Genomic DNA, 56881 nt, shown 5'->3' with positions numbered 1-56881 from the left:
GTGCGTGTCTATTACGAAGACACGGATGCGGGCGGTGTTGTCTACCATAGTAATTATTTGAATTTTATGGAGCGCGCTCGAACAGAATGGCTACGTGAGTTGGGTTATCAGCAAACGACCTTGATCCAGCAGCGCAATATTATTTTTGTGGTGCGTAGTATCCAAATCGATTATCTCAAACCAGCCGTATTTAATGATTTATTAACGGTGCGTTGTTCGATTGCGGAGTATGGTCGAACCAGTATTCATTTTCGCCAAGACATTTTCCGTCAGGGTCAGGCCGAACCTTTAGTCAGTGCCATAGTCAGAGTGGTGTGTGTGAGCGCGGATGCTTTTCGCCCCACTGCCATTCCAGACGATATTCGAGGACAGCTTTGCCGTGCAGACCACTGATCTTTCCATATTAAATCTCATTTTACATGCCAGTTTGGTGGTCAAAATTGTAATGGGCATCCTGGTAATAGCCTCCTTGCTGTCTTGGTCTTTGATGATCGCTAAAAGTAGTCAGCTTAATAAGGCAAAAAAAGCGGCTGAACGTTTTGAAGAGCGCTTCTGGAGTGGAATTTCACTGCCAGTCTTGTATGACGAATTAAATAAAAGGCCACGGGCGGGCTTACAGCGTATTTTTTATGACGGCTTTCACGAATACCAGCGTATGAGTAAGCTCACTGCGAATACGCCCGCCCTCACCAGTACCTTATCGGTGAGTCAGGCGGTACAGCGTGCTATGCGAGTGGCGGCTTCCAAAGAAATTGATGGTTTGGAGCAAAATATAGGCTTCTTAGCCACGGTTGGCTCAACTAGCCCCTATATTGGCCTATTTGGGACGGTCTGGGGGATTATGAATTCATTTATATCGCTTGGGCAAATGCAGCAAGCGACTTTAGGTGTCGTTGCCCCTGGGATTGCGGAAGCCTTGATTGCTACCGCGATTGGCCTATTTGCGGCGATTCCTGCGGTTATTGGTTATAACCGCTTCAGTGATCGCATTGATCGCTTAGTAGTCACTTATGACAATTTCCGTGAAGAGTTCACTGCTTTATTAGAGCGTCATGAAGCTGGGCAAAGTATAGGAATTAGTAAATGAGTAGCACTCGCCGTTCACGTCGTGCCATGGCACAAATGAATGTCGTGCCTTATATCGATGTCATGTTGGTGTTATTGGTTATTTTTATGGTGACAGCACCCATGATGCAGTCAGGCGTCGAGGTGAATGCACCGGATACGGCAGCAAAACCATTAAGTTCCGATAATCAGCAGGAACCTTTGATCATTTATGTTGATCAAACTGGACAGTACTTTTTATCAGATGGCAAGAAAATGGCTGCGTCTGAGGTAACCGATTATGTGGCGACGCATTTGGATGATAAACGTGATCGACAGGTTTATATCAAAGGTGATGCAGCCGTGGAATATCGCTATTTATTTGCTGCTATGGTCGCTGTACAAGAGGCAGGAGCAAAAAAAATCGGCCTATTAAATGATGCAAGCAAAACCAAGGCACGTCAACGCTAAGTGCGCTACTGACTTAAGGTTAGGGTTTTAGAACGACTATGCTCAAAGAATTATTAAAAAATCCAGCCGCGCTATTTTGGGCGATTATTCTGCATCTTTTTGTAGTGATTTTATTATTGTGGGGTTTTGCCTTTCAGAAAAAGCCTGAGGTGGCTCAAGGCCAAGAAGGAGCTGTGAGCATTGTCACCAGTGGTATACCGGCGAGCAAACCACCTAAGCTACAGCCCAAAACGACAGAAACTGCCGCGACGACACAAGCGAATTCAGAACCTCCTCTAGGCGGAGAAGACCCAAACATTACTCAGCAGCGTATCGCGGATCAGGAAAAAGCGGCCGCGTTTGAGCATAAGCGTAAGGAAAAATTAGAACAAGAGTTATTACAGGCCGAGCGTGAGGCAGCGGCAGAAGCTAAACGGCAACGTGAAGCGGAAAGAAAGGCTGAGGAAAAACGTATTAGTGATGAGCAGAAGCAACGCGAGGTCGAAAAGCGTGCCGAAGCACAGCGCCTTGCGGATGAGCAAAAGCAACGTGAAGCGGAGATTGAGGCGGCTCGTAAACGTGTACGTGAGCGTGAGGCGGAGGAAAAACGTTTAGCTGAGGCGGAGCGCCGTGTGCAGGAGCGTGCTGAGGCAAGACAGCGTGCTAAAGCGCAACGTGAAGCCGAAGAGCGTGAAAAAGCGATGGAGCAAGCCTTAGCCGAGGAAAAGCGTAAAGCGGAAGCAGAGCGTGAAGAGCGTCGCCAATTAGAAGAACGCTTAGCCGAAGAACGCCGTAGCCGCGAGCGTGAGCAAGAACGTCTTCAAGCTGAGCGTGATGCTGAGCAACAAGCCTTAATTCGGCGTGTAGAAGAAAAGCGTTTGGCGGAAGCGCGCGAGCGTGAAGAAAAAGAATCGGCTGAAAAACGTCAGGAGCAAGAAAAATTAACTGCACAACGTCGTGAGCGTGAGGCTGAAGAAAAACGTTTAGCAGATGCCAAAGCTGAACGTGAAAAAGCTGAAGCTGAAACGAGGCGTTTACGACAGGAACAAGAACGTATGGCGGCCTTTTCTGCGATTGCCCAAGAACGTGAGACTGCTAAGGCACGTGAAGCAGCAAAAGCCGCTGAGGAAGAGCGCAGTAAACGGGCGACCACCGAGGCTTTAGCGAAACAGAAGGCTGAACAAGAGGCTTCCGACCAAGCAAAACGTGAAGCCGCTGAAGCCGATGCGCGCCGTAAAGCCGATCAAGAAGCAGCTGAGCGTAAAAAAAGGGAAGAAGCAGAGGCCGAAGCGCGTCGCAAAGCCGAACAAGACGCTAATAATAAAGCGAATTTAGCCCGCTTAGGGAGTGAATGGGGTGAGCGTATTAAAAGTCATGTCAGTTCGCGCTGGAATCAACCGGCCGATACATTTGGTATGAGCGCAAAAGTACGCTTAGCGATTCGTTCCGGTGGGCAAATCCAAATGATGAATGTCACCAAATGTTCTGGCACACCCCAATTCTGCGAATCCTTAATTGCGGCACTACACAAGTCAGAACCTTTTCCTGACGCCCCGTCACCTGAGCTTTATAACGACACTTTAGTTATCGAATTTGAGCCATAAGCCATGAAAAAGAAATTTGCTGTATTCGCTGCTGTTGTTGGTTTGACACTAGCCCTAAGTGCTCGCGCTGAATTGGTGATTCGTATTACGGAGGGCGTGAAAGATGGTATTCCGGTCATGATTGTGCCGTTCCAAGGCAGTGATCTCGCATCTATTATCGAAGCGGATTTAATGCGTAGCGGACGTTTTACGCTGATTGATCCGGCCAAGGCGGGGCAGGCACTGGCACCGGGGATGCCTTACGATATTCCCAAGCTACGCGCTAGTGGTGCGGAATATGTGGTCGTTGGCAAGCAAACCGGCAGTTTAGAATTTGAAGTATTAAATGCGGCGACTGGGCAGCGTGTGTCCGGTTTTCGTATTCCATCCCATCCAAATCGTCGCCGCATGGCGCATAAAGCCGCCGATTTAGTATTCGAGCGCTTAACGGGAACACGCGGTGCTTTTGATACGCGTATCGCTTATGTCGCTGCCAACGGACCGCCACGCCAACAAACTTACCAATTAATCGTTGCTGATTCTGATGGTTTTAATCCACGTACCATTATGACCTCTAATCAGCCAATTCTTTCGCCAAGTTGGTCACCGGATGGTCGCAAATTGGCCTACGTATCGTTTGAGACCGATCGCTCTGCGATTTATATCCAAGATTTGGCAAGCGGTGAAAAGCGTTCGATCTCTAATCGTCAGGGCACCAATGGCGCACCTTCATGGTCACCGGATGGGCAATCGCTCGCCGTGAGTTTGTCGGAAAGTGGTAATCCCGATATTTTTGTGATGGATGCAAGCGGCAATAACTTACGCCAAATTACGCATTCTGATGCGATCGATACCGAGCCGACGTGGGCGAATAACAGTACGATTGTGTATACCTCCGATCAAAGTGGCAATCCACAGCTTTATCGTACTAGCGCAGCAGGTGGGGATGGTACGCGCATGACTTTCGAAGGGAATTATAATTCCGCGCCCAATATTGTGGGCAATCAAGTGGCGATGGTGCGTCAGGTCGATGGGAATTTTCGCATTGCACTCATGAATGCGTCTAGCCGTAAAACTTCGATTGTGTCTAATGGGCGTTTTGATGAAGCCCCCACGCTTGCACCGAATGGTTCGATGGTACTGTATGCGACGAAGCGTGAAGGGCGCAGTATGTTGGCGGTATCCAGTGCAAATGGTAAAGCACAACAAACCTTATCTGCTTCTCAGGGCGATGTCCGTGAGCCTGCTTGGTCCAATTATTTAGATTAATAAAACTTCCGAGGGACTTATATGAAATTAACGACTGTGGCTAGTCTTGTAGTAGCAGCCAGCTTGATCAGTGCCTGTACACCTCAAGTGGCCGCTCCCCCGAATGCCAATGCTGTACCGGATGCCTATTACGATCCGAATGAAGTAGATGTGTATGCGCAAGGGGGGGCAGGTGGTCAAGCAGGTGGTCAAGGTGGGTATGATCCGAACGACCCGAATCGCCAAGGCGGGGCTTATGAAGGTGGACAAGGTGGCGTAAGTAGTTATGGTGCAAATGCCCAAGGCCAAGGACGCTACGGTGGTGCAGGTGGTTATGGTAATACTGGACAGGGTGGACGTGGTACACAAGGCCAAAATCAGGGTAATGGCATCCAAGGGTCTTATGGAAATGGTGCCAATCAGATAGGTACGCGCGCGGGTCAATATACACCGGCTGATTTACGTAATCCTTCCAGCATTTTGGCACAACGCATTATTTATTTTGATTATGACAAGGCAAATATCCGCCCTGAATATGTGACTATTTTAAATGCCCACGCTGCTTTATTGGCCGCTTACCCTGAGTTAAGAGTACGTCTTGAAGGCCATGCTGACGAACGCGGCACACGCGAGTACAATGTGGCTCTTTCAGAGCGACGTGGCAATACGGTACGCGATTTCTTACGTTTAAAAGGCGTGCGCGCCCAACAAATGGAAGTGATCGGCTATGGCGAGGAAGTACCAGCCTCTTTTGGACAAGATCAGCAATCTTGGGATAAGAATCGCCGCGTCGAACTTATTTATTCAGGAGATTAATGCCCATGTTATACACAGTTAACCGGAGCCTTTGGGGGGTTCTGGCGACTGCTATGCTATTAGCACCGCCATCAGTGAAGGCTATTACCGATGATGCTGCGGTACAGCTTCTAGATCGCGTGAATGAATTGGAAGACGAAGTAAAAAGTTTACGCGATGAAAATGAGCGGCTACGCGATAAATTACAGAATCAACCAACTCGCACCGAGGAGTTGGAGAAGGCCAATGCACCTTTGCAAGGTTTGGATAGCCCTAGCACGACATCGCCAGCCCTTATTGATTTAGATAAATTGAAGCCCGATTTAGCTAAACCGGAAAGTGCATCCTCTTCCACCAGCAGTGACATAGCCAAAACGGATGCGGCTAATAAAGGCATTACCACCAGTTCTGAACCGCTGAAATCCAGTGATGCTACTATATTGCTTGCGCCCAATACGTCTACAGGGTTATCCAGCACGAATAGTGCTGCCACCACTAACACACCCACCACGCAGGGGGTGTTGAATAGCTCGACCGGTTCAACACCGCAAGCTAGCACCGTAGCACCCGCTGTTACATCGCCGAGTACGTCTGGTAGCGTAACAACGACTACTAGTACCAATACGGCTACCACTAGCAGTACAACAAGTTCGTCCACTGCAGGCGCTACCTCTAATTCTAGCGAGCCAAGTGCAACGCCAGCAGCTAAAGTCGATCCAAGCAGTCCAGATAGTTATTATTTCTATGGCGCGGACAAAGCGAAACAACCGGAAACTGCTGCAACTACAGCGGCCACGCCTGCAACCGATACAGCCAAAAAAGAAACGGTTACGCCTACTAACCTAGCAACACCGAATCCGATACCCGCTACGGAAAAACCCGTTGTTGTGAATGCGAGCAAAGATACGCCCAGCGATATGAAGGCTAAAACGGACTACAATGAAGCGTATAAATTGTTAGTTAGCAACTCACAATCTGCGATTCCTGCTTTTCGCGCTTTCTTAGTCAATTATCCTAAGCATGAATTAGCCGCTAATGCGCAATATTGGCTGGCTGAGGCTCTATTTGTCCAAAAGGATTATGAGGGGGCAAGCACGGAGTTTATGCGCGTGTTACGTGAGTATCAGGATAGTCCGAAAGCTTCAGCCGCTGCCTTAAAATTGGGTTACTCTTACTACGAGCTGAAACAATGGGATTTTGCCCGCCGTACTTTGGAAGATACGATCCGTTTCTTCCCCGATAGTAGCTCTGCCAAGCTTGCACAAGCGCGTTTACAGCGCATGAAAGACGAAGGCCGTTGATCAAATAAAACTTTGTAGTAAAAAAATCATAAATTATTAATGAAAGCTGAAAAAAGTGCTTGAATAGCAAGTCTGCTTGTATATAATGGCACGCCTCGACGGGTCGTTAGCTCAGCCGGTAGAGCATCTGACTTTTAATCAGGTGGTCATGCGTTCGAATCGCATACGACCCACTTCATACTAAAGCCTTGTAGGTCAAACACTTACAAGGCTTTTTTTATTGCTAAGGCCATCATTTAGTTTTCTACCACTGTGCCAGATTTGTGCCATGTTTGGCACACTGCTTCGGCATAGGTGCTTAGATGTTCAGCACCTAAGTGCGCATAACGTCTAACCATGTCTATGCTTTCCCAGCCCCCAAGCTCTTGTAATACATGCAAGGGAGTACCATTTTGCACATGCCATGAAGCCCAAGTATGCCTAAGATCATGCCATCTAAAATCTATAAGTTGAGATTCTTTAACGGCACGATACCAAGCTTTGGTAGTGACTTGTCCTACTGGTTTGCCTTTAAAAGTAAAAACTCTTGTAGGGTGTTTACCTTTGGCCTCTTGGAGCACTTCCAGCGCTTCCGTATTGAGTGGAACACAGATTGCTTTTCTAGCTTTGGCTTGGTCAGGATGCACCCAACAGAGTCGCCGCTCTAAATCTATCTGTGACCATTCTAGCTCTACTGCATTACGCTGGCGTAAACCAGTAGCTAAGGAAAAGCGAGCAATTAGGGCTATATGGCTTGGTAAAGCACTTAATAGCCTAGTGGCTTGTTGAGATGTTAACCAACGAATACGCCTCTTAGGCTCAGGCAATAATTTGATATAGGGTGATTTGTCCAACCATTCCCAATCATTTACAGCCTTTCTTAAAATAGCTCTTACAAGTGCCAGCATACGATTTACAGTAGCATTACTGACTTTTTCGCTTTGCTTGGCTCGTTTAAGTAAATCTATTACGTTACGATTAATCTCGTTTAAGCATTTCTTGCCTAGAAACTTATCTAACCACTTTAAGGTATTAATATCATCGCTAAGTGTCGCTTTATGACTTGCTTCATCAAGCCACCGAACAACAGCTTGTTGCCATGTATAATCTGGCTTTTCCCCTAGCTTCTGGATTTTCCAATAGTGTGCTTTGAGCTGGTCGTGATACTCCTGCGCTTGGGTTTTGTTATCAGTCCCAGTCGATTCGCGTACTCGCTCACCATTTGGGGCTGTAAAACGTACCCACCATGTTGTTCCACGTTTATAGAGTGACATTTTTTCACCTCTCGATGAGTAATGTCACTTGACCGCTTTTCCACTGTCTCAGGATAAAGTGAACACAAGTAAGCCTCAAGCTCAGCCACCAAGAAAACCCACCGACGGGCAGGTTTTGCCCCACGAACGACACCACTTTTTGCTTTAGCACGTAAAGCAGAACAAGACATATGTAAAAACTTGGCGGCTTGTTCCAAATCCAGGGTAATGGATAGGTTGGGTGTGTGGTCACTAGCTGGCCTGCTATCCACGTCAGATTTTTTGTCATACGCCATCATTACCTCCTTTGATCTCATCACCCGGTAACGGAATATGCTCCAAAGGATTGTGCTCGTTTTCGAGTGGATCGAATGCTTTAGGTTGGTTGTAGCTTTTAGCCTTTAAATTACGTTTGGTATGAATATAAGCATTTAAAGGAGTATCGGTACGCTGATGAAAGGTTCGAGCATCCTCTAAATAGCGAGCATATGCGGTGTTAATATCGGTAATGCCTTCGCGTGCCATATAAGAACTTAAAAAGGCTAAACTATTTTTGAATAGGTATTGATCGCTAGGTCTACGATTCTTGCTAGCACGCCGAATAGGTACATCCATTTGCTCGCGTTGTGCCCATGAATGCCAATCGACTGCTTGTATTTTCTGCCAAAGTGGATGAGCGGGCCAACGTGTAATAGTTTGATCAGAGCAGTTCGGTATGGTTAGACGTAGCCAATCTTGACTGGCATATTCCCAGAGCGCTTTTACACGTGCTTTTAATGAGCCTAATGTGTGTATATCCATCTCAGTGAGTACTTCGCGTTTGTATTGAAACTCAACGCGCCACACTGGCTCTTGGCCTGACCAGCCTTGCTCACGCCATACACTTTTGAAATAAGGTTTATGGCTAGATTTAATTTCTAAACTTTTATCGTAAATACGCGCCAGTAAATCACCACCCTTACCCATCAACCAGCCAGATAATTGGTTATGAGTATAATAAATATCTTTCTTGGTAGAACGTGTCACCCAAGCCTCAATAGGTGTGCTAGCTAAAGATGCGTTAGTGGAAAAATCAACACATATGTCCACACGGCTTACATGAATATGCTTAACATTCTCCGTTAGTTCCGCCACTATCTTTAGTAATTCATTAGTAGCAGGCTCTAAGCCTTCAAGCGTTAAAACTTCACTGCTTAGTTGTACGTACAAACAAGGTATGCTTTTTGCTGATGCACTAGCAATTTGGATACGAAACCAATTATCAATCAGCACATAACGAAATTTGCCTTGTCCCCGATCACTGACTTCAAAATGGTGATTGGCAATAGATAGATGCGCTTGGGCTTGATATTCAGGATAGGGGGATTGGGCCAATTGTTTGAGACGATCAAGCTCAGTAAAACTTGTCGATTTAAGTTGGCCTTTGAACGAAAGGTATAAGCTATCAATGCCCATATACCAAAGCTGAAAAAGCAGGTTAATGGAATGGTTTGTGCAATTTGCAGGTGCTGTGTTACTAACCTCCGCACCCGACCCCGAATCCTGAACGACCGTACTAGCGTCACGACCCGCGTCCCTATCAAAAGCGCCTTCGGCGCATTTGCCACCGATTTCCGGTGAAATTCCCGCACTCGCGCAAGCTGCGTGCGGGAGTTTCACCGTTAAATCAGCGGCTCCGCGCAAAGCAATTTTTGTAGTGTCATTCATAGCGTTTCTCCATTAGTACTTAACGGATAAACAAGCTATACATACACTGAAGCCAATACGAGGACATGAAAAGGCAGCGCCATGTCCTTTACTTTTCAGAAGTTTTATGAAGGCGTTGGATTACTTTCCACAAACTACCACAGGGATCTTCTGTGTAGTTTGGGTAAATTTCGAGCTGATCAATGAATAGATTGCATAATTCTTCTTTTGAAAGCGGTTTGTAGTCAGGAAAGTCGTCCATCATAGCTTCCATCAGGCGAATATCATCCAAATCAGACTTGGTTTTACGTGGTCTAGAACCTTTGATTGCACGACTAAGTTGGTCAAAAAAACCGCCATCTTTGATAAGCATTGCTTTCATGAGTAGTTTTTGGGCGGTAGGTGTATAGAGACAGGTTTTATCGATTAAAATAGCATCGAATAAAGCATTAGTATCTCCCTCTCTTGCTTTGGCAATCAAATGGCTTATAGATGATGTCTTACCAAATACCCTTATAGCTTGAAGGTTACCGTTTAAAGCCATACTAACCATAGTAAATAGGCTAAAGGCTATATCTCGTTCCTCGGGCGAACAATCAGGTAACTCCCGCTCTAATTCCTCAACTACTTGATTGCTCAGCTCTATTATTTTTTCAGGTGTTTTGATCTTGCCATCTTCAAATAAAATATCAGGAGGCATGATTAAGCTAATTGAAGCTGCTACAGAGTATTTGAAGTCTAACTCATAAAATTCCCACCATCTAAGGTAAGGAAAGTGTTTATGGAAATCAATACTCCTTTCTTTTAGAGTCTCAGTATATTGGCGTATTTCAGTGTTAGCGGATTTCCACAGCTCATAGTAGCCTTTTAAATTTTTAGAATTTTGGTTTGGCATGGTTAATCTCAAGAATCTGAATTTTTTATTGATATGTAAAATTATAATTCTGTTGCTATATTAGTCCTCAGCTTTTTTTAATCAATATAGGCCGATCTGAAATTCTGTGAATAGTTTACGAATACTTTTTACATCGCCGAGTACTTTTGTGACATCGGCAATGGTTTGATATTTCAATTTAATTAAATCACCCAGCTTGTCAACGTCTAATTCACTCACCCCTTGATCAATATAGTGACTCAACACAAAGTCTAAAAACTCCTGTTGTTTAGCATTATAGGGGGCGAGAATCGCAGGTTTATGGCTATTTACCCGTTCTTCACGGGTTTGAATCGGTAAGGCGTAGGCGAGATGTGCCAATACATCATAGAGGTCGCTGCGTTCGGCATTCACGACCTTACTAATTTGCTTGAGTTGTTCGCTGCTGTAGCCTTTTGCGGTTAAACCGTCGAGTAGTTGTTTACGAGTAGTTGGATTACCCCAAATACGTCTTAACTCCTCCTCATCCTTAAAGAATTCAGGCAATGTACCTAAGAAGGTTTCGAGGTACTGCGCGGCGGAAATCGGTTTACCGTCTTCTCCGAGAAATTCGGTCGAGATGATATTCACGAGTTGACGCTGTGCGCCTAAGGTCACTTTCACTTTATTTGAGGTTAGGCATTCACAGGGAGTACTACCACAAACCAAACAAGGGTCACTTAAGCAAACGCAGGGTTGCTGATTACACTGTTTACAAATGCGTGGTTTCTTTTCGCAGGTACAAGGATAGTTATTACATTTTTTACAAATGTCAGGAATCGGTTCGCCATCCCATGCGGGGTCTTTGAATAAGTCATAGGCTTTAACAAAGTCGTAGAGCGTGAAATAGTCTTTTTGATCGTAAAGGCGCGTACCTCGTCCTAAGATTTGCTTAAATTCGACCATATCGGTAACGGGACGCATGAGGATAATATTTCTGACATTGCGTGCATCTACACCGGTGGAAAGTTTGCGTGAAGTGGTCAAAATGGTCGGAATGGTTTTTTCATTGTCTTGGAATTGTTTCAGTACTGCTTCACCTTTTGCGCCATCATTGGCGGCGACTCGTTCGCAATATTTCGGTTGCTTACTGATTTTCATTTGATTGACCAGATTACGCACGGCTAAGGCATGATCTTGGGTCGCACAAAACACAATGGTTTTTTCGCGTTGGTCGATCATGTCCATGAAGGTTTTAACGCGATGTTTTTCCCGACCTTCAATTTCAATAATGCGGTTCATATCCGCTTCGGTGTAGGTTTTTTCGGTATCGAGTTCACCTTCTACCGTGTCACCGTCTTGGTATTGGTAGTCGTCAATCGTGGAGGCAATGCGCTTGATTCTAAAGGGTGTGAGGAAACCATCATTAATCCCGTCTTTGAGCGCATAGGTGTAAACGGGTTCACCAAAGTAGTTATAGGTATCGGCGTTTTCTTCGCGGCGTGGAGTGGCGGTTAAGCCCAACTGCACGGCAGAACTAAAGTACTCCATAATGGTGCGCCAACTGCTTTCATCATTCGCCCCGCCTCGGTGACATTCATCAATAATAATCAGGTCGAAAAAGTCGGGCGGATAGCCCCAGAAACTCGCAGTCGGTTTACCGTCTGCATCTTTAGCACCCGCCATAAAGGTTTGGAAGATGGTAAAGAACAAGTTACCGTTTTTCGGTACACCTTTACGCTTATTAATGGTTTTGGGGGCAATGCGTACCAGTGCATCTTCGGGAAAAGCACTAAACGAGTTATAGGCTTGATTAGCGAGAATATTACGGTCGGCTAAGAATAAAATACGCGGTTCGCGGTCAGTGCCGTCGTTATTGCGCCATGCTTTGACATTCCAGCGGCTTTGAAACAGTTTCCACGCGATTTGAAAGGCTATGGCGGTTTTACCTGTTCCGGTGGCTAGGTTTAATAGAATGCGGTCTTTGCCTGCAATCAGGGCTTCGAGGGTTTTTTCAATGGCGTTGTGTTGGTAGTAACGTGGTTGCCATGAGCCGCTTTTGTCTTCAAACGGCACGGCGGCAAAGCGTTCACGCCATGTACTCGGCGTTTCAAAGGTAGCTTGCCAGAGTTCATCCGGTGTGGGGTAGCGGTCTACTTCATATTCTTGTGCGGTGTGCATGTCGATGCAGTAGATACCTTTGCCATTGGTGGAATAGGCAAAGCGAATATTCAGCAATTCGGCATAGTCTTTGGCTTGTTGTACGCCTTCGGTGGGGTGGAGGCGCACGCGCTTGGCTTCGATGACGGCGAGTTTTTTGCCTTTGTAGAGTAGGACAAAATCAGCGGATAAGCCTTTGCTGCGTTGTCCGCTGCCAATCAGTTTGCCGAGGGATATGGCGTGTTCTCGATCTATACGGCTGTGTGCGGTGAGCCTTGCACCCCATTGAGCGGTTTGCAAGGCGGTTTCGATGTATTCGGCGCGGGTGTTGGCTTCGTTGAGATCGAGTTCTAGGGTCATGGGTTCACCAGTTTGTCCACGTTGTTAGCGGTGAGTTCGCCACTAAAGGCTTTTTGCAGGAGGGATTGTTTTAATTCGGCTAGGGCTTGGAGTTTTTGTTGGTATATGGTTATTAAGTTTGCAGTTCCAATAGATAGATTTTCTAATTTATCTAAGATATTTTGCTGTAATGTTATAGGAGGAATATCAATCTCTAAGTTTTGGATCATTCCTAGCTTAAGAAATTTAGTACCAGCACCAACAGATTTATTTTTTAGCTCTTTGAGGCTTTTTATTAATTGATAGTATAAGAATCTATAGAGCAACTCTTTCTCGTTCTTAATAGTAATTACATAGGTACGTTGGTAGGCATTAAACTTTCCTCTAAAATGCTTCACATTAAAGTCACCAGAGGCATTATTGCCAGCTAATAAGACAGCCTCACAGTCAAAAGCAAAATTGTCTATCTGATAAATCTCTCTTGAACAAGTAAAAAATGGATAAATACCATTTACTACTGCTGCATTAGCATCAAGTTTGCCTGTTTTGATATTAACGAAATTGCCTAGAGGTTTTTTATTGTGAGAGGTCGACTCTAAATAGCTATCAAACAACTCCCGCGCATTCGCCAGATTCTTTTCCGTATTGGCAATCGCTTGGTTAATACCTACGAAGGCTTCATCTAAAATAGCGACAATGCGTTTTTGTTCTTTTGGGCTTGGTAATGGAATAGGAAGCGATTTTATAAAAGGAAGTTTTACTCCTTGAACTGTAGCTCCCGTTCCTGCCTCAATAATTTGTGGAGCAATGCTTTTAAGCCACCAGTATAAAAAGGGCACTATAAGAAAATCTAAACTTTTAGGAATAATACCGCGCAAATCTTGGTTAATTGCGGTATCTTGGTTAAGTAAACATACTTTTCCTAAACCAACTCTAGTAGCAATTATAACATTATTAGCTTTAATAATATTTGTAGGGCTTGCTCTAACAGCTTCTCCAGTAATACAAAATTCTGTTTGAGATAGAATATCAGATTTCATATCTCTTACCGTTGCCCAAGGAATATCGCCAGTGTAGAAAATTGGATTTTCTTTGGATGGTGTTCCACCACCTATAACATCGCATACTTCTCCTAAGGGTTTGTAATTCCAATTACTCACAACAACCCCCGAATCACATCCAACACCTCAGCGCTTTCCTTATCTAATGCCGCAATCTCATCTAAAATCGTTTGCGGGTCGCGTAATACCACTTCTTCATTCTTATTCGGATTCTTTACCGACAAATCAAACGTCGTCTTATCCACACTGGCAATAGCCACCGACCATGATTGTTCCGACGCTGCAAAGCTTGCTTGTAGTTCCACAAACTCCTTTAAATCGTTGTCATTCAGCGGATTGGTTTTGCCTAAACTGCGCTTCGGGTCAAGCTGGTAATACCAAATGTTTTGCGTCGGTTCACCTTTCTTAAAAAACAGCACTACCGTTTTAACGCCAGCTCCCAAGAACGTACCGCTCGGACAATCTAAAATCGTGTGCAGATTAAAGTTTTCCAATAGCTCTTGGCGTAAGGCTTTCGAGGCATTATCCGAATTAGAGAGAAAGGTATTTTTAATAACAATTGCCGCGCGTCCATGTGCCTTCAAATATTTCATAAAGTGCTGTAGGAATAAAAACGCGGTTTCCCCCGTTTTAATCGGAAAGTTTTGTTGTATCTCGCTGCGTTCTTTGCCGCCAAACGGCGGATTGGCTAATACCACATGATAGCGGTCTTTTTCCTGCACATCGGCAATATTCTCGGACAGGGTATTGGTGTGAATAATATTCGGCGCATCCACCCCATGCAGAATCAAATTCATAATCGCCAACACATACGCAAGGCTTTTCTTTTCCTTACCGTACAGCGTTTTGCTTTGTAATGTGTTTAATTGATCGGTACTGAGGTCAGCACTATTGCCTTGCGCGTCATAACGCAGGTATTGATAGGACTCACACAAGAATCCAGCTGAACCACAAGCCCCGTCATAAATCTTTTCCCCAATCACGGGCTTAGTGACTTGAATCATGGCGCGGATCAGCGGGCGCGGGGTGTAATATTCGCCGCCATTGCGTCCCGCATTGCCCATATTCTTAATGCGTGTTTCGTATAAACTAGAGAGTTCATGTTTCGCTTCATGCGAACCAAATTTCAAGGTATCGACTAAATCCAATACATCGCGCAGCGAATAACCACTATTAAACTTATTTTTAATTTCGCTAAAGATTTCGCCGATTTTATATTCAATGGTATTGGCATTTTCAGCACTTTGCTTAAATTCGCGCAGATAAGGAAACAGCTTATCTTCCACAAAGCGGATTAAGTCTTTGCCTGTCAGTGCTTTATCACGGTCGAGTTCACCCTTGTCATTCTTAGGCGCTGCCCACGTTGACCATTGATAGTCTTCATCAAGGATATAGGTATAGTCATCCTCGTTAAGCTGGGCTTCTTGTTCGTACTCTTTTTCCAGATCATCCAAATACTTTAAAAACAAAATCCAAGAGCTTTGCTCGGCATAGTCTAGTTCAGAGGAGCAGCCCGCTTCTTTCCACAAAACATCATCAATATTTTTAAAGGTTTGTTCAAACATGAGTGACTTCTGGGGGAGTAAAGTGGAGGGTGGTTGAAATTTTATCAACCATGAATCGGCTAATTATAAGGCATTATGAAGGGCTGCCAACTACTTTAAATAGATTAGCTATAGTGCGTGCCAGATTTGTGCCAGCTCAAAAGCAAACTACACGCTATTAACTAGCGTTGTATCACTTTTAGCGAGTGTGGAAAGCAGTAAGTGACTGATTAATAAAGGTCTATTAAATTTCAGATGTGCCTTTTAATCAGGTGGTCATGCGTTCGAATCGCATACGACCCACTTCATACTAAAGCCTTGTAAATGAATAGTTTACAGGGCTTTTTTATTGCTGCTACTTTTTTAATTTATCCCCTACCGACACCTAAACTGTCTTGGTGCTGTTATAAGCCTAATCACTAATAAAAGAGGGAGAAGCTTAATAAACAAGCACCTTTCATGCCGCAAAGTCACTCCATTTGTCTTTTTTAGCCTACAGGCTTTGAACGATTTATCGCTAAATAACGAATGCAAGGATGCACAACAGGAGTGTTAGCTATGCTCATTCAACAAGTACCCAAAGCATATGTACGGCCGAGTACACCCGATGAAATTCGCCAAGCCAGCCTTTTGAGTGCTTATCAGAATCCACGTTATCCCGCTAATGATCCACGTTCTTTCGTGAATCCTGAGCTAGGGGCATGGACAGTGGAGTTGGATCGTACCCCAGCAGGTTCCAAATCGTTTCATGCGAAACTGACTCCGAAGGGAGTGGTAGCTTATACCAAAATCTCTAACAATCCTTATTATGATGAGTGGGCGCCTGCAGCATGGTTTTATCAGCCGCAGTTAGCACCTCTATTGAAATGCCAACTGGGTCGAATTATTTAGGTGCGTAGGGTGTAGGGATCCATAATGACAATTTCTTTCGTATCTGCACGGCGCATTAAATTATTGCCATGCAAGTCCCACGCCAAAAAGTCTTTGTGTTGCAGGTAGTAGTGATAAAGTTTGCGAATATCCTCGGCTAACGATTGATTATAGCGCTCCGATACCCAGCCGTAGACCCGCTCACGCTCTGCTTCAGCCATCCAATCGATTTCATGGACGGATTCATTGAAGAAGGCCACATCTTCATCATCGAGATGCTCCAGTCGCTCCATGATATAAATTAGGCGAAATTCGGGCTCATCATGAGTGAATAAGCAAATGGAACTGGGGTCAAGAATATGGTCGTTTTCGTCTAGTACACCCACACGGCGAATAAAGGGAATATTCTTTAATTGCTCCGCTCTAATCGCGTCTTTGAAATATTCTAAACCTAGCGCATATTTCTCTAGGATCACATACTGCCGACCGCTTGGGCTATTCAAATCGGCGAGGAAAGCTTTGCGGCATTTTTCGCAAAATAGTTGCAATGTACCGCTAGTCTCATTGCATTCCATCGCATACACATTAGTTAAAAAAGTGTTTTCACACTGTGGGCATTCCATGCGCTCAAACTTGCCATCCACAAGGCAGCGCAGGAACTTTTCGCTCATGTCCATTTTAAAAATTGATTCCGTTTCTTATCCAAAAGGTATCGCCAGCATTAGCGATAGCCGGAAAAAAATCATCAATCCATAGACCTACTTTGACACCAAGCTGCTTTAAATAATCGCGTTTGCACTGGCCGTTAGAAGTATAAATGTCAATTTCTGTGCCTTTCAAAACGCTACAGATCTTTTGCATGTCTTCTTGATCACCTTCGCGAATCGTACAGACAACGGGTTTGCAACCGCGTTTGCGTAGGCAATTAATTAACTGCGTATAAAAATCTGGATCAGCAGTAATAGTATTATCAAAGTCAATAGCAACCACACGGGATTCTGGGTCGTCGCCGAGCGCATAAACATCAATCGAAAATTCATTAAATTCTGAAGTGAGGCTATGTTCTTGGTGGTGACGAATACATTCATCCAGAACCTCGTAGGGTAAACAAGGCCATTGTTGATGATAGTAAAAAGTTATTTCACACATATACCTCGTCCTCCGATTACACAGGTACTCCACTTCCCTCTCGCCCATTAGTTTACAAGAAATAGACTGGTTGCGGGTAGCGTTGGGTGATAATCTGTACGCTCTATCTCCTTAGATATACCTTGAGCGGCTAGCATGAAAACTTTCCATATTGTATGCCCACATGATTGTCCTGATACCTGCTCCATCCAAGTGAATGTGGATGAGTCAGGTCGTGCCATTAAAGTCCAAGGCAATCCACAGCATCCTACGACGGATGGTGTGTTGTGTACCAAAGTCTCGCGCTACTTAGATCGCGTTTATCATCCTGAGCGTTTGATGACCCCCTTGCGGCGCGTTGGTCGAAAAGGGGAGGGAAAATTTGAGCGCATTTCATGGGAGGAAGCATTAGCTAGCATTGCTGAGCAATTAAAATCTATTGCAGTCCGTAACCCCGAGGCCATCGTACCCTGTAGTTATGGTGGAACCATGGGCATTGTGCAAAAAGAAGGCATGGCTGCGCGCTTTTTTAATAAATTGGGTGCTTCCTTATTAGATAGAACGGTATGTGCTAGTGCGGGTGCTGCGGCTTTAAAAGCAACCTTGGGAGCGGGAGTTGGAACGGATTTAGAGCAAGTCCAAAATGCGCGCTTAATTCTAATTTGGGGGAGTAATCCAGTCGTTTGTGGGGTGCATTTTTGGCGGCGAGCTCAAGCAGCGCAGCGTCAAGGTGCTACCTTAATTGCAATTGATCCGCATCGCTCCTTGACTGCACAAAAGTGTGATCACCACCTAGCCCCTTTACCCGGAACTGATGGCGCTCTGGCCTTAGCCTTGATTCATATTCTGATTCGCGACAATTGGTTGGATCGCGATTACATTAATCATTATACCTTGGGGTTCGAGGCACTCAAACAACGCGCTGCTGATTTCCCACCTGAGAAAGCCGCGCAAATTTGTAGCCTTAGTGTTGAGCAAATAGAGCAATTAGGCGCAGTCATTGGTCAAACGGCCATACAAGCACAACAGCCTGTTTTAATCAAAGCGGGCTATGGGATGCAGCGTGTACGTGGTGGCGGTAATGCAGTACGTGCCATTGCTTGCATTCCTGCCTTGATTGGTGCATGGCGTCATGCTGCAGGTGGGCATTTAATGTCAACGTCGGGCATGTTTCCTATGGACACAGCCAGTCTGGAGCGTACCGATTTATGGCCAGAGGGTAAAAAACCACGCACAATTAATCTTAGCCAATTTGGCGATGCTTTATTGCAGCAGGGCGATGCGAAGTTCGGCGCAAAAGTTGAAGCGGTTATTGTGTACAACTGCAATCCCTTGGCGATTTTGCCCGATAGTGAAAAAGTGGTCGCTGGTTTTAAACGTGATGATTTATTCACAGTGGTGATTGAGCAGTTCCAAACCGATACGGCCGATTATGCGGATATTATTTTGCCAGCGACGACTCAATTTGAGCACGAGGATTTGCATAAGGCTTATGGGCACTATTATCTGATGAAGAATCAGGCCGCCATTGCGCCTTTGGGCGAATGTAAGCCTAATAGTGAGATTTTTCGTTTGTTGGCAGCACAGATGGGACTAGCAGATGCAGCACTACAAGCGGATGACGAAAGCATTATGCGCGATGCGGTGCACTGGGAGCATGAATATACGAACCAAATGCGCTGGGAGACTTTGCAAACTCAAGGTTGGGAGCGCTTAAACGTGGCGAATCCACCTTTTGCTAAGGGTGGTTTTCCGACAGCGTCTGGCAAGTGTGAGTTTTTCTCAGAAAGCTTAATGCAGCAAGGTATTGATCCTGTGCCGAATTTCGTTGAGCCGCATGAGTCGGTGTTTAGCCAGCCAGAACTAGCCAAGCAATTTCCTTTACAGATGATTTCACCACCAGAGCAACATTTCTTGAATAGCTCGTTTGTTAATGTGGACAGTTTGCGCAAGAAAACGCTGGAGCCGACCTTAGAACTTCATCCCAATGATGCAGCCGAACGCAACATTCAATCCGATCAGCCAGTACGCATTTTCAATAAACGCGGCAGTTTTCAAGCCAAGGCTCAGGTCACGGATCGTGCGCGTCCAGGTGTAGTGGTAGCGCCTTCGATTTGGTGGCGTAAATATTCGCGTGATGGGAAGAACTGTAACGGTGTCTCTAGTCAAGCGTTGACGGATATGGGCGCTGCTGCGACCTATTATGATTGTCTCGTTCAGGTTGAGGCACTTGCGTTTTAGGAGTTAGCGTGCATTTTACAGTCATTACCTATGGTTCTGAGGGGGACACTCGCCCCTCGTCGCCGTGTGTCGTGGTTTATTGGATGACATGAGCGTGTTCTCTTAGCTAATCGTTCTACTTTGGATTCAGCACCAGCGCAGCAGGTAACTGCGCTCGCGTTAGGGGGGGATTTGAAGGTTCATATCAGTGAAGGTTAGGCATACGGCAAGATGCTTGATCGTGAGATCAGATTGAACAGGATGTCAGATGTATTCAGGAAAATGGCGTTGCTTGCACGATTAAACATAATGAGCACTAGTCTAAGCGTTAAGCGGTTTTTTTAAAGATTTAGTAAAGCCACAAGTGACTTGCTTAATATTTAATCAAGTCTTGGAGTATTTTCCTACCTTGAAATAAAATAATTGTATGAGCTAATATAGCTCCAGTTAAGAAAAGTTTAATCTTTTGTTGACCTTCTAATCTCTCTACAAATTTTTTCTTTATGTGAATGAGATAAAACTCATTTACATAAAGAATTATTTTTTGAGTGAAATTTTATTAAAAATAAAGTTTTGTTAAGCTGGCTTTTTATATTTATTTTCTTAGAAATTATTATCTTATTTTCTACTTAGGTGATAAATTTTCTCTAAAAAATGCTCATAGCTATGGGATTTCTTCCAATTTGAGTTAAAAGTGTCTATATACATTTTTATAATTTCCACATTGCGATGGATGCTAATCTGCCCATTATCTTCATCATCCTTGTTGTTCTCGCTGCGTATACAAACAAAATTACTATCTAAAATAATGAAGTTCTCAAAAATGGGGCTTTTTGTTGAATTGATCCATTGACTATCTACTATTAGCCTAACTTCGCATCCTATCTTTTGAAAAAGATTGTATCTAGTTTCAATGCTAGGCCAATTAATTTTATAATTATTATTAGGAATGACAATAATTCTACGTGATTTTACTCCCTCCTGAATTAAGGTTTTTTCTTTTTCTAAGAAGTCTTCATAATTACTTAGGCTTTCATGATAATGATGCGTTGCCAGAATAAGTTTTTTAGTTCCATCAAGTAGTTTATGTTTTTCAATGCTAATTAAATCATTGTCTTTAATAACGATAGGATCTTCTTCCAGTATTTTTATTTCATCGAACAAGTGATTGAGCTTACGATAAATAAAATCCGCCACGCCATTATGTATATAGAGTCTCTCATTTTTGGGCGGTATGTCCATCATTTGATCTTGTTCGCGTTGCCAGTGTAGGGATTCTATTGCCTTATAGGTATGGCTACGCTTTACCCCTGGTAATTTGACTAATTTGGCTAGTAATGTATCCAAAAAGCGAAAGTTCTCAACCTGCACCTTAATAAAAATATCAAAGTCCCCTAGGACAGCCGCACATTCTTTTACACACTCCTCTGCTTTTAACATAGTTACTATTTCATACGTATATTGAGCATTGGTGTGGATTGCCACGTAATAAGTTTCTCGTTTGCCATGTAGGGGTTCGCTTAGTGAGCGGGGTTCTAAATTTAATGCTCTTTCAATACGCTTTGCTGCTTTATCCACGCAAGGTCGGGCGGAATGTGGATTTAAGTAATGTGTAATTGCTCCGACCGAACAACCTACCTCTAGAGCCAATGCCTCCTTACTACCTTTAAATTGAGTGTCCAAGATATGTGCCAGACGTTCTGCACGGATTTTAAATAAATCAAATCTATTATTCATAAAAATAGTTGTAACCCAGAATGATTGAAAATGAATTTGTTTGTTTGATTTAAGACATTTTTGTATTGATTGGATTCTGACACTTTTCCAAAAAAATCCACTATAAATCAAAATTGTTCAAAAATGTATCAAACTAATTCATTCCGTAACAAATTCTTAATAAACAAGCAAAATTTTCAACTTCTGCGTTCCAGCTAGAACTTTTTTGAAATAAGGTGGGTTTGTAGACAGCGAAGGAATCCATTAATCTAACTAGACGCTGCACAACAATTGAGGAGGAAATCTAACTTATCCCAACCTTGCCTTTATCTTGGCGACTTAATTACTAATTCAATAATTATTATTATCAGGGTGTCCCATGAAAGAAAAACCTAAGTCTCAAGCTTTGACCTTGAAGGCTTTTAATCTCAATAATTTACCAAGCCTTTTAAAAGTAGCTGACTCTCCTCATGATTTGAAAAGAGTTAAAGCTTTTAGAGAGAAAATTTTTAGACCTTTATATCCTCATTTGACTAATGCTGACCATGATCAGCATGATTATGCTGCCGTTCATCTTTTTACCGAAGATATACAGGGTAATATAGTGAGTTCAGCACGATTGGTATTTGATAGTGAGTACGACTTGCCTGCTGATACTTACGCTAAAACATGGCTAGATAATCAACGTCAACTGGGCGCTAAATTAATGGAGGTAAGTCGTTTTGCTATTGATGACGACGATCGCCAGATAAGTTTGCTACGCATTTATCATCGTGCTTTTTATGAAATAGCACGAGCTAATCATATTGAAAAAATAATGATCGTTATTAATAAGAAAAGCCTGAAATTCTATGCGAATCGGGTAGGCGCTAAAATGGTGCTTAATTCTATTAATGCTATAGCCGGTAGTGAATTTGAGTTTAGTTGTATGGAATGGAATACAAAGTTAACTAAATCAAGCTTTATACAGTGGATAAAAGGAGAAGAGAAATTGCTTGCCTCTAAAAAATTACCTAAGAAAGCAGGGAAGTATTCAATTCGTCAATGGAATCAATATAGCCGTTTCTTTGCGAGTGTTTATACCCATGTACAACGTGAATTATATCATGAGGCGGTCAGTTATTTGACAGGCCATGTGGTCGATCTAGGGGCAGGTCCAGCACGGATTGCGCCTTTATTAGCCGATAAGCCGGATGTGACTGCTTATACCGGTATTGAATACGCGGCAGAGATGGTAGAAATTGCGCGTTTCACTTTGCAAAATATTAATAAGCCAAGCTTTGAAGTGCTACACCAAGCGATAGAAGAAACGGAAGGACTGTTTGATTCGGCGGTATCGCTTCAGTCATTCTATGCTTGGACTAGCCCACTGAATACTTTAAACTATATTTATGAACTACTTAAGCCGGGTGCTTTGTTGGTGTTAGCGACACCCAATCGCCATTTTAATCAGGCTAAACTGTTTCATGATGCAGAGAAAGAGTTGATGTGGCATCCTGATTTTGAAGCTTTTAAAGCCTACAATTTTCAGCTAGCAGCAAACCCTAGCGCTAATTTTGTAGCCATGAACGAGTTATTAGATTTTTTGCGTAATGCGGGTTTTGATATCCAAAGCTGCCATTCCAAGCATTATCAAGGGATGGTGAATTTTGTGATAGCACAAAAAATGTAATAATCATTATTGATTATGATGGGTTAGAAGGAGTGTCAGTCTTCTAACCTTTTCGAGGAACATATGGGTAAGTACCTCATAGGGGATTTAGTAACTGGACTTTATGCTGCTGAATCGCTTGAAGACCGTTTTGCTTTATTTGAGCGAACCGTACAAGTTTTAGGTTTTGAAAGCTGTGCTTATACCTTTATTCCAAGCGTTTTATACGAAACTTCTTTTAATGCTTCGCCACGTTTTATTCATTCCGATACATTTTCAAGTGGTTTTATTGAGCAGTATGCTTATGAGCGCTTTGATAAACATGATTTTACTATCAAAGCCACTAAAGAGTATAAACTCTATCCCATGGATTGGCAGGAATATGCGAAGTCGGATTATTTAACTGATTCAGAAAAGAGTGTTTTAAAACTTGCTCAAGAGGATTATCAGATTAAACATGGTGTTTCTATACCTGTGATGTATGAAAAAATAGGTATGGCTGGATTTAGCTTCACTAATTCTTCAAAAGATTATAGCTTTAATGCTCTCAAACAAGAAAATTTAGAAACTTTGCATTTATGCTCAAAAGCGTTTAACGATATAGCTTTTTCACGCCCTTATTCCTATTATCGGTTTATTCCCAAGGTTTTAGTGAATTTAACCACCAAAGAAAAAATTGTATTAAGGTATGTCATGCAAGGTAAAAGTATGACAGACTTGGGAAATTCTAATGAGGGAATTTCTAAACGTTATGGGGAAAAAATTTTATTAGGCTTGCGTGATAAGTTTGGTAATGTCTCGACGCATCAGTTGGTTAATTATGTGAGCCAACTGAATTTAATTTAACACGTCTTGCTATGATCAGTCTGAGCCAATAGCCGAGCGCTATGCTAACTAGTACAGGCAAGCCTGCTGGAATGCCAAGCCAATGTTGATTGGTTTCATGCACCCACCAAAAACCAAAACGATTCCAAGTAGTTTTGATACTAGGTTGTTTGTAAGGTGCGTGAAAAAAGTCGGCGGCTAGATCAAAGCTAGCATAATATTTATGAGTTTTTATGGGCTGCCAACTGACGCCTTGTCCTATTAATAAGCTCCCATTCCCCGGCCACCAAAGACGCTCGTAGCGAAACTTTACTTGTGAGCTGATCACCTGTTCATGGTCAAAGCCGAGAGAATGATGGAAATGATAAGAGCTTAGCCATAATACGCTCACTATAAATAATACAATCGCATTAAGCCAATAACTCCATTTCACGAACATAAGCTATCCAATCATAAGCTTTAGGACAATAGTGTAGTCTTTTACGGAAACACTCGTTCAATAGTTGGCTATGCTAAGCTTTAAACACCACTTGAGGAGAAATGCACAATGGCAGTCAGTATTCAATTTCGCACCAACGATCCCACCGTTATGGAGGCACTATCTGAGCAAATACAAGAGGATTTGGCAGCAGTGGGCTTAGCAGAGAGTTTAGATTTGAGCGAGCCGAGTTTGGAAGCTACTACAGGGGTAACACGTAGTGCTGACCCGACGACATGGGCGACGATAATAATGACAGCGGTCGGTACGGGGGGCGCATTATCGGTGCTATTAAGTAAAGATGGCGTATTAGCGGCATTGGCAGCTGTATTAGAAAAATATGTGGAAGGGCGTAAAGTCGATATTGTAATCGATAAAGGGAATGGTGAGAAAGTTCAAGTTAGTGGCCCTGCCAGTGAAATTCAGGGTATCCTCAAGCAACTCCGCTAAAGGTTAGTTTAGCGCTTAGTGCTTGAAACTAAGCGCATTCTCGCCCATGCTTATTTCACTCTTGAACCAGTAGAAATCTGCCGAACATGAAAGCTAATAGTCCTACTATACCCCTTATTAAAGTACCCTTGACGGCTCACATTGAGTCTTTGAACCCGAGTTATACGCCACAACAAAAAGCCGAAGTGAAAGCCAAGATAGCGCAAAAACTACGCGAACAAGATGCAGTATTGGTGGCGCATTATTATGTGGATCGCGATATTCAAGTGTTGGCAGAGGAAACGGGCGGTTATGTATCTGATTCCTTAGACATGGCTCGCTTCGGCAATGAACACCCAGCGAAGACCTTAGTGGTTGCTGGCGTGCGCTTTATGGGTGAAACCGCAAAAATTCTAAATCCCGAAAAACGTGTGTTAATGCCAACCTTGGAGGCTGAATGTTCTTTGGATTTAGAATGCCCGATTGATGAATTTGGTGCGTTTGTAGACCAGCATCCGGATCGCACCGTTGTGGTTTATTCCAATACCAGCGCGGCTGTGAAAGCGCGAGCCGACTATGTGGTGACTTCTAGCATTGCGGTGGAATTAATTAGCTGGCTAGACGAACAGGGCAAAAAAATTCTGTGGGCGCCCGATCGTCATTTAGGTGACTATATTCAGCGCGTTACGGGCGCGGATATGGTGCTGTGGAAAGGCTCTTGCATTGTGCATGATGAATTCAAATTCCGCGCGCTGGAGGACATGAAACAACAATATCCTGCTGCAGGGGTGTTAGTGCATCCTGAATCACCGCGCGAAGTGATTAAACTCGCCGATGCAGTGGGTTCCACGACGCAATTAATCAAAGCAGCACAAAACTTACCTAATAAGCAATTCATAGTGGCGACCGATAAAGGTATTTTCTACAAAATGCAGCAGGCTGCGCCCGATAAAGAATTTATTGCTGCGCCAACGATGGGTGAGGGAGCGACCTGCAAAAGCTGCGCGCATTGCCCATGGATGGCGATGAATGGTTTGCATAATATTTTGCGTGTGTTAGAAACGGGCGCTAATGAGATTCATGTGGATGAGGCGATTCGGGTAAAGGCGCTGCGCTCGACGCAACGTATGCTCGATTTTGCCAACATGCGTCGGGCTAAAGGATGACCGAATTAAAACATATCTGTGTGTATTGCGGCTCGAATCTAGGGCGTCAAGCTATTTACAAAGAATCGGCTCAGGCTCTGGGCAAGGCATTAGTGGAGCGTGATTTAGGTCTGGTGTATGGCGGGGCGCATGTCGGTTTAATGGGCGTGCTGGCCGACACTGTGATGAGTCTAGGTGGACGTGTGATTGGCATCATGCCCGAGTCTTTGATGCAATACGAGGTCGCGCATCATGGTTTAACGCGCCTAGAAGTCGTACCGTCTATGCATGAGCGCAAGCATCGTATGGCCGAGCTTTCTGATGGATTTATTGCGCTACCCGGTGGGGTGGGAACCTTAGAGGAGCTCTTTGAAATTTGGACGTGGGCACAGTTGAGTTTCCACCAAAAGCCCTGCGGCTTGCTTAATATAGCGGGCTATTACGATCAACTGCATGCTTTTCTAAAACATACGGTGGATGAGCAATTTGTTAAGTCAAGCCATTATCAAATGCTCTTGGTCGAACAAGAGTCCAGCACTTTGTTAGAGCGTTTTGCCGCCTATCAAGCACCTATTATTGAGAAGTGGCACACGCGTTAAGTCCCACTGGCGATTGGGTCGATTTGCAGGCGTGATGAAAGCATTGCAAACTAAAATTTTTAATCGTTTGATCATTGAAACATGCCTATGCCAGAGCCTGCACTGGATTCTCTCATTACGTTCGTGACACAGCAGCCACGTTTGGTCGTGCTGACCGGTGCGGGTATTAGTTTGGCATCGGGTATTCCGACTTATCGCGATGAAAACGGCGTTTGGTTGCGTGGTGAGCCACTCCAACATCCAGATTTTATTAAGCATGAAGCGACACGGCGCCGTTATTGGCTGCGTTCGTTTGTCGGTTGGCCACGTATTTACCAAACCCAGCCGAATCAAGCTCATCAGGCTTTGGTTGAGCTAGAAAAGTTAGGGCATGTCGATTTGTTAATTACTCAAAACGTGGATAATTTGCATCAGCGTGCGGGTAGTCGTCATGTGATTGACCTGCATGGCAATTTAACCGAAGTCATTTGCCTTGATTGTAACGCTATAAGCTCACGCGCTGAAATGCAGCGGCGCTTGGCTGAACTAAATCCCCACTTAGTCACTATCCACGCTGAGCAACGTCCCGATGGCGATGCGGAGGTAGCGGGTGACAGTCATGATGCCTTACGTGTTCCCGCATGTACCCGATGCGGCGGTACGCTGATGCCCGACGTGGTTTTTTTTGGAGGCACTGTGCCCAAAGCGCGGGTAGAGCGTTGTTTGAATGCGTTGCAACAAGCAGATGCTTTATTGGTCATCGGCAGTTCGCTTAAGGTTTATTCGGGCTATCGTTTTTGCCTACGCGCTAAAGAGTGGAATAAACCAATTGCCTTATTAAATCCGGGTTGGACGCGGGCGGATGAATTGGCGCAGTTAAAAATGGCGGCACCAGCGGCTGAATTGCTGACCGGTTTAGTCCAGCACTTAGCGGCTAAGGAGTTACTATGAGTGAATTTGTGCGTGTCTTAACGCCGAAAAGCAAAGACTGGGAAGATTTAAAATATGCCAAGGAGTTGTTGGAAAATCCGGGTCTGATTGCACGGATGAGTAATGTACTGGGTACACCGATTGAGAAAGCTTTATCTGTTTTACCGAAAGCAGCCCATGATTTGATTAGCAAAGCCACTCACTATGCCTTGGAGTCAGCCTTAGATCTGTCTATTGCTAGCTTGGCTTCTAATCCACAGTCTGGCAAATGGCAGGAGGCGTCAAATTGGTTTCATAAGACTATCGCCGGTGTTTCTGGTGCGGCAGGTGGTGCTTTTGGCATGAGTGCTCTGGCGATTGAGTTACCCATTTCGACAGCAATTATTTTACGTTCGATTGCAGATATAGCGCGCAGTGAGGGTGAAGATATTCTCAGTCCGGAGGGACGGATTGCCTGTCTAGAAGTGTTTGCCTTAGGGGGTGCTAGTGATAGCGATAATGCGGCTGAGTCGGGTTATTTTGCTGTACGTGCTGCCTTAGCAAAGTCAGTCACCGATGCGGCGCATTATGTGGCAGCGAACGGAGCTGTACAAAAGACTGCACAGCCCCTTGTTCGATTAATTACGCAGATTGCCCAACGTTTTGGCGTACCCGTGACCCAAAAAGCTGTCGCACAGTCACTACCATTAATCGGTGCGGCAGGCGGCGCTTTGGTCAATACGTTGTTTATTGATCACTTCCAAAACGTGAGTCGCGGTCATTTTATCGTGCGACGTTTGGAGCGTGAATATGGTAAGGAGGCCGTCAAGACTGCTTATCAACAGTTACCCAAAAAACCTCTAGAGAATCATTGAGGCGTTGGGGTTAAGCAGCTTGGCGAGGATCAACAATACCACGGCGTACAGCGTCTTCAATCTGTCCACGGGTAATGCCAATATCTTCCAATTCACGATCATTCATCGCCTGCAAAGAGCGGATAGCTTTACGCAATTCGCTTTCTGAGTGTTGACTGTTTGCATTGCCTAAGTGGAAGAAACCACCAAATAATTGTTTAATATCGATCATTATTCTTTATCCTTTTGCTAGTGAGTGCTTTTTTATTGTATAAGGTGACTTAGGCAGCTTTGCGAGGTGCGTCAATACCTGCACGGCCATGAATTACAGCATATTCAATGTCACTACGTGATAAACCTAAATCGTTCAGTTCACGATCATTCATAGCTTGTAATTCAGCCACTGCGCGGCGAATTTCGCTTTTTGAGTTAGCGCCAAAGCTAAATAAGTTGCTTAATAAACTTTTAATGTCTTTCATGTTATATTTCCTACTACTCTGTCTTTTTTATTAATCAAATAAACCAAAGCGTACCGCATTTTCAATACTATCGCGTGTAAGGCCAAGGTTTTGTAACTGACTATCATTCATTGCTTTTAAATCCTGAATCGCACGCAAAATTTCAAGTTGCCGTTCACGTTCAAGATCGTTTTCGAGACTAAAATGAATAAAGCCGCTATCTAAATTCATTATGTTGCTCATACGACGTACCTATTGTTTAACTATAATTTTTTTACTGTTTTTCGAGTGTGTAGCTTAGAGGGAATGTTGCGCTGCAACAAGCGAGATTTTTTTGAGTATCAGGTTATATTTTTTGATCCGAAATAAATCGGTAGTGAATGCAGGATAGAGGGTGGTATTGAAGAAATGAAAGGTAAGAAATAAAAAAAGCGGGTCGTAAAAGTCAACCCGCTTGGTATATGTTTAAGCTTTTTAGTGCGAGTTAGTAGCGATTTTGACGGAAACCACCACCATCACGACGAGGTGGACGACCACCGCCACCTGTATTTTCACGAGGTTTTGCTTCGTTTACTTTTGCATTACGACCACCGATATCAGTGTCGTTTAAACCATTGATAGCAGCTTGTGCTGAGCTATTATCTGGCATTTCTACGAAGCCAAAGCCTTTTGAACGGCCGGTCTCTTTGTCTTTAATAATACTGACTTTGCTAACATCACCGAAAGCACTAAAAATGCTGCGGAGGTCTTCTTCAGTGGTGCCGTAGGCCAGGTTTCCAACGTAAATATTCACTTGTAATCGTCTCATCTATTTGTGCGCTGCGGAAATCAATCAGTGAACAGGCAAGCAGTCGCACAAATTACCTGTCACACTCAACAAGAGTCTATTGAGTAATTAACTCAATCCCTAGTGTATAGTAGATTTAGCACAAACACAGGGAAATATATTGAAATTTTTTTAATCTCTATCGCTTTTATTCGAATAATTTCTTTATAACGTCCCAGCAAAATAACGCTCTAAAAATTGATCCAAACTCATATGATCGGCCTTTTCAATAACTTGTTGTTTTTCAAGGGAAGTCTTGGCCATCTGCTCAAACGTGTGTTGCAATGCAGCAGGAATGTGTTGTTGTAAGAAATACTCACGATGCTCTAGCGATTTGCGGTGCGCAAAACAGAAAAAGCTTTCTTTATTTTCACGCATTTCTTCTAACATTCGTGCGGAGGGCGTTAAATCTTGGTGGCAAACTAATTCTTGTTGATTGGCTAGCGCTTCACGATATAAGTTGTGTTTTTCACCGCGCGATTGATCAAGTAGCTGAGCAACACCTGACATATTTTTCAGTAGTTCACCCGCCCAGACACAAATATCGATTGACTCCTGAGAACGCTGCAGTAGTAAGCCGGGCTTACGTCCTTGATGGGCTACCAGTGCTTGATTTTGGCTGATTTGTAGCATATCGGAGCTACTGAGGGGGGGGCTTTCTTGGAATAAACAAAAGTGCATAAACACTTCAAGGAAGGCCAATTGTAGGCGAGTTAGGCCAGCCGGATGGAAGGCATTAATATCAATCGAGCGTAATTCTAGATAACGAATACCGCGTTGACTTAAAGCTAGGCTGGGTTTTTCGAATCCTTCTAAGGGTTGTTTAGGTCGAACAGAACTATAGTATTCATTTTCGATTTGTAGAATATTGGTATTTAGTTGGCGATATTCATTGTTAACTTTAATGCCAATTTCTTCATAAGGCGGCCAAGACGTGTTAATCGCTTTGCTAAGCCCTGCAATATATTCCTCAAGAGAGTTATAGCCAACGTTCACCCCAGTATCTTTTTCTTTGCGATTATTATAGCCAATATTTCCCATTCTTAAGGAAGTGCCAAAAGGCTCATACAGGGTATATTTATCGAATTCCTGCATGGTGGCGGGAGGGGTACGCCCTGATAAGAAACTACGGCAGACCGCTGGGGATGAGCCAAACAAATACAAAATTAACCAGCCGTAGCGTAATAAGTTACGGGTGATATTCATGTATTGTTCATTAGTGAAGCTGCGCGCGGACTTGTGGCTTTCTTGCAGTTCTTTTTGCCAAATAGGCCAAAAATCCTCCGCAATCGAGTAGTTAAAATGCACGCCAGCAATCACTTGCATGGTTTTGCCATAACGCCATGCCAAGCCTTGGCGATAGATATGCTTCATGCGCCCAGCATTAGACTGCCCGTATTCGGCAATCGGAATATCGTCTTCTCCGTCTAAGACGCAAGGCATACTGGTGGTCCACAGCAGTTCGTCATGCAATTGTTGATACACAAAGGCTTCAATACTAAGTAGGAAGTCTAGGGCATCTTCTGAACTACGCTGAGGTGGTGTAATCAGTTCTAATAAGGCCTCGGAATAATCTGTGGTAATCCAAGGATGGGTTAGGGCGGAACCTAGCACACGTGGATGAGGGGTATGAGCAAGGCGGCTTTGCGGCGTGACCCGTAAGCTTTCTTTTTCTAATCCGGTGGCACTTCCTCGTAAGTAAGGTGTTAAATTTTGCGTGTCAAGCGCACGCAGACGTTGTTCTAAACGTTGATACACAATCTCCTCCATTCTTAGGCAGGCTTAGGTCTATGAGGGGTAGGCATAGAGCTGATAATGAGTTTGTCAGTTTAAGTCACCATGCCTTCAAGCAACAACCCAGCGGCTGTACGGTTATTTTTTCTGCGCTTTCTTTTAAAATTTATTTGGGATTAGGGCGCTAGAGTGAGCTATATCGTCACTTAATCGGTTGAGGTCTAAGCAAACAAAAGCAAGATTGCCTTATTTAAAACAAGGGTTTTCAGTTTTAAGGTGAGCCTTCAAAAGAGATAGTTAGGAGTTTCTCAATTGACTTTTATCAATCAGCGCGGTACTAAGATAAGCCAATTAGAGCGTACAACAGATGAGTAAATCTGTTTTTATGATTGGGAGGAGAGTATGGCAAAACTAACCCAGCCTAGCTGGTTATTAGCCTGTGCAATAGGCTTTGGTATTAGTACGGCTATAGCACAGGATAATGCAGACCAAGGTGCTAGCGTTGATGATTATCGTGAGATGACTTACGGTGATCGCGATGCGAATCCTGCATTACTGGTTGTGGATCGTGGTGAGCAACTTTTTAAAGAAAAGCGTGGCCCTAAGAATGTTTCTTTAGAAACTTGTGATTTTGGTTTGGGTGCTGGTGTTGTGAAAGGTGCTTATGCACAGATGCCACGCTATTTTAAAGATACCGACCGCGTTCAAGATTTAGAATCTCGTTTACTCACCTGCATGACTGAAATTCAAGGTTTTGATGCAGCCGACGTGACGACTAAGACCTTTGCTGACGAGCGCATCAATGAGCCTAATATGGATATTGAAGCGCTGGCTGCTTATGTAGCTGTGCAGTCTGATGGTATGAAGCTCAATCCTCCCGCTGATCACCCTAAAGAAAAAGAAGCGATTGCTATGGGTGAACAATTATTTTGGCATCGTCATGGACCTTTGGATTTTTCGTGTGCGACTTGTCACTCTGCAGATGGCAAGCGGATTCGTCTCCAGAATTTAGGTAATTTCTATACTGCTAAGGATGCGCAGAAAACGATGGGATCTTGGCCAACCTACCGTGTTTCCCATGGCTTAGCACGTAATATGCAGCATCGTATGTGGGATTGTCATTGGCAAATGCGCTTACCAGATTTGGAGTATGGCTCTCCGATGTCAACGGCCTTATTGGCCTTCTTAAGCCATCAAGCTAAAGATGCACCGATGGTTCTTCCCGGTATGACACGTTAAGGAGCTAGCGATGAACTACATTAAACCTGTAACCTTGTCTGCTTTAGCGCTAATCGCAAGCTTTAGCGTGTATGCGGATGATATGCAAGCCAAAGTGCAGGCGTATATCAAGAGCGGTTTCCATAAAGGTAAAAACCAAGATCCTAAGCGGCTTGAACAAGATGAAACACTAAAAGTGTGCTCAGAAACACGCGGTAAAGTTTCTGGTGAGCAAGCCAAGGCGATTGTCGAACGTGAAAAAGCTACGATTAAATATCCTGCGAATGGGATTTTGATGGGGAATTGGCAGAAAGGTAAAAAAGCCTTCACCGATGGTTTTGCAATGCGTATTGGACGTTATGAGCCCGATGCGCCCGACAAAGTACGGGGTGGCAACTGCTATGCCTGTCACGCTGCTGACCCGAAAGAGCTAGCTGCGGGTAATTTGGGGACGAATTTAAGAGGTTATGGCAAAATTCGCGGTAATACTTGGGATACCGTGAAATATACCTATGACAAAATCTACAATGCACAATCCGTTATTCCTTGCTCGAATATGCCGCGCCTTGGTCATAATGGGGTATTAAGTCCTGAACAGATCGCGGACATTGTGTCTTTTTTGGTTGACCCCGCCTCTCCCGTTAACAAATAAATAGTGTTTTATGAGTCGTGCATCAAAAAACAGCGAAGCTTAGCGTTTTTTGGTGCGCACTCTATTAAAAATCAATTATTTCCATTAGTCGGCAAGATGTGATTAAAGCCACTACTTGACTTAAAATAGCGGTGTAAGTTTATAAAAGCTTATGCTACTATCAAAACTGGCCTGTGATACAGACCCTACTATATGCAACAAATAGAAATTGAACACTTCGCTACACCGCTTCTTCGTGAGTCATGTTGTGTCAGAAGATTCATTCCCGTTTTGTCATCATAAGTAACTCTACATTGCGGCTTTACACGCGCTTTGCGCATTATTTATTGAAAATTCTGGAGATAACATGGCTAGATTAACTGGCACAGTAAAATGGTTTAACGCTGAGAAAGGTTTTGGTTTCATCAACCAAGACAATGGCGGCGCTGACGTATTCGTACACTTCCGTGCGATTAAATCTGACGGCTATAAAACCTTAACCGAAGGTCAAAAAGTTTCTTTCGAAGCTGAACAAGGCCAAAAAGGTTTGCAAGCTGCTAACGTACAGCCAATGTAATCATTGACTTGCTAAGCTAGCATCTAAAAAAGACGCTTCGGCGTCTTTTTTTATGGGCGGCGTTTAAACAGGGGGAGTTTTTACTGCAAAACAGTTGCAATTTTTATTAAGCCTATACCAAGTGTTTTGCCGTTTTGCCATAGCTATTGTTTGATAAAACATGGGATTTCATCAGCTTGCTAAGCAGTAGAAAGTTTGCAAAAACCTAGTATCCTCACTACACTTAAATGCAACTGATTTGCAATAAAGGTATGAGTTATGCAGCGTTTAGCTTTATCCAGTAGTGTTTTCGCCTTATTACTGCTTAGTACTCCCGCGCTACAGGCGGATTCAGCTAAGCCGGATTCACCTAGTACTGCAGTGGCAGAGACCCATAAAGAACATGAAGAACATGAAGAGCATGGTGTTCATGAGCATGGTGTGGGCACGCTAAGTATTGCGATAGCAGATAAAGTTATTGAAATTAATTTAGACTCACCAGCCGCCAATGTGTTTGGTTTTGAGCATAAAGCGAGCTCGGAAGCTGATAAGAAAGTCGTTGCTGAAGCTTCTGCTACATTAGAAGCCGGCGGGAATTTGTTTGATTTTGATAAAGCCGCTCAATGTAAGTTTGAAAAGGCTGAGTTAAACACTGGACAAGATGAGCTCAGTGAAGAAGAAAAAGCGGCTGACAAAGAGCCGTCAACTGAGGAAAATATGGGGGCGGAACATCTGGATGTTGGGGTGAATTGGGTGTTTGGCTGTGAACAACCTGCTTCTTTAAAAACTATTACACCCAAGCTATTTGCTAGCTTTCCTGCTTTTGAGCGCTTAGAAGTTGAGTGGGTGAGTGATCAAGGCGCTTCTGCTCAAACCTTGGAAAAAGATCAGGCGATTAATTTAACGCCATGAAGGTTATTGCGCTGCATCAATTACAATTCCGTTGGCCTCAACAAAGTCACGATACATTGAGGCTGGACGAATTAGTGATTGAACAAGGCGAGCATTTGTTTATTCGTGGTGCAAGTGGTAGCGGTAAGACAACGTTGCTGAATATTTTGGCGGGAATTCTTACGCCAAGTAGTGGCCAGTTACACGTATTAGAACAAAATATAACTCAGTTATCGAATGCAGCACGGGATCGGTTTAGGGCTGATCATATGGGAATTATTTTTCAGCAATTTAATTTGCTGCCTTACCTTTCTGTCTTGGACAATGTCACTTTACCCTGTGAGTTTTCGAGGCTGCGGCGCGAACAGGCTATGCCGGTAGTGGCGACTGCTCAAACTTTGCTTGAGCAACTAGGCTTAGCCAAAGCGATTACTACACGGGTCATCACAGACTTAAGTGTTGGTCAGCAGCAGCGCGTGGCGGTGGCGCGCGCATTAATGGGGAAACCAGAATTAATTATTGCCGATGAGCCAACATCCGCGCTAGATAGCGATGCACGTGATAATTTTCTCCAGTTATTATTCACGCAAGCGGAGGCTCAAGGCAGTACGATTATTTTTGTTAGTCATGATCCACAGCTATCACGTTATTTTCCGCGTAGTTTAGACTTACAGCGAGTGAACCCAGCATGATTTTGTTAAAGCTTAGCTTGCTGAGTTTATGGAATCGTCGCGTCAGTGTGCTGCTGACCATCGTCGCTATTGCGATTAGTGTCGCCTTGCTGCTAGGGGTTGAATATATTCGTAAAGAAGCGAAGGTAAGCTTCTTAAGTACCATTTCAGGTACGGATTTAGTGGTCGGGGCGCGTAGCGGCTCAGTACAGTTATTGCTCTATAGCGTATTCCGCATTGGTAATGCGACCAATAATATCAGTTGGAAATCTTATCAAGAACTTGCTGCCAACCCACTGATCGAATGGACAGTGCCGCTTTCTCTGGGTGATTCGCATAAGGGATTTCGTGTTCTAGGCACCAATCAAGATTATTTTAAGTTCTATCGTTATGGCGATAAACGTGCTTTGGAATTTGCCCAAGGACAGGCCTTTAAGGGCGTGTTCGATACGGTACTCGGTGCGGAAGTTGCGCGTAAACTAGGCTATCAACTCGGTGATAAAATCGTCGTGGCGCACGGTACCAGTGAGGTAAGTACGGCCTTACATGCGGACAAACCTTTTACTGTGACAGGTATTCTTAAACCAACCGGCACGCCTCTGGATCGTACTATTCATATCACGCTGGAAGGTTTAGAAGCTGTACATATTGATTGGGTAGCGGGTACGAAAGTGAGTGGCTATAGCATTAGTGCAGCAGAAGCGTTGCAAAAGAATCTACAGCCCAAAGTGATTACTGCTTTTTTAGTGGGATTAAAAACACGGGCAGCCGCCTTTCGTGTGCAGCGCGACATGAATGATTATAAGCGTGAGCCTTTGTTAGCTATTTTGCCCGGCGTGGCTTTAGCTGATCTTTGGCAGGCTTTAGGCATGTTCGAAACCGTGCTGCGCATTATCAGTGGTTTTGTCGTGCTTGCGGGTTTGGTAGGCATGTTGACCACGGTGCTCTCGACCTTGAATGAGCGGCGACGTGAAATGGCGATTTTGCGTGCCGTCGGCGCTTACCCGTATCACATTTTACTTCTTTTTATTGTAGAAGCTTTGGTTTTAGCTCTAGTGGGATGTTTACTGGGCATGATACTGGTGTATGTTCTCGTTTGGGTAGCACGTCCGTGGGTGATTGCCGAGTATGGTTTTTATTTGCGCACTTGGCTACCGGATTTAACGAGCTTGGCACTGATTACCGTGGTGGTCGGTTTAGCGCTCCTACTAAGTTTATTGCCCGGCACTATTGCCTATCGACGCTCTTTGCAAGATGGCCTAACGATACGAACCTAATCATGAAAACACCTGTATTGCTTATTGTGTTAGCTGGCTTATTAATGACCGCATGTTCGGATAAATCTGAGCAGGCTACACAAAACACAACGCCATTAGCGGAGCAGGCTGTGACAGCAGCCACCGTTGAACAAAAACCTCAATCCGTATCTTCAGCAGAGCTAGTCGCTAAGTTAGAAACTCAACAAACTACTACGGATTATGAGGCGATTAGTTGGGAGTCATTGGAACTACCTGGGCAGGGTCTGGCGGACATTATGCGCAAATATCAGCCTATGCTAGACAAAATCAAAGATGAGGATGTCGAGGAAGGCGATAAGCTCATGGCGAAGATGCAAGGTGAGTTGGATGCAGCGCCCACGAATCCAGCGGTGTATGGCAAGCGTATTAAATTAATTGGTTATGTGTCACCGCTAGAAGTGGATAATCAAAAAGGTGTCGTGAAAGAGTTTTTACTGGTGCCTTATTTTGGCGCCTGTATTCATGTGCCACCACCTCCAGTGAATCAAACACTGCTGGTACATCCGCAAGCAAGTGCAGGGATTTCAATGGAAAAGATTTACGAGCCAGTGGTGGTGTCCGGCATTATCAAGGGCGAGGCGGTTAAAACCAATTTAGCGCAAGCAGGTTATCAAATTAGCGACGCTTTAGTAGAACCTTATAAAGAGCCAAGCGCTAGTCAATAAATCAGAAGCGGCGTTATTTTGTACCAATATGGCTTAGGCCATGCCCTAGTAAACTAATTTCGCCATCCGGATAAACCCGTAAACGGGTAAATTGGGCGTGCCCCATTTCAAAGCGTAGGGCTTTTTGATAGAGCAAATCGAGGGCTTTGCTTAGAATGACGCGCATGACGGCGGCATGGGTCAGAATTAATACGCGCTTGCCGGTATGGTTGACCAAAATTTCTTGCCAAATAGCATCGACTCGATACATGAAAGCTTCCATGGATTCACCATCAGGTGCTTTGAAACGGCGGGGTTGAAGATAATATTGTTGCAATAATTCGGGATCACGCTCGAAAATCTCCTGCTGACTTAGCCCAATCCATGCGCCAAAGTTTAATTCACACAAGCGTGGATCAGGAATAAAGGGCGCATTTAAGCGTTGAGCCAATAAGCGTGCAAAATCGTGGCAGCGCCGTGTGGGTGAGCTATAAACGACATCCCACTCTGCATGTTGGGTTGCGAGGGTCAGTTGTTTCCAGCCACTCATACCCAAGGGTTCATTGTCGGGAGCAGAAAATAGGGCAGGTGTTGCCACTTCACCATGGCGCAACAAGTCAATGGTGGTCATCGGTGGTTCAATGAGTTTGACTTCAAGTTCAGGGCTTAGCTCAGACACGTATTTGACATCCTTGTAGATTTATATAAGGGCGGATCAAGTCCCTATAATAACAAGCCATTTTAGGCTTCAGTATAACAGCTCGCTAGCCTTATTCTAAAAGTATTGCAGGACTGATGGTGAGTAAACCAGTGCTGAAGTCTAAACGCTATTAGCTTCCTAGCCCTTATGATTAGAGTCACGATCGTGTAGCTTTTTGGGTAATGCTCCCTTGATCGTCAGTGATGCGTAAAGCAAGTAGGGTGTGAAAGCTTAGCGTGCTTAGGATTAATATGCCTGCGAGTAGGGTTTGGCTAGAGGGCTGTTCGTTTAAAACCCGCCACACCCACAGTGAGCCTAAAATAGATTCTAGTAGCATAATGAGACTGGTTTCAGCGGCTGAAATATAACGCAAGGAGAGGAAGAATAAGACGAAAGGTAAGGGTACTACCAAGGTACTCATTAGCAAGAAAATCGGCCATTGCATGAGGGTGCTGGGGAAGATAGCGCTGGCAAAAAATAAGCTAATAACACCGCTAATCATATAACCCAAAGCAAGGGCAGGGGTGAGATTAGCCTCTGATTTGGCACGAATAATAACAAACTGTGCGGCTAACATGACAGCACAAAAAAACGCAGCTAATAGGCCCGATAAGGAGCTTTGGCTATTCGGTTGGGTAAATAAAATGGCTAAACCGACCCCGCAAACCATCACTGCTAGCCATGTGCGTAAGTGTACTTTTTCACCTAAAAATACCGCAGAAAAAAGAGCGCTTAATAAAGGGGAGAAGGCGACTACGACTAAAACGTCGGTAACATTGGCATGATGAATCGCATACACAAAAGCAAATGGGGATAGGGTATTGAGTAGGGTATTGACGAAAAACCAGATTCCAGCAGGCTTAGTTTGCTCCCACAGTGAACGCTTATCTAGCCAATGGTTATAGACTAACACCATTAAACCACCCACTAAGCCGCGCCATGCATTAGATTGCCAAACATCATTACCCGATAAGCGAATCAGTAACGCATCGGGTGATAAAAGCAATACGCCTAAGAGTGCTAAGCCATAACCTTTAAGTAAATGAGAACGCATGTTTATCCTGCCAGTTTGGGGTGTGGCAGGATAAAACGATTAGACCCTCAACTGCAACTCACGCCGGTTCCGCCTAGGCCGCAATAACCATTCGGGTTTTTGGCGAGGTATTGTTGGTGATAGTCTTCCGCATAATAAAAAGTAGGTGCGGCCATGATTTCAGTCGTAATATTCTCATAACCTTTATCACTTAAAGCTTTTTGGTAACGGCGCCGACTGTCCTCTGCTGCTGTTTGTTGCGCGGGTGTATAGGTGTAAATACCGGAGCGATATTGAGTACCTATGTCATTGCCTTGGCGCATGCCTTGCGTTGGGTTATGGGATTCCCAGAAAATCTGCAAGAGTTTTTCATAGCTAATTTTTTTCGGGTCATACACCACCAAAACCACTTCATTGTGTCCGGTTTGCCCGCTACACACTTCGTCATAATGGGGATTCGGTGTATAACCACCTGCGTAGCCGACCGCCGTGCTATAAACGCCTGACGCGTGCCAAAAACGCCGCTCTGCCCCCCAAAAGCAGCCCATGCCGAATAATGCTAAGGCTAAACCCTCTGGAAAGGGCGCTTTGATGGGGTTCTCATTCACGAAATGCCGATTGGTCACCGGCATTTCAGTATTGCGTCCTGCCAAAGCCTCTTCGGGGTTTGGCAAGCTAGGTTTTTTGAAGAAGTTAAACATTCAGCCTCCTTATGGCTATTGCTTGCCCTCCTTCTCAGCTTGGCGTTTGCCTAAGAGGGAGGTGATCACCACACCAATCGCAACCAAGGTAATCAGTATGGTAGACAAGGCATTAATCTGTGGATTAACCCCTAATCTTACTTGGCTATAGATCTTCATGGGTAATGTGGTGGAGCCAGGGCCAGAAGTAAAGGAGGCAATGACTAAATCGTCTAACGATAGGGTAAACGCCAATAACCAACCGGCAATAATCGCGGGTAAAATAATCGGGAGCGTTACTTGGAAAAAGGTATTTAAGCGTGTGCTCCCTAAGTCTAAAGCGGCTTCTTCCAAAGACATATCAAAGCTCAATAAGCGTGAGGAAACGACGACCGCGACATAGCACATGGCAAAAGTGGTATGTGCCAAGGTAATGGTCCAATAACCCCGATCCAGACCAATCGCTACGAATAAGAGTAAAAGCGATAAGCCCGTGATCACTTCTGGCATGACTAAAGGGGAATAAATCATACCCGAAAACAACATGCGCCCCGGAAAACGTTTAGCACGGATTAACACCATGGCGGCCATGGTGCCTAAAATTGCGGCGAAGGTTGCACTCACTAAGGCTACGCGCAAGGTAACCCATGCGGCTTCCATAAACGCTTCATCCTGAAATAAAGCCACATACCAGCGTGTTGAAAACCCACCCCAAACAGTGACTAATTTAGAGTCATTGAAGCTGAAGATAATCAAAATCAAGATAGGTAGGTATAAGAAGCCAAAGCCTAGGGCTAAGCTAGTTGCATTGAACCAATTAAAACGGGTTGGATTCATGAATTAGCCTCCTGTTGTTTTTCCTGCATTCTTTGGAAGAATAGGATGGGGATCACCAAGAGTAATAAGAGTGCTACTGCCACTGCGGAGGCCAGAGGCCAGTCACGATTGCCAAAGAATTCTTCCCAGAGGGTTTTACCAATCATGAGTGTTTCTGAGCCACCTAATAAGTCAGGGATAACAAATTCACCCATGGCCGGAATAAAGACTAAAAAGGCTCCGGCAACGACGCCGGGTAAGGACATGGGAAAAGTGATCTGCCAAAATGCTTTCATAGGACTGGCACCTAAGTCGGCGGCTGCCTCCAGCAGGCTATGGTCGATCTTTTCTAAGGTGGCATATAAGGGTAAAACCAAAAAGGGCAAATAGGAGTAGACGATGCCAATATAAACTGCCGTGGTGGTATTCATAATCACCAAAGGCTCATTAATCAGCCCCAGTGCCATCAAGGTTGAATTTAATAGTCCATCACCCTTCAAAATACCAATCCACGAATAAACACGGATCAAGAAGCTAGTCCAAAACGGTAAAATTACCATCATTAGTAAAATGGGTCGCCACTTTTCTGGCATTTTTGCCATGCCATAGGCGAGGGGATAACCTACTAATAAGGTGAGAAAAGTAGAGATTAGGGCGATTTTTAAGCTGGACAAATAAGAGAGCACATACAGTTCATCATCCATTAAGAAGCTATAGTTCTCGAAGTCCAGTTGCTTTAAATACTCCATCAAGCTAGACCAGCCTTGTGTGAGGTCTAGCGTGGGTACATAAGGTGGCATCGCGTTGGCCATGTCAGACAACGACATTTTGACCACGATGATAAAAGGCAGTAAGAAGAAAACCAGCAGCCAAATAAAGGGTATGCTAATTAACCAGAAGCGCCCCCAATTAAATGAGTGATTCATCACTGCCTCCCTAGTTTCTTAATGGAACGGCAGCACGATAGCTCCATGCTACCCATACGGGATCTTCCCACGTAATATCACGGTTACGTACCCGTCGACGATTGGCCATTTGTGCTTTGAGCGTTGTGCCGTCTTCAAGGCGTACGTGATAAGTGGAAGTATCGCCGGAATAGGCTATATCCCAGACTTTACCTTGCACCATATTCTGGTCGTCACTAGGCTTTTCTTTGCTCACAATGAATTTTTCAGGGCGAATGGCGAGCCAAACTTTTTCACCGTCTTTGAGGTCGCTATCGGTTTCTAACTTAAATTCATTGAGGGTGGCACTTTTAACAATGATTTGCGCCCCTTCATGGCGTAAGACTTCAACTTCCATGAAGTTTACATCACCGATAAAATCCGCGACATAGCGAGAATTGGGCGCTTCATAAATCTCGGCTGGCGTATCAACCTGTACCATAATGCCTTTGTCCATGACGGCAATACGACTAGAAACAGTCATCGCCTCTTCTTGATCATGGGTCACGATCATGAAGGTGAGTCCTAAATTTTCTTGCAAGGACATTAATTCGAATTGCGTTTTTTCACGCAGTTTTTTATCTAACGCGCCTAAGGGTTCATCTAATAATAATAATTTCGGGCTTTTGGCTAAGGAGCGTGCTAAAGCCACCCGTTGGCGTTGCCCGCCTGAAAGCTGATGGGGTTTGCGCTTCGCAAACGGTTCGAGTTGAACCAGTTTCAGCATTTCATCGACGCGTTTATCAATCTCAGCTTTGCTTTTGCCTTCTTGTTTTAAACCAAAGCCAATATTTTGTGCCACGGTCATATGCGGAAAGAGCGCATAGGACTGGAACATCATATTAATCGGACGCTTATTGGGTGGGATCTTAGAAATATCCTCACCATTCATTAAAATACGTCCGCTAGTGGGTTGTTCAAAACCCGCTAACATTCTTAATAAAGTGGTTTTGCCGCAACCCGAGGGGCCTAATAAAGCAAAGAATTCCCGCTCAAAAATATCAATCGTTAGATTATCAACAGCGGTGTAATCGCCATATTTTTTAGTGACATTCTCAAAACGAACGAGAGGCTTTTGATTCGGGTCTAGCCAAGGGGCAAAAACTTTACGTGGTTCAGAGGTGGGAGTATCCGCCATGGTGGCATCCTCATGAGGCAGAAAGAAAAAAGGCAGCGTGTGAGGCTGCCCGTGTAAGCTTAGTGGTTAGTGACCACTTTTAATTTTAGTCCATGATCGATTGACTAAACGGGTTGTCTTCGAATCAAAGATTGGCATGACATAGAGCTTTTTCATGACGTCTTCAGGGGGATAGATATTAGCGTTTTCTGTAATTTCTTTATTGACGAACGCTTTAGCAGCCAAATTGCCACTGGCGTAGGACACTTTATTACTGATTTTTGCCATTACTTCTGGCTCCATCAGATAATTCATGAATTGATACGCTTCGTCTTTATTTTTGGCATCCTTAGGAATGGCCATTTGATCCATAAAGAGCTGTGCGCCTTCCTTAGGAATAATGTATTTAATAACATGACCATTCTTGGCTTCGATTGCACGATTAGTAGCTTGCAGAATATCACCAGACCAACCGACCGCTAAGCAAATATCCCCATTGGCTAAAGCAGAAATATATTCGGAAGAATGGAATTTGCGGATATTAGGACGAATTTTTTCCATTAATTCTTCCACTTTCTTCAAGCTGTCTGCATCCGGTTTTTTATAATCCAGACCCAGATAATTCATGGCGGCTGGAATAATCTCGGTAGGGCCATCCAAAAAGAAAACACCGCAATCTTTTAATTTACTCAAATTTTCGGGTTTGAACACTAAATCCCATGAGTCAAGCGGAACATCCGGTAAAGCCGCTTTAACTTTGGCTTCATTGTAGCCAATACCTGTAGTGCCCCATAAATAGTTAATAGAATAAGCGTTATCTGGATCACTTTCTGAAGCAAGCTTCATAATCGTAGGATCCATATTTTTTAAATTAGGTAATTTATCTTTATCAAGCTTTTCAAAGACACCGGCTTGCACTTGGCGGCCCAAGAAATAAGCGCTGGGTACGACAATATCATAGCCGGTTGAGCCTGCTAGCAATTTGGTTTCTAGCACCTCATTACTATCAAAGACATCGTAACGTACTTTAATACCTGTTTTCGCTTCGAAATCTTTCAGTACGGAGTCATCAATATAGTCCGACCAGTTGTAAACATTCAGCGTACCAGCAGCATGACTAAACGATGCTATAGCAAAAGTGCTCAGCGCTAAGGCTGAAAGAATAAGACGTTTGGTTAACGATTTAATAGGGTGCTTCATGCTGCCTCCACATGTCAAAATAATGCCCGAAAACCTGTTGAAGAATAAGGTTTGTCAGCATCTTGCATTAAGGGTTTAGGTGTGTCAATGAATGTGATCACATTGCACTAAGCTTGTGCGTAAATTGTTGCGATGCACATTTGTTGTTGGTAGTAATCAGGAAAAAATCCCTTTAAAAGCGCATATTAAGCATGAATATTTATTCTCACCCGAGTTGACTTTGTGCGGTGCAATCTTCCAGAATGTGATCACAGTATTACAGTCAACATTATAATAACCTTGCAGAAGTAATCGTTATGACACAAGCAGCAACTAGCCTATCGCTCAAAGAGCCGACTCAGGTTGCACTCAAGCAATTAATTAAAGAATATCAAATCGATGAAGTCGAATGCGTCGTGGCGGATATCCACGGAGTGGCTCGTGGTAAAGTAATGCCTGCGTATCGCTTTGGTGAAATGCAATCGACTTTTTTGCCCTTCAGTATTTTTTTCCAAACCATTACGGGTAAATATTTCGATTATGAGTCAGATGATTATTCCACCGAAATTGATATTCGTTTAGTGCCTGATTTATCAACCGTTCGTTCTCTGCCGTGGGCACGCCATCCAAGTTTGATGGTGATTCATGATTTGGTTTATCAACATGGTGATGCGGTTCAGTGTGCACCGCGTAATGTATTGCGGCGCATGATTGATCTTTATGCACAAAAGGGTTGGAAAGCCATTGTTGCGCCTGAGTTGGAGTTTTATTTAACCGAACGCAATACCGACTCTGATATTCCGCTAAAACCTCCTTATGGTCGTTCCGGGCGTCAAAGTGTGGGGCGGCAAGCGTTCTCAATGATGGCTTTGGACGAATACGAACCGATTATTGAGGATATCTACAAATTCGCTGAAGCACAGGGCTTGGATATTAATACCATTATTCAAGAAGGTGGTCCTGCACAACTCGAAATCAATTTAATGCACGGCGATCCTTTAGCATTGGCCGATCAGGTTTTTGTGTTTAAGCGCTTAATTCGTGAGGCTGCGATGCGGCATGATTGCTATGCAACCTTTATGGCGAAGCCGATGGAAAATCAGCCCGGCAGTGCCATGCATATTCACCAAAGCGTGGTCGACGCAAAAACAGGGGTAAACTTATTTAGTGATGAAAAAGGCAAGCCCAGTGATTTGTTTTATCACTTCATTGGGGGACAGCAAGCTTATTTAGGCGCTGCTACTTGCATTATGGCGCCTTATGTCAATTCTTTCCGCCGCCTGATGCCTGGTGATGCAGCACCCATTAATTTGGAATGGTCGATTGATAATCGTTCGGCTGGTTTGCGTGTGCCACGTAGTGGGCCAGAAGCGCGTCGCGTTGAAAATCGTATTGCGGGCATGGATACCAACCCGTATTTAGCGATTGCAGCGAGTTTAGCCACCGGTTATCTCGGTATGACACGCAAGATTAACCCCGATAAAGAATTTAAAGGCAATGCACATCAGGCCAATTATGGTTTACCGCGTGGTTTGCAAGAAGCGGTCGTGGCGTTTGACGAAAGTGATGAATTACAGGAAGTATTAGGCCGTCAATTCTCCAGTATTTATAAAGCCCTGAAAGCCTGCGAGTTCGAAGAGTATATGCAAGTGGTCAGCCCTTGGGAGCGCGAGCACTTATTATTGACGGTATAAGAGAGGAGACCGTATGACCACCGTTTATCAAGCGCAAGATGCTGCGCACCATGTTCACCCTTTCACCGATACAGCCCAGCTTAATCAAAAAGGCTCTCGGGTTATTACACGCGCTGAGGGTGTTTATATTTACGATGAGGCGGGTCATAAAATCCTCGATGGCATGGCTGGATTGTGGTGCGTGGGTGTCGGTTATGGGCGCGATGAAATTGTGGATGCGGTGGCCGCACAAATGCGCGAACTACCTTATTATAATGCGTTTTTTCAAACGACCCATCCACCGGCGGCAATATTAGCCGAACGCCTAGCCCGCTTAGCGCCCCAGCAGATGAATCATGTGTTTTTCACGGGCTCCGGTTCGGATGCTAATGATACGGTCGTGCGGATGGTGCGCCATTATTGGGCAAGCCAAGGCCAACCCGATAAGCAAGTGATTATTTCGCGTAAAAATGCTTACCATGGCTCCACGATGGCAGGTGCCAGTTTAGGCGGGATGGGGGCGATGCATGGGCAGGGTGGTTTACCGATTCCTAATATTGTGCACATTAATCAGCCCTACTGGTACGGCGAAGGCGGTACGCAAGATCCGAATGAATTTGGCTTGGCGCGTGCGCGTGAACTAGAAACTAAGATTCTTGAATTAGGGGTAGAGAAAGTAGCTGCCTTTATTGGTGAGCCTATTCAAGGTGCGGGGGGAGTTGTGATTCCACCGGCTTCTTATTGGTCTGAGATTCAACGTATTTGCGACAAATACCAGATTCTCTTGATTGCAGACGAAGTGATCACAGGGTTCGGACGTACTGGTGAATGGTTTGCCTCTCAATATTACGGTATTAAACCGGATTTGATGCCGCTGGCGAAGGGCTTGACCTCCGGTTATTTGCCAATGGGTGCGGTCTTAATCAGTGATCGTGTGTTTGATGTAATTGCGAATCACGGTGAATTCTACCACGGCTATACCTATTCAGCACATCCAGCCGCTTGTGCAGCCGCTTTAAGCGTGCTGGATATTTTAGAGCGTGAGCAATTAGTGACGCGTGTCAAGAACGATATTGGCCCTTATATGCAAGAGCGCTGGCTAAAATTAGCCGAGCATCCTTTGGTAGGGCAGGCGCGGATGGTGGGTTTGATTGGTGGCTTAGAATTAAGCCCAAATAAGGCACAACGTGAACCATTTAAGGTAGAACGTGGCACAGTAGGGCTAATTGGGCGAGAAAATAGTTTTGCCAATGGCTTAGTGATGCGTCATGTAGGCGATACGATGATTATTTCGCCACCTTTAACCATTAGTTATCGCGAAGTTGATGAATTAATTAACAAAGCGCAGAAAACGCTAGACGATACCTATCAAAAAGCAGCAACATTGGGTTACCTAGATTAGTAAATTTCCATGCGAGGGAGTTTTCTATTTCATAATGACTTGCGCGGGCATTATCCTGCGCAGTCTTATTACACAGCTACCACACCATTGCTTAGCCCTTTTCCGCCACTTGCGGGTGAGTGCCACGCGGACATTGGCATTGTGGGTGCGGGCTACACGGGGCTTTCGGCAGCCCTGCATTTAGCACAAGCAGGCTTCAAGGTGGTGGTCCTCGAAGCACATCGTGTCGGCTGGGGAGCCTCGGGACGTAATGGTGGTCAGCTCGGTAGCGGTCTTAATAAAAATCAGTGGCAGCTCGAAAAGCAATTTGGCTTAACGCACGCACGCGCTTTATGGGATTTAAGTATCGAGGCGATCGAGTTATGTCAAGCGCTCATTCAACAGCATCAAATTGAATGTGATTTACAAGCAGGCATTATTTACGCCTGTCATCGTAAAAGATACCTTGCCGAACTTCATGCTTATGCTGAGAAAATGCAGCGCGATTATAACTATGACAAGCTAGAACCGTTGAGTCGAGCCGACTTACACACTAAATTGAAATCACCGACTTATTACGGTGGTTTATTAAATCACGGCGCAGCCCATTTACATCCTTTGAAATACGCCTTAGGTTTAGCGCAAGCGGCACAACAAGCGGGCGTACAGTTTTATGAAAACTCACCTGTATTATCCTATAGCGCTAATCAGCCGGTTGTGGTTAAAACCGAGCGTGGCGAGCTTAACTGTAAATTTTTAGTATTAGCTTGTAATGGTTATTTAGATCAGCTTGAGCCGAGCATTGCTGCGCGGGTAATGCCTATTAATAACTATATTGTAGCAACGGAATCGCTGTCTTCAGCCCAAATTCAAGCCTTAATTCCCGAGCGTCAAGCCGTGGCAGATACACGCTTTGTGGTGAACTATTTTCGGATCAGTGCCGACCAACGCTTATTGTTTGGTGGCGGTGAGAGTTATAGTTTTCGCTTTCCGACCGATATTCGTGCCTTAGTTCGCCCGCGTTTATTACAAGTTTTCCCGCAACTCAATAAAGTAAATTTAGATTATGCATGGGGCGGAACGTTAGCCATTACTATGAGTCGGCTGCCTAATTTTTCGCGTTTAAGGCCGAATATTTTTTCTGTCAGTGGCTATTCGGGTCATGGTATTGCATTGGCTACCTTGGCAGGTAAATTAATCGCTGAGTCTATTCAAGGACAGGATTCACGCTTTAGTATTTTTGAAGCTTTACCCAAACCGCTCTTTCCCGGTGGGACGTGGTTGCGGTGGCCTTTATTGGTTACTGCCATGCTTTATTATTCGCTACGTGATCGATTATAGCGCAGTCGCTTTTGGCTTTTTAGGTTTGTGCTATGCTCAAAGAGCGAGGCACTATCATAAAAGCGAGGGATTGATTATGTTGCTTAAAAAGTCCACCTTATGGGTGTTGATTGGCTCGTTGAGTATGATCACCACAGCATACGCAGACGATACCTTGGATGCTTTGGAAAAAGCGACTGCGCTTTATAAAGAGGGTAAGCCGCAAGAAGCGTTGGCACGACTAGAAATGGCATCACAATTGTTGCGCCAACAACGTGGCGAAAAGCTTGCAACCTTGCTACCCGAACCCTTAAGTGGTTGGGAGGCCGAAAAAGCTGAATCGGCGAGTGTAGGCGCTGCTATGTTTGGAGGCGGCTTAACGGTAAGTCGGCGGTATACTAAAAAGGATAACAACATTAGTATCACTATCGTAACCGATTCGCCGATGTTGCAAGGTTTTATGGGCATGATGCTGAATCCAGCCTTTGGGGGCGCTATGGCTGATGGGGGTAAGATGCAGATGATTAATGGGCAACAAGCGATTGTGAAGCCTGATAATATTACCATGCCCGTCGATAATCGCTTTCTGGTGACTATTGAAGGTTCGAAAGCCGTAGCCGATGACATTATGGCTTATGCTAAATCGATGGATTTAAAAAAGCTCTCTGCATTCAAATAACCGCTTAACTCAGTGAGGCGCTATGCCAATTGAATATCAAATAAACAAACCCATTTCTGTCGATCAATTTATTGATGTTTTAAAGCGCTCTAGCTTGGCAGAGCGTCGCCCTGTCGATGATCGTGCTTGCATGGAGGGGATGGTTGCCAATAGCCCCTTAATGATTAGTGCGTGGGACGGTGATAAGTTAGTGGGTGTAGCGCGTTCGCTGACAGATTTTAGTTATGCGTGTTATTTATCCGATTTAGCAGTGGATCGCGATTATCAAAGGCGCGGTATTGGCGTTCAATTGCAGATTTTAACGCAAGCACAATTGGGTGAGAAATGCAGTTTGATCTTGTTAGCGGCACCGGCTGCACAAGATTATTACGGGCATATTGGCTTCACCGCTCATCCGCGTGCGTGGATTTTGGCGCGTAATGAGCGTTTAATAGTTTAAATTGGTTTTTTATGGCTGCTTTCTAACAAAAGTGGCCATTATTCAGTCGTTAAATCGCTATGCCCTAAACTCTAGCCATAATAAAATTTTTAATGAGAGGGATTTATGAAGCCGCTTGATCAACTATCATTAAAAAATAAGTCGATTAAAGAATTGGAAGATTCCTTATCCGCAGGGATTTCTGCGGCGATGGGTGATAAATACATGGTGAAGATTAAAACCATGAATTTCGCGACAGACCCCAATACCCGCATTAAGGATTCGTGTGAGATCAGTATCTCTATCGCTAAATATTTAGATGGCTCATTTTATAATCTCAATGAGCTGAGAGAAAAATTTTAGCGGGTTCAGTAGCCACCGCTTAAGCGCGTCGATCTTGTAATATCATTTCTGCTCCGCGTGTGGCAATCATAATCGTGGGCGAGCTGGTATTGCCGGAAGTGATCGTTGGCATAATCGAAGCGTCGACTATGCGTATCCCTTCCATATCAATAAGGCGTAGGCGGCTATCCACTACCGCATCTTTGTCCTCGGCTTTGCCCATCTTGCAAGTGCCGACGGGATGGAAAATAGTTGTACCAATATTGCCCGCTGCGGTAACCAATTCTGCATCGGTTTGATAATGCAAGCCCGGCAAATACTCTGTTGGTTGATAGGGAGTAAGCGCAGCTTGCGATGCAATTTTTCGTGTTAAGCGAATCGCTTTGGTTGCTTTTAGCTGATCAGCTTCATGGCTTAAATAACACGGCGCAATCAAGGGGGAAACGTTTGGATCGGCATCAGCAATTTTTACCCAACCGCGTGATTGTGGACGTAAATCGCACACACTAGCGGTAAACGCAGAAAAATCATGCAAAGGGTCACCAAATTTATCTAGCGACAAGGGCTGCACGTGGTACTCCAAGTCTGGGGTTTCCACTGTTTCATCCGAATAAGCGAATAAGCCTAATTGACTAGGAGCCATCGTAAGCGGACCGGTGCGAAATAGGACATATTCCAATCCCATCAGCGCTTTGCCCCATAAACTATTGGCGCTTTGATTCAGGGTTTTGATGCCGTGTACTTTGAAGATGCTGCGTAGTTGTAAATGATCCTGCAGGTTTGCACCCACCGCAGGCTTGTCCAAAACCACCGGAATACCTTTTTCTTGTAACCACTTAGCATCACCAATACCTGAGCGTTGTAAGATGGCGGGTGAGCCAATAGAACCCGCCGCTAAAATCGTTTCCATGTGGCTTTGCGCTTGGCAGGTTTCGCCGTTGCGTTGAAATTGAATACCAGTGACTTTGCGCCCTTCGATAATTAATTTATCGGTTAGGGCACCAGTGATAATGTGTAGATTTTGACGATTACGGATGGGGTTCAGAAAACCTCGCACCGAACTCCAACGGGTGCCACGTTTCTGATTGACTTCGAATTGGCTCACTCCTAAATTATCGCCACGATTAAAATCAGCGTTAGCGGGAATGCCTGCTTGAATCGCAGCTTCAGCGAAACGATCAAGAATATCCCACGACAAACGCTGTTTCTCAACGCGCCATTCGCCACCCTCTCCGTGAAACTCGTTTGAACCGCGCCAATAATCCTCGACTGCTTTAAAAGTGGGTAGTACATGCTGCCAGTTCCAATTTGAATCCCCTGTCAGCTCTGCCCATTCGTTATAATCACGCGCTTGTCCACGTAAATACAGCATGGCATTAATTAGAGTACTGCCTCCTAATCCTTTGCCGCGTGCATAAATAATCGAACGCCCGTTTAAACCCGCTTCAGGCTGCGTTTTATAACACCAATCAGTGCGTGGATTATTAATGCAATACAAATAGCCGACGGGGATTTTAGTCCAGATCCAGCGCTCGTCATTTCCTGCTTCAAGTAGCAATACCTTGATATTGGGATTTACAGATAGACGATTGGCAAGTACGCAACCTGCTGCGCCAGCACCCGCAATAATGTAATCGAAGCTACCCATATGTCGCATAAGCTAAAACCTGTTGTCTTGGATAAATGATAGGGAAGCGATTAACCAGTACTTACTTTGCCAATCAGGTTACTACTTAATCAATGCTATTCTGCCTTTCCTGCTAATACCCTAAGCTGTAACAGTTTAGGACAAAGTGGAGGCAGATGAGGATAGAGCCAAAGCCTGTCGTGCAATCTGTGCTACTAATTTAAAGCGTCCAAAATCATAAGCGCTTAACGCGTCTCGCGATAAGTATTTCACCTCCACAATTTCATCACTCAATCTAACTTCGCCGCTTGTCTTTACTAAGTAAGCAATAATCAATTGATTGCGTTGCGGTAGGATGTGATGCCCTAGAAAATGGACTTCTTCTACCGTTAAACCGATTTCTTCCAAAGTTTCGCGCCGGATCGCTTGTTCGGGGGCTTCATTTTTTTCCAAAAAGCCCGTGATCATAGAAAATAACCCAGCAGGCCACAGGGCATTACGTCCTAAAATGAAGTTATCGCCCTGTTGCACTATAGCCGCCACTACCGGTGTTGGATTATCCCAGTGAACAAAATTACAGCTTGGTGATGAGCAAGCCGTGCGCTCTAGTTCGCCGATATAACGTTGTTCCAAGGGATGTTGGCATTGTGGGCAGTATTTCATGGCTAAGCTCCAGAAGCTAAAAAGCAGCTCAGGCATTTGAGCAGGAAAATAGGCTATTAAGCCATACTCTTATAACAAAATCGCTAAAAATGGATAGGTTTTTGTGTCATAAGCGCTTGCGATGATTTATGTCGAAAATAACGCATTTTTCTCTCTCAAAACGCTTTTAATAAGGGATGAACGGGCTACAATGGAAAGAAACCATAGGAGAGAAAAACGTATGAGCACAGACAGTTCGCGTTATGTGAGTCGCCTGACTCGCGATACTTTAGCCCTCGTATTAGCAGGGGGACGGGGTTCGCGTTTGTATGAATTAACCGATCGCCGCGCAAAACCAGCAGTTTATTTTGGCGGGAAGTTCCGCATTATTGATTTCCCTTTATCTAACTGCGTGAACTCAGGGATTCGACGTATTGGGGTTCTGACCCAATATAAGGCGCACTCCTTAATTCGGCATTTAATGCATGGTTGGGGGTCATTCCGTAGTGAATTGGGCGAGTTTGTTGAGGTGTTGCCAGCCTCTCAGCGTACCTCTGAAAATTGGTATGAAGGTACAGCAGACGCCATTTTCCAGAATTTAGACATCGTCGAAACGTTGCGCCCCAAATACGTCTTGGTTTTATCCGGCGATCATATTTATAAGATGGACTATGGTGAAATGCTTGCCGCACATGTTGCCAAAGGTGCGGATATGACAGTTTCCTGCGTGGAAGTTTCCTTGGAAGATGCTAAAGGCTTTGGGGTTATTAATATTGACGAGAATTATCGAATTAAGAGCTTTGATGAAAAGCCGAAAGAACCCAAACCGATGCCCGGCTCGACCACACGCACTTTAGCGTCGATGGGCAATTATGTTTTCAATACTGAGTTTTTATTCGATCAACTGCAAAAAGATGCCGCTGATCCAAATTCTAGTCATGATTTTGGTAAAGATATTATTCCTAAGCTATTAAATAGCCATAACTTGTATGCCTTCCCCTTCCGCGATAAGAGTGGTAAACAACCTTATTGGCGTGATGTAGGTACGATCGATGCGTTCTGGGAAGCTAATATGGAGCTGGTATCCGTGCAACCTGAACTGAATTTGTATGACAATAACTGGCCGATTTTGACCCATCATCGTCAATTACCGTCAGCAAAGTTTGTATTCCGTGATGCAGATCGCGAAGGTAAAGCATTGGATTCCATTGTCTCGGCAGGTTGTGTCATTTCGGGCGCGACGGCAATTAATTCACTGCTGTTCTCGAACGTCAAACTCCATTCTTATAGCTTAGTAGAGGATTCTGTGCTCTTGCCTGAAGTCGAAGTGGGGCGGCATTGTCGTATTAAACGGGCGGTGATTGATCGGGGTTGTCATTTGCCACCAGGCACAGTGATCGGCGAAGATCCTGTGGAGGATGCCAAACGTTTCCGTGTTACCGACAAGGGTATTACCTTAGTAACGCCCGCTATGCTCGGTCAAAGCGCTTCGGCCAGTGTTGGCTAAATGATGGGGAATGTGCTGATTGTTGATCTGAACAATTTTGCACGTTATCCCACCTTAGCCATTGCTTATCTGGTTGCTCCCTTGCGGACAGCCGGATTTCACGTTGATGTTTTATCCCCGCTGTTAATAGGCGCACCCGCCGCGACGCATGAAATACCGGAAACTAAGGTCGAACATTTCAAACGACATATTAATTTTTCTACCCATCCGGTTATGCAACTGTTACATGAACCTTTGCGTAAACTTTATCAAACTTGGCAAACTCGACCACATCAGCCGACTTTAACTGCAGTAAGCGAGTATTTAAGCCAACATAAACCTAATCTGATTTTGTTATCGGCTTATCTGAATCATTATCCGGCGGTGAAAGCGTTAGGTGAGTTAGCGGCTGGGCAAGGTATTCCAGTGTTATTAGGTGGACCTGCCTTTAGCCAGCCAGAAACCTTGCAAGCATGGGTTAATCTGACGGGCATTAGTGCAATTTTTGCGGGCGAAGCGGATGCGGTGATTGTGGATTTGGCTAATACATTAATCGCCAAACAAGATTTGAAGCGGTTTGAAGGCGTTTATACCGCGCATTGGCAAACCAAGGTAGCTGAGCCTTTAAGTGATTTATCACAACTTCCCTTGCCTGACTTCTCCGATTTTCCATGGGATGCTTATCCGCATCGGATTATTCCAATTATGACAGGTCGTGGTTGTGCGTGGAATGTTTGTACCTTTTGCAGCGATGTCACTACTTCCAATGGGCGCAGCTTCCGTTCGCGTCCAGTAGAAAAGGTTCTGGAGGAGTTAAAAGTCCAATCGGAACGTTATCAAAGTCGTGATTTTATTTTTCTGGATTTAAAGCTTAATTCGAACTTAGCGCTTTGGTATGCCTTGATTGAAAACTTTCAAAGGTGTGTGCCGGAAGGGCGTTGGATTGCGACGGTGCATGTGGATGGTCAAGGTGAAAATGGTTTGGATTTAATAAGTCTAAAACATGCTAAGACAGCCGGTTTAACACGCATCAGTTTTGGTTTAGAAAGTGGTAGCCAACGCCTGATTAAACGCATGGGCAAAGGCACAGAACGTGAGCGTAATAGCCAATTTGTACGCGATGCCTTTCAAGCAGGGTTGAGTGTGCGCTGTTCAATGATGCTCGGTTATCCAGGGGAAACGGAAGCAGATTTGCAAGCAACAAAATCATTTTTGTTGGAGCATTTGAATGAATTAGATCGGATTCGTCCCGCACGTTTCAAGGCTATTCCGGGCACACGTTTCGCTAGGCTTTATGAGCATCGCCCTGCGCGTTTCAAAGGATTATCCGTGGTACAATGGGATTACCAATATGCACGCGCCCACTATCATTACCCAGCGGCTAGTTCATCTCATTATCGCCGCGTTAAGCGCGAGATTTTAGATTTGATTCATACCATTAATAGCAAGCCTTTGCGGGATGAGGCGCGGCAGTTTGATGGTTTGATGTAAGGAGAGAACTACCGAACTAGCAGTTCTCGGTAGTGTTGACATGGAGTTAGTTGGTGTGCCAACGCGTCTCCGCAAATTGCCCTTCGTGGTAATAGTATAAGCGCTCACCAATCATCATACTGCGATCATTCCAGCCGCCCCAATGGAATTCACCTGCGGGTATAAAAGCACCCACTTGCTTTAATTGTTTGCGTGCTGCATCCACTTCAAACTTATGCAAGCCTGTTATGCCTTGTCCTTTTTCTACGACCGTGATCGGTAAGGCGACGCGTGTTAGGCGATTATCCAATGGCAAGGAAGTCAGTGCATGATGGTTGTAATTGGCGGGGCTATTCGAGCCAGATTCCCCTAAAATAAGATTAGTCACTTCTTTGGGTTGACGCGGATTGCTGACATCAAATAGCGAGAGTTTAAAGCCTTTGACTTGACCGCCTGCTTGGGCATCCGCGTCCTTGCCAACTCCCAATAATAAAGTATCTGTAATCGGATGGAGATAATCGGAAAAGCCCGGAATCGTCAATTCGCCCCGTAACGCTAAGCGGCTCGGATCAGTCATATCCACTACATATAAAGGGTCGGTATTGCGGAAGGTGACAAAATAAGCGTAGTTATTAATCAAGCGTGCGCCATAAAGGCGTTCCCCTACCTTGCCTAAGGCTTTGGGTTGTTGTTTATTGGGTAGACGTGACAAAGTGATTAACTGTTTAGTGCTAGGATTTTCTTTTAAGGCGGTCACAATCACCGGTGAGGCCAACACTGGATCAACACTAGCGTGCTTAGCTTGGTTGGCACTGTTATAAGTCACGACGCGCAGATTGCCTGTTATATCTTCGTCCATTTGAAAAGAACTTAATTCATTCCAACCTAATGTTCCATTCACCATCCCTGTGCCTCGGTAGTTAGTATTATTTCCTTGGAAGCCAAACTTATGAATCAAGGTAGTGCTGATGTAATTAGGATAAAGCGATTCAGATACAACAGCGCTACCTAAATAATCTTCCGCTAAATAGGCCGCTTTATTGGAAAAATAGAAATTATTTGCTGAACCAAAATAGGTTTGACTATCCAAATTAGGCTGATCTAGCGCTAAATTAAGCGTGATTAAACTGCTTAGGCTATACCAATGTACTGGTGGCTGAGGTGTATTAGTAGCGCTATTTGCTTTATAAAGCTGCTTCACATATGAACTGCTAGTGGTTGCGCCTTTGAGTTTGTACTGTGGCAATACTCGCTGTAATGACCATTGATCAATCTTTTGCATAACTTTATTTTTCTCAACTTGTTTTTGCTGTTCGGTCAATGGTGTTTTGCTAGGGATTGCTGCATAAGTAGAGGGCAAATCATTAAAATAGGTATTTAGCACTAGATATAAACGATTATTAATGCGTCGGGTGGTCTGGGTATTACCCTGTAATATGAGATGTTGAGCAATAACTGGTTTGGTTGGCTGGGTAATATTAACCCTGAGAACATGGGTGGAGGGTGAGTAGTTGTTATTGCCAAAATAATTTTCCCAACCGTTCGCAATAATCACGATTTGCTTAAGCGCAGGCACTAAATACATGCCTTGATAATCCAGTCGTTGATCTAAATTTAATTGTGCAATTTGCTTTAAGTCTTTGTTATTAAATTCTTTGTTATTAAATAAGGTGTCATGAATGCGTAGGGACGGCGTTCCCGTATCGCTATTCAATGAATAAAGATAACGTCCATCGTTTTTAACTTTATCCGCCTCATCCACACCTTCAACCTGCACATTGGTTTTAGAAGCGCCTCTCGCCTTAAGCACAGGGCGCGCGACGGGTCTAGGTGCGCCTTGCGCGTTAGAGCTTTCCATCGTGGCCGTAGTCACGGTGCTGTCAGGGACATAAGCGCGGATTTCAATTTGCTCTTTCAACGCTTTTTTAATTTCTGCCTCGGCTTGCTCAACAGTGATGGGTTGGAGGAATCCACCTTTTCCAAAATCCTCAGCTTTTAAAGTAGGCGTAGCAATACTAATGAGGGTTATTAAAAGAACCCTGCTCCATAGATGTTTCATAGGTATCCTTTTTGGGTCATGATTTAAAGGAGTTGAAGAAGCGTCTTTCGATACAGGTTCCAATGACTTTGTCATGAATCTCGATAGACTTAGAAAAACAGATCGTCTTGCGTGCTAGACGTTTAATCCAAATCCTCAAATTCAGGTTTTGCCGTTCAATGCTTTGTGTGTAGCGCTTAGTGATTAAATGCTTATCTTCAGGCAATAAACGCTCATAAGCGCCCCAATCATCCGTGCAATACAATGCCAGTTTGAAAGGTGTCAACCGTTCCAAGAGTTGCTTCAAGGT

At 44.4% G+C, this 56881-nt stretch carries 57 protein-coding genes and 1 tRNA gene (1 of these 58 cut by a window edge); 32 read left to right on the top strand and 26 right to left on the bottom strand.

Features of this window, described 5'->3' with window-relative positions:
• The 8 genes from ybgC to A3IE_RS0110725 all read left to right on the top strand — a co-directional run.
• Positions 1-393 carry the 3' portion of a tol-pal system-associated acyl-CoA thioesterase gene (gene ybgC, locus A3IE_RS0110760; RefSeq protein ID WP_020395629.1) on the top strand. It extends 21 nt beyond the left edge of the window, so 393 of the gene's 414 nt are visible here — the last part of the coding sequence; the start codon falls outside the window, past its left edge; the stop codon is at positions 391-393.
• Complete coding sequence (gene tolQ / locus A3IE_RS0110755) at positions 380-1087, top strand: protein TolQ (RefSeq protein WP_020395628.1); 708 nt, start codon at positions 380-382, stop codon at positions 1085-1087. The genes ybgC and tolQ overlap by 14 nt, the downstream gene beginning before the upstream one ends.
• Positions 1084-1515 (top strand): ExbD/TolR family protein, encoded by a 432-nt coding sequence (locus tag A3IE_RS0110750; RefSeq protein WP_020395627.1) that lies wholly within the window; start codon positions 1084-1086, stop codon positions 1513-1515. The genes tolQ and A3IE_RS0110750 overlap by 4 nt, the downstream gene beginning before the upstream one ends.
• A gap of 38 nt (positions 1516-1553) precedes the next feature.
• A complete protein-coding gene (locus A3IE_RS20460) occupies positions 1554-3098 on the top strand; it encodes a TonB C-terminal domain-containing protein (protein WP_020395626.1) in 1545 nt (514 codons plus the stop codon).
• A 3-nt stretch (positions 3099-3101) separates the two neighbouring features.
• Positions 3102-4346, top strand: a complete 1245-nt coding sequence (gene tolB, locus A3IE_RS0110740) for a Tol-Pal system beta propeller repeat protein TolB (protein ID WP_020395625.1) — start codon at positions 3102-3104, stop codon at positions 4344-4346.
• 21 nt (positions 4347-4367) lie between these two features.
• A complete protein-coding gene (gene pal / locus A3IE_RS22075; protein WP_051062509.1) occupies positions 4368-5141 on the top strand; it encodes a peptidoglycan-associated lipoprotein Pal in 774 nt (257 codons plus the stop codon).
• Positions 5142-5146: 5 nt separating this feature from the next.
• Positions 5147-6421 carry a tol-pal system protein YbgF gene (gene ybgF / locus A3IE_RS22070; protein WP_157832864.1) on the top strand — a complete coding sequence of 425 codons (1275 nt, stop codon included), beginning with the start codon at positions 5147-5149 and terminating at the stop codon, positions 6419-6421.
• Positions 6422-6521: 100 nt separating this feature from the next.
• Positions 6522-6594: transfer RNA gene (locus tag A3IE_RS0110725), tRNA-Lys, on the top strand.
• A 63-nt stretch (positions 6595-6657) separates the two neighbouring features.
• Here A3IE_RS0110725 and A3IE_RS0110720 read toward each other — a convergent pair.
• From A3IE_RS0110720 to A3IE_RS0110690, 6 genes are all read right to left on the bottom strand, one after another.
• Positions 6658-7674: a tyrosine-type recombinase/integrase gene (locus tag A3IE_RS0110720; RefSeq protein WP_020395624.1), complete on the bottom strand. Its 1017-nt coding sequence runs from the start codon at positions 7672-7674 to the stop codon at positions 6658-6660.
• 264 nt (positions 7675-7938) lie between these two features.
• Positions 7939-9360, bottom strand: a complete 1422-nt coding sequence (locus A3IE_RS22065) for a hypothetical protein (protein WP_020395622.1) — start codon at positions 9358-9360, stop codon at positions 7939-7941.
• Positions 9361-9448: 88 nt separating this feature from the next.
• A complete protein-coding gene (locus A3IE_RS0110705) occupies positions 9449-10234 on the bottom strand; it encodes a hypothetical protein (protein ID WP_020395621.1) in 786 nt (261 codons plus the stop codon).
• Between the two features lie 81 nt (positions 10235-10315).
• Positions 10316-12712 (bottom strand): EcoAI/FtnUII family type I restriction enzme subunit R, encoded by a 2397-nt coding sequence (gene hsdR / locus A3IE_RS0110700; protein ID WP_020395620.1) that lies wholly within the window; start codon positions 12710-12712, stop codon positions 10316-10318.
• On the bottom strand, positions 12709-13851 hold the full coding sequence (locus A3IE_RS20440; protein ID WP_020395619.1) for a restriction endonuclease subunit S: 1143 nt from the start codon (positions 13849-13851) through the stop codon (positions 12709-12711). Before A3IE_RS20440 ends, hsdR begins: the two co-directional genes overlap by 4 nt.
• Positions 13848-15317, bottom strand: coding sequence for a class I SAM-dependent DNA methyltransferase (locus A3IE_RS0110690; protein WP_020395618.1), 1470 nt, complete (start codon positions 15315-15317; stop codon positions 13848-13850). The genes A3IE_RS20440 and A3IE_RS0110690 overlap by 4 nt, the downstream gene beginning before the upstream one ends.
• A gap of 537 nt (positions 15318-15854) precedes the next feature.
• On the opposite strand from A3IE_RS0110690, the gene A3IE_RS0110685 reads away from it, so the two are divergent.
• Positions 15855-16187: a hypothetical protein gene (locus tag A3IE_RS0110685; RefSeq protein WP_020395617.1), complete on the top strand. Its 333-nt coding sequence runs from the start codon at positions 15855-15857 to the stop codon at positions 16185-16187.
• Here the strand turns inward: A3IE_RS0110685 and A3IE_RS0110680 are convergent.
• Complete coding sequence (locus A3IE_RS0110680; protein WP_020395616.1) at positions 16184-16837, bottom strand: hypothetical protein; 654 nt, start codon at positions 16835-16837, stop codon at positions 16184-16186. The genes A3IE_RS0110685 and A3IE_RS0110680 overlap by 4 nt on opposite strands.
• A 7-nt stretch (positions 16838-16844) precedes the next feature.
• The gene (locus A3IE_RS0110675) at positions 16845-17315 is read right to left on the bottom strand and encodes a hypothetical protein (protein WP_020395615.1); all 471 of its coding nucleotides are present in this window, start codon (positions 17313-17315) and stop codon (positions 16845-16847) included.
• A 135-nt stretch (positions 17316-17450) separates the two neighbouring features.
• Between A3IE_RS0110675 and A3IE_RS0110670 the strand changes: the two genes are divergently transcribed.
• Positions 17451-19535 (top strand): molybdopterin-containing oxidoreductase family protein, encoded by a 2085-nt coding sequence (locus A3IE_RS0110670; protein WP_020395614.1) that lies wholly within the window; start codon positions 17451-17453, stop codon positions 19533-19535.
• A 597-nt stretch (positions 19536-20132) separates the two neighbouring features.
• Here the strand turns inward: A3IE_RS0110670 and A3IE_RS0110665 are convergent.
• Positions 20133-21251, bottom strand: coding sequence for an Lrp/AsnC ligand binding domain-containing protein (locus tag A3IE_RS0110665; protein ID WP_020395613.1), 1119 nt, complete (start codon positions 21249-21251; stop codon positions 20133-20135).
• A gap of 358 nt (positions 21252-21609) precedes the next feature.
• Here A3IE_RS0110665 and A3IE_RS0110660 point away from each other — a divergent pair, with 358 nt between their 5' ends.
• On the top strand, positions 21610-22902 hold the full coding sequence (locus A3IE_RS0110660) for a class I SAM-dependent methyltransferase (RefSeq protein ID WP_020395612.1): 1293 nt from the start codon (positions 21610-21612) through the stop codon (positions 22900-22902).
• 63 nt (positions 22903-22965) lie between these two features.
• Positions 22966-23727: a helix-turn-helix transcriptional regulator gene (locus A3IE_RS0110655; RefSeq protein WP_020395611.1), complete on the top strand. Its 762-nt coding sequence runs from the start codon at positions 22966-22968 to the stop codon at positions 23725-23727.
• Here A3IE_RS0110655 and A3IE_RS0110650 read toward each other — a convergent pair.
• Positions 23696-24145 (bottom strand): hypothetical protein, encoded by a 450-nt coding sequence (locus tag A3IE_RS0110650; RefSeq protein WP_020395610.1) that lies wholly within the window; start codon positions 24143-24145, stop codon positions 23696-23698. The genes A3IE_RS0110655 and A3IE_RS0110650 overlap by 32 nt on opposite strands.
• A gap of 108 nt (positions 24146-24253) precedes the next feature.
• Here A3IE_RS0110650 and A3IE_RS0110645 point away from each other — a divergent pair, with 108 nt between their 5' ends.
• The 5 genes from A3IE_RS0110645 to A3IE_RS0110625 all read left to right on the top strand — a co-directional run bounded on the left by A3IE_RS0110645 (position 24254) and on the right by A3IE_RS0110625 (position 28120).
• Positions 24254-24634 (top strand): hypothetical protein, encoded by a 381-nt coding sequence (locus A3IE_RS0110645; protein WP_020395609.1) that lies wholly within the window; start codon positions 24254-24256, stop codon positions 24632-24634.
• A gap of 86 nt (positions 24635-24720) precedes the next feature.
• Positions 24721-25779 (top strand): quinolinate synthase NadA, encoded by a 1059-nt coding sequence (gene nadA / locus A3IE_RS0110640; protein WP_020395608.1) that lies wholly within the window; start codon positions 24721-24723, stop codon positions 25777-25779.
• Positions 25776-26357: an LOG family protein gene (locus tag A3IE_RS0110635; protein WP_020395607.1), complete on the top strand. Its 582-nt coding sequence runs from the start codon at positions 25776-25778 to the stop codon at positions 26355-26357. Before nadA ends, A3IE_RS0110635 begins: the two co-directional genes overlap by 4 nt.
• A gap of 81 nt (positions 26358-26438) precedes the next feature.
• Positions 26439-27287 (top strand): NAD-dependent protein deacetylase, encoded by an 849-nt coding sequence (locus A3IE_RS0110630; protein ID WP_110721456.1) that lies wholly within the window; start codon positions 26439-26441, stop codon positions 27285-27287.
• Positions 27284-28120 carry an EcsC family protein gene (locus A3IE_RS0110625; protein ID WP_020395605.1) on the top strand — a complete coding sequence of 279 codons (837 nt, stop codon included), beginning with the start codon at positions 27284-27286 and terminating at the stop codon, positions 28118-28120. Before A3IE_RS0110630 ends, A3IE_RS0110625 begins: the two co-directional genes overlap by 4 nt.
• Before the next feature lie 10 nt (positions 28121-28130).
• Here the strand turns inward: A3IE_RS0110625 and A3IE_RS20435 are convergent, their stop codons facing one another.
• From A3IE_RS20435 to gshA, 5 genes are all read right to left on the bottom strand, one after another.
• On the bottom strand, positions 28131-28331 hold the full coding sequence (locus A3IE_RS20435; protein ID WP_020395604.1) for a DUF1127 domain-containing protein: 201 nt from the start codon (positions 28329-28331) through the stop codon (positions 28131-28133).
• A 49-nt stretch (positions 28332-28380) separates the two neighbouring features.
• On the bottom strand, positions 28381-28578 hold the full coding sequence (locus tag A3IE_RS20430; RefSeq protein WP_020395603.1) for a DUF1127 domain-containing protein: 198 nt from the start codon (positions 28576-28578) through the stop codon (positions 28381-28383).
• Positions 28579-28608: 30 nt separating this feature from the next.
• Positions 28609-28788, bottom strand: coding sequence for a hypothetical protein (locus A3IE_RS0110610; protein WP_020395602.1), 180 nt, complete (start codon positions 28786-28788; stop codon positions 28609-28611).
• 253 nt (positions 28789-29041) lie between these two features.
• Complete coding sequence (locus A3IE_RS20425; protein WP_211206823.1) at positions 29042-29365, bottom strand: RNA recognition motif domain-containing protein; 324 nt, start codon at positions 29363-29365, stop codon at positions 29042-29044.
• Between the two features lie 183 nt (positions 29366-29548).
• Entirely contained in the window at positions 29549-31141 is a 1593-nt protein-coding gene (gene gshA, locus A3IE_RS0110600) for a glutamate--cysteine ligase (protein WP_211206822.1), read from the bottom strand.
• Between the two features lie 378 nt (positions 31142-31519).
• Here gshA and soxA point away from each other — a divergent pair, with 378 nt between their 5' ends.
• The 7 genes from soxA to A3IE_RS22055 all read left to right on the top strand — a co-directional run bounded on the left by soxA (position 31520) and on the right by A3IE_RS22055 (position 37047).
• Positions 31520-32356, top strand: a complete 837-nt coding sequence (gene soxA, locus A3IE_RS0110595) for a sulfur oxidation c-type cytochrome SoxA (RefSeq protein WP_020395599.1) — start codon at positions 31520-31522, stop codon at positions 32354-32356.
• Positions 32357-32366: 10 nt separating this feature from the next.
• On the top strand, positions 32367-32987 hold the full coding sequence (gene soxX / locus A3IE_RS0110590; protein ID WP_020395598.1) for a sulfur oxidation c-type cytochrome SoxX: 621 nt from the start codon (positions 32367-32369) through the stop codon (positions 32985-32987).
• A 346-nt stretch (positions 32988-33333) separates the two neighbouring features.
• On the top strand, positions 33334-33543 hold the full coding sequence (gene cspE / locus A3IE_RS0110585) for a transcription antiterminator/RNA stability regulator CspE (RefSeq protein WP_020395597.1): 210 nt from the start codon (positions 33334-33336) through the stop codon (positions 33541-33543).
• Positions 33544-33801: 258 nt separating this feature from the next.
• The gene (locus A3IE_RS22060; RefSeq protein WP_020395596.1) at positions 33802-34434 is read left to right on the top strand and encodes a ZrgA family zinc uptake protein; all 633 of its coding nucleotides are present in this window, start codon (positions 33802-33804) and stop codon (positions 34432-34434) included.
• Positions 34431-35105: an ABC transporter ATP-binding protein gene (locus tag A3IE_RS0110575; RefSeq protein WP_020395595.1), complete on the top strand. Its 675-nt coding sequence runs from the start codon at positions 34431-34433 to the stop codon at positions 35103-35105. The genes A3IE_RS22060 and A3IE_RS0110575 overlap by 4 nt, the downstream gene beginning before the upstream one ends.
• The gene (locus tag A3IE_RS0110570) at positions 35102-36361 is read left to right on the top strand and encodes an ABC transporter permease (protein ID WP_020395594.1); all 1260 of its coding nucleotides are present in this window, start codon (positions 35102-35104) and stop codon (positions 36359-36361) included. The genes A3IE_RS0110575 and A3IE_RS0110570 overlap by 4 nt, the downstream gene beginning before the upstream one ends.
• 2 nt (positions 36362-36363) lie before the next feature.
• A complete protein-coding gene (locus tag A3IE_RS22055; RefSeq protein ID WP_020395593.1) occupies positions 36364-37047 on the top strand; it encodes a DUF3299 domain-containing protein in 684 nt (227 codons plus the stop codon).
• Between the two features lie 13 nt (positions 37048-37060).
• On the opposite strand, the gene A3IE_RS0110560 is transcribed toward A3IE_RS22055, so the two are convergent.
• The 7 genes from A3IE_RS0110560 to A3IE_RS0110530 all read right to left on the bottom strand — a co-directional run bounded on the left by A3IE_RS0110560 (position 37061) and on the right by A3IE_RS0110530 (position 43516).
• The gene (locus tag A3IE_RS0110560) at positions 37061-37705 is read right to left on the bottom strand and encodes a histidine phosphatase family protein (RefSeq protein WP_020395592.1); all 645 of its coding nucleotides are present in this window, start codon (positions 37703-37705) and stop codon (positions 37061-37063) included.
• A 178-nt stretch (positions 37706-37883) separates the two neighbouring features.
• Positions 37884-38780: a DMT family transporter gene (locus A3IE_RS0110555; protein WP_020395591.1), complete on the bottom strand. Its 897-nt coding sequence runs from the start codon at positions 38778-38780 to the stop codon at positions 37884-37886.
• A gap of 47 nt (positions 38781-38827) precedes the next feature.
• Entirely contained in the window at positions 38828-39460 is a 633-nt protein-coding gene (gene msrA, locus A3IE_RS0110550; protein WP_020395590.1) for a peptide-methionine (S)-S-oxide reductase MsrA, read from the bottom strand.
• Positions 39461-39475: 15 nt separating this feature from the next.
• On the bottom strand, positions 39476-40276 hold the full coding sequence (locus A3IE_RS0110545; protein ID WP_020395589.1) for an ABC transporter permease: 801 nt from the start codon (positions 40274-40276) through the stop codon (positions 39476-39478).
• Positions 40273-41181: an ABC transporter permease subunit gene (locus tag A3IE_RS0110540; RefSeq protein ID WP_020395588.1), complete on the bottom strand. Its 909-nt coding sequence runs from the start codon at positions 41179-41181 to the stop codon at positions 40273-40275. Before A3IE_RS0110540 ends, A3IE_RS0110545 begins: the two co-directional genes overlap by 4 nt.
• 10 nt (positions 41182-41191) lie before the next feature.
• Positions 41192-42337 (bottom strand): ABC transporter ATP-binding protein, encoded by a 1146-nt coding sequence (locus tag A3IE_RS0110535; RefSeq protein WP_020395587.1) that lies wholly within the window; start codon positions 42335-42337, stop codon positions 41192-41194.
• Between the two features lie 66 nt (positions 42338-42403).
• A complete protein-coding gene (locus A3IE_RS0110530) occupies positions 42404-43516 on the bottom strand; it encodes a polyamine ABC transporter substrate-binding protein (RefSeq protein ID WP_020395586.1) in 1113 nt (370 codons plus the stop codon).
• A gap of 296 nt (positions 43517-43812) precedes the next feature.
• On the opposite strand from A3IE_RS0110530, the gene A3IE_RS0110525 reads away from it, so the two are divergent.
• The 6 genes from A3IE_RS0110525 (at position 43813) to A3IE_RS0110500 (ending at position 49329) form a co-directional block, all read left to right on the top strand.
• Entirely contained in the window at positions 43813-45189 is a 1377-nt protein-coding gene (locus tag A3IE_RS0110525; RefSeq protein ID WP_020395585.1) for a glutamine synthetase family protein, read from the top strand.
• Between the two features lie 13 nt (positions 45190-45202).
• Positions 45203-46570 (top strand): aspartate aminotransferase family protein, encoded by a 1368-nt coding sequence (locus tag A3IE_RS0110520; RefSeq protein WP_020395584.1) that lies wholly within the window; start codon positions 45203-45205, stop codon positions 46568-46570.
• 9 nt (positions 46571-46579) lie between these two features.
• Positions 46580-47890 (top strand): NAD(P)/FAD-dependent oxidoreductase, encoded by a 1311-nt coding sequence (locus A3IE_RS0110515; protein ID WP_020395583.1) that lies wholly within the window; start codon positions 46580-46582, stop codon positions 47888-47890.
• 76 nt (positions 47891-47966) lie between these two features.
• Positions 47967-48548 carry a hypothetical protein gene (locus tag A3IE_RS0110510; protein ID WP_020395582.1) on the top strand — a complete coding sequence of 194 codons (582 nt, stop codon included), beginning with the start codon at positions 47967-47969 and terminating at the stop codon, positions 48546-48548.
• Positions 48549-48570: 22 nt separating this feature from the next.
• A complete protein-coding gene (locus tag A3IE_RS0110505; protein WP_020395581.1) occupies positions 48571-48987 on the top strand; it encodes a GNAT family N-acetyltransferase in 417 nt (138 codons plus the stop codon).
• 105 nt (positions 48988-49092) lie between these two features.
• Positions 49093-49329, top strand: a complete 237-nt coding sequence (locus A3IE_RS0110500) for a hypothetical protein (protein ID WP_020395580.1) — start codon at positions 49093-49095, stop codon at positions 49327-49329.
• Between the two features lie 19 nt (positions 49330-49348).
• Here the strand turns inward: A3IE_RS0110500 and A3IE_RS0110495 are convergent, their stop codons facing one another.
• Positions 49349-50965: a GMC family oxidoreductase gene (locus tag A3IE_RS0110495; protein WP_020395579.1), complete on the bottom strand. Its 1617-nt coding sequence runs from the start codon at positions 50963-50965 to the stop codon at positions 49349-49351.
• Between the two features lie 126 nt (positions 50966-51091).
• Positions 51092-51598, bottom strand: coding sequence for an NUDIX domain-containing protein (locus A3IE_RS0110490; RefSeq protein ID WP_033406928.1), 507 nt, complete (start codon positions 51596-51598; stop codon positions 51092-51094).
• Positions 51599-51818: 220 nt separating this feature from the next.
• On the opposite strand from A3IE_RS0110490, the gene glgC reads away from it, so the two are divergent.
• Together glgC and A3IE_RS0110480 are read left to right on the top strand one after the other, a co-directional pair.
• Positions 51819-53084 carry a glucose-1-phosphate adenylyltransferase gene (gene glgC / locus A3IE_RS0110485; protein ID WP_020395577.1) on the top strand — a complete coding sequence of 422 codons (1266 nt, stop codon included), beginning with the start codon at positions 51819-51821 and terminating at the stop codon, positions 53082-53084.
• Entirely contained in the window at positions 53085-54554 is a 1470-nt protein-coding gene (locus A3IE_RS0110480) for a B12-binding domain-containing radical SAM protein (protein ID WP_020395576.1), read from the top strand.
• A 46-nt stretch (positions 54555-54600) separates the two neighbouring features.
• On the opposite strand, the gene A3IE_RS22500 is transcribed toward A3IE_RS0110480, so the two are convergent.
• Positions 54601-56592: a beta-propeller domain-containing protein gene (locus A3IE_RS22500; RefSeq protein WP_020395575.1), complete on the bottom strand. Its 1992-nt coding sequence runs from the start codon at positions 56590-56592 to the stop codon at positions 54601-54603.
• 16 nt (positions 56593-56608) lie between these two features.
• A partial coding sequence (locus tag A3IE_RS0110470; protein WP_020394719.1) for an IS1 family transposase occupies positions 56609-56881 on the bottom strand: 273 nt, incomplete at its 5' end.

It is taken from the genome of Thiolinea disciformis DSM 14473 (genome assembly GCF_000371925.1).
Taxonomy (GTDB): Bacteria; Pseudomonadota; Gammaproteobacteria; order Thiotrichales; family Thiotrichaceae; genus Thiolinea; species Thiolinea disciformis.
The sequence above is the reverse complement of the archived record's forward strand: the minus strand, read 5'-3'. Positions and strand labels throughout refer to the sequence as shown.

Bases quoted from the DNA above. Each gene is read 5' to 3' on its own strand.
- A3IE_RS0110750 (WP_020395627.1), top strand. From the start codon at position 1,084: ATGAGTAGCACTCGCCGTTCACGTCGTGCCATGGCACAAATGAATGTC.
- A3IE_RS20460 (WP_020395626.1), top strand. From the start codon at position 1,554: ATGCTCAAAGAATTATTAAAAAATCCAGCCGCGCTATTTTGGGCGATT.
- tolB (WP_020395625.1), top strand. From the start codon at position 3,102: ATGAAAAAGAAATTTGCTGTATTCGCTGCTGTTGTTGGTTTGACACTA.
- pal (WP_051062509.1), top strand. From the start codon at position 4,368: ATGAAATTAACGACTGTGGCTAGTCTTGTAGTAGCAGCCAGCTTGATC.
- ybgF (WP_157832864.1), top strand. From the start codon at position 5,147: ATGTTATACACAGTTAACCGGAGCCTTTGGGGGGTTCTGGCGACTGCT.
- A3IE_RS0110720 (WP_020395624.1), bottom strand. From the start codon at position 7,674: ATGTCACTCTATAAACGTGGAACAACATGGTGGGTACGTTTTACAGCC.
- A3IE_RS22065 (WP_020395622.1), bottom strand. From the start codon at position 9,360: ATGAATGACACTACAAAAATTGCTTTGCGCGGAGCCGCTGATTTAACG.
- A3IE_RS0110705 (WP_020395621.1), bottom strand. From the start codon at position 10,234: ATGCCAAACCAAAATTCTAAAAATTTAAAAGGCTACTATGAGCTGTGG.
- hsdR (WP_020395620.1), bottom strand. From the start codon at position 12,712: ATGACCCTAGAACTCGATCTCAACGAAGCCAACACCCGCGCCGAATAC.
- A3IE_RS0110690 (WP_020395618.1), bottom strand. From the start codon at position 15,317: ATGTTTGAACAAACCTTTAAAAATATTGATGATGTTTTGTGGAAAGAA.
- A3IE_RS0110685 (WP_020395617.1), top strand. From the start codon at position 15,855: ATGCTCATTCAACAAGTACCCAAAGCATATGTACGGCCGAGTACACCC.
- A3IE_RS0110680 (WP_020395616.1), bottom strand. From the start codon at position 16,837: ATGAGCGAAAAGTTCCTGCGCTGCCTTGTGGATGGCAAGTTTGAGCGC.
- A3IE_RS0110675 (WP_020395615.1), bottom strand. From the start codon at position 17,315: ATGTGTGAAATAACTTTTTACTATCATCAACAATGGCCTTGTTTACCC.
- A3IE_RS0110670 (WP_020395614.1), top strand. From the start codon at position 17,451: ATGAAAACTTTCCATATTGTATGCCCACATGATTGTCCTGATACCTGC.
- A3IE_RS0110665 (WP_020395613.1), bottom strand. From the start codon at position 21,251: ATGAATAATAGATTTGATTTATTTAAAATCCGTGCAGAACGTCTGGCA.
- A3IE_RS0110660 (WP_020395612.1), top strand. From the start codon at position 21,610: ATGAAAGAAAAACCTAAGTCTCAAGCTTTGACCTTGAAGGCTTTTAAT.
- A3IE_RS0110655 (WP_020395611.1), top strand. From the start codon at position 22,966: ATGGGTAAGTACCTCATAGGGGATTTAGTAACTGGACTTTATGCTGCT.
- A3IE_RS0110650 (WP_020395610.1), bottom strand. From the start codon at position 24,145: ATGTTCGTGAAATGGAGTTATTGGCTTAATGCGATTGTATTATTTATA.
- A3IE_RS0110645 (WP_020395609.1), top strand. From the start codon at position 24,254: ATGGCAGTCAGTATTCAATTTCGCACCAACGATCCCACCGTTATGGAG.
- nadA (WP_020395608.1), top strand. From the start codon at position 24,721: ATGAAAGCTAATAGTCCTACTATACCCCTTATTAAAGTACCCTTGACG.
- A3IE_RS0110635 (WP_020395607.1), top strand. From the start codon at position 25,776: ATGACCGAATTAAAACATATCTGTGTGTATTGCGGCTCGAATCTAGGG.
- A3IE_RS0110630 (WP_110721456.1), top strand. From the start codon at position 26,439: ATGCCTATGCCAGAGCCTGCACTGGATTCTCTCATTACGTTCGTGACA.
- A3IE_RS0110625 (WP_020395605.1), top strand. From the start codon at position 27,284: ATGAGTGAATTTGTGCGTGTCTTAACGCCGAAAAGCAAAGACTGGGAA.
- A3IE_RS20435 (WP_020395604.1), bottom strand. From the start codon at position 28,331: ATGATCGATATTAAACAATTATTTGGTGGTTTCTTCCACTTAGGCAAT.
- A3IE_RS20430 (WP_020395603.1), bottom strand. From the start codon at position 28,578: ATGAAAGACATTAAAAGTTTATTAAGCAACTTATTTAGCTTTGGCGCT.
- A3IE_RS0110610 (WP_020395602.1), bottom strand. From the start codon at position 28,788: ATGAATTTAGATAGCGGCTTTATTCATTTTAGTCTCGAAAACGATCTT.
- A3IE_RS20425 (WP_211206823.1), bottom strand. From the start codon at position 29,365: ATGAGACGATTACAAGTGAATATTTACGTTGGAAACCTGGCCTACGGC.
- soxA (WP_020395599.1), top strand. From the start codon at position 31,520: ATGGCAAAACTAACCCAGCCTAGCTGGTTATTAGCCTGTGCAATAGGC.
- soxX (WP_020395598.1), top strand. From the start codon at position 32,367: ATGAACTACATTAAACCTGTAACCTTGTCTGCTTTAGCGCTAATCGCA.
- cspE (WP_020395597.1), top strand. From the start codon at position 33,334: ATGGCTAGATTAACTGGCACAGTAAAATGGTTTAACGCTGAGAAAGGT.
- A3IE_RS22060 (WP_020395596.1), top strand. From the start codon at position 33,802: ATGCAGCGTTTAGCTTTATCCAGTAGTGTTTTCGCCTTATTACTGCTT.
- A3IE_RS0110575 (WP_020395595.1), top strand. From the start codon at position 34,431: ATGAAGGTTATTGCGCTGCATCAATTACAATTCCGTTGGCCTCAACAA.
- A3IE_RS0110570 (WP_020395594.1), top strand. From the start codon at position 35,102: ATGATTTTGTTAAAGCTTAGCTTGCTGAGTTTATGGAATCGTCGCGTC.
- A3IE_RS22055 (WP_020395593.1), top strand. From the start codon at position 36,364: ATGAAAACACCTGTATTGCTTATTGTGTTAGCTGGCTTATTAATGACC.
- A3IE_RS0110555 (WP_020395591.1), bottom strand. From the start codon at position 38,780: ATGCGTTCTCATTTACTTAAAGGTTATGGCTTAGCACTCTTAGGCGTA.
- msrA (WP_020395590.1), bottom strand. From the start codon at position 39,460: ATGTTTAACTTCTTCAAAAAACCTAGCTTGCCAAACCCCGAAGAGGCT.
- A3IE_RS0110545 (WP_020395589.1), bottom strand. From the start codon at position 40,276: ATGAATCCAACCCGTTTTAATTGGTTCAATGCAACTAGCTTAGCCCTA.
- A3IE_RS0110540 (WP_020395588.1), bottom strand. From the start codon at position 41,181: ATGAATCACTCATTTAATTGGGGGCGCTTCTGGTTAATTAGCATACCC.
- A3IE_RS0110535 (WP_020395587.1), bottom strand. From the start codon at position 42,337: ATGGCGGATACTCCCACCTCTGAACCACGTAAAGTTTTTGCCCCTTGG.
- A3IE_RS0110530 (WP_020395586.1), bottom strand. From the start codon at position 43,516: ATGAAGCACCCTATTAAATCGTTAACCAAACGTCTTATTCTTTCAGCC.
- A3IE_RS0110525 (WP_020395585.1), top strand. From the start codon at position 43,813: ATGACACAAGCAGCAACTAGCCTATCGCTCAAAGAGCCGACTCAGGTT.
- A3IE_RS0110520 (WP_020395584.1), top strand. From the start codon at position 45,203: ATGACCACCGTTTATCAAGCGCAAGATGCTGCGCACCATGTTCACCCT.
- A3IE_RS0110515 (WP_020395583.1), top strand. From the start codon at position 46,580: ATGCGAGGGAGTTTTCTATTTCATAATGACTTGCGCGGGCATTATCCT.
- A3IE_RS0110510 (WP_020395582.1), top strand. From the start codon at position 47,967: ATGTTGCTTAAAAAGTCCACCTTATGGGTGTTGATTGGCTCGTTGAGT.
- A3IE_RS0110505 (WP_020395581.1), top strand. From the start codon at position 48,571: ATGCCAATTGAATATCAAATAAACAAACCCATTTCTGTCGATCAATTT.
- A3IE_RS0110500 (WP_020395580.1), top strand. From the start codon at position 49,093: ATGAAGCCGCTTGATCAACTATCATTAAAAAATAAGTCGATTAAAGAA.
- A3IE_RS0110495 (WP_020395579.1), bottom strand. From the start codon at position 50,965: ATGCGACATATGGGTAGCTTCGATTACATTATTGCGGGTGCTGGCGCA.
- A3IE_RS0110490 (WP_033406928.1), bottom strand. From the start codon at position 51,598: ATGAAATACTGCCCACAATGCCAACATCCCTTGGAACAACGTTATATC.
- glgC (WP_020395577.1), top strand. From the start codon at position 51,819: ATGAGCACAGACAGTTCGCGTTATGTGAGTCGCCTGACTCGCGATACT.
- A3IE_RS0110480 (WP_020395576.1), top strand. From the start codon at position 53,085: ATGATGGGGAATGTGCTGATTGTTGATCTGAACAATTTTGCACGTTAT.
- A3IE_RS22500 (WP_020395575.1), bottom strand. From the start codon at position 56,592: ATGAAACATCTATGGAGCAGGGTTCTTTTAATAACCCTCATTAGTATT.